Below are 57311 nucleotides of genomic sequence, written 5' to 3'. Positions count from 1 at the left end.
GCTCCTCTTTCGGTATCTTGGCATCAATCATATAATCTTTTAGTTTCTTTTTCCCGCCTTTTGCGGTTACTCTCAGATAATCTCCGCTTCTTCTCGTGCGGAGGACAAGACCGTCTTTTATTTTATCACAGTCAAAGCATTTCGTATACTTTTTTTCTTCAATTCTTTCGGGAAAAACCGATGTTTTTTTCACAATCGTGACTGGATTTTCTGCAAATGCGAGACTTTTTTCCTCTTCACACCCGGCCGGAACCGGAATTGGAACTTCTTCGCCGCTTTTCCTTTTCCGTTCTTCTTTTAAATGCACTCCCTGCTTTTCCAGGCGGAGCGTCTCGTATCCGCGCACGGCGGTGATTCCATACGGCAGGTAGACACTTTTTCCGACCTGCTTTTCAAAAAGTTCCCGCACAGATTCCAGATGCTCCCTGGTAAGATCCTTCCGTTTTCCCGCCAGCTGTTCCAGAACGCGCCGGATCACGTAGCGCTGCAGAAGAGGCGCTTCGCTGCTCACCGCATCACGCAGCACAACCGCATTTTTCTCTGCGGATGCATACCGCTCCATCAGCTGATCCGTCTGCTGCTCCAGATATTCCTCCGTTTCCAGCAGGTCCAGCGATGTCTGTGCCATATGCGCGGCGGCACGCGGATTGACCTCTTCGGTCAGATACGGCAGCACATGGTGACGGATTCCGTTCCTCGTGTAGGCATCCTCTGCATTCGTGCTGTCCTCACACCAGGAACACTTACGGCTTTCCAGTTCCTGCCGGATCTCTTTTCGTCCGACGCAGAGAAGCGGACGGATCACATTCCCCCGCACGGGGCGTAAGGAGGCAAGTCCGGCCAGCGACGTTCCCCGTGCCAGGTGATGCAGCATCGTCTCCGCAACGTCATCCTGGTGATGGGCGAGCGCAATTTTCACTGCCCTCTGCTCCTTTGCGCACGCTGCAAAAACTTCCTGCCGCGCCGCGCGTCCCGCCTCCTCCGTCGAGAGATGCTTTTCTTTTGCGATCTTCTCCACGGGACAGGAATAGAGATAGAACGGAACATCATATTCCCGGCACAGATTTTCTGCAAATGCCGCATCCCGCCCGGCTTCCGCGCCGCGCAGATTATGGTTGACGTGGACAGCCAGCAGCGAAAAGCCAAGCGGCTCCTGCAGTTCCCGCAGCAGATGAAACAGGCAGACGGAATCCGCGCCGCCGGAAAGGCCGAGCAGCACGCGTTCGCCTGCCATTACCATATGATACTGTTCCATAAAGGCTCTTACTTTCTCTCGCATCCTTCGTTTTTACTCCTATTTTTTCCAGATTCTGGCGACCAGAACCGTCATATCATCCCGTGCGCGGCAGCCGCCGAGGCGCAGCACGCGTTCCAAAAGCTCCCGGGCAAATTCCCGCGGCTCGCTGTTTTTCACTTCGAGAAGAAGCTGCTTCATCTGCTCCGTCCTGTCCCCGGGCAGCGCGTCCAGCACTCCGTCCGTCATCATCACAAGGTAATCACCGTCGTACAGCTTTTTCGTTGTGGTATCAAAATCCGTCTGGGAAACGAGACCTGCGGCAAGACTGGTCGACTCCACAACCTCCACCCACGTATCCCGCCTAAGGAACGTCGGCGATGCACCTCCTTTCAAAAAGCTGCAGACGCCTGTGTAGAGATTAATCGAAGCAACATCAAACGTGGAAAACATCCCTTCCTTTGGCTGCAGCAGAAGCATCGAATTGATCATCCGTGCCGCCATGATCCGCGGGAATCCGGCGCGCAGGAACTGTTCAAACAGCTCCACCACCGTCTCGCTCTCCCTGTTTGCCTCGATCCCGGAACCCATGCCGTCCGACAGGCAGAGGACAAACTGGCCGTTTTCGCAGAGCACACTGTAATTGTCCCCGGAGATACTCTCCTGCTCCTTGGTGATGCGTCCCACACCGTAGAGAACCTGGAATTTCACATCCTCCTGAAACAGCACCGTCTGGTATTCTCCGCTTAAGACCTGTGCCCCGTCGCGTACCGCAACCATCGGGATTCCGCACAGGGAACCGATCAGTTCCGCCGTCTGGCGAAGCGTGATCCGGCAGTGACGGCCCGCTTTGACCGTCATATAGATCTGTAAATGCTCTTTCGGCCGCTCCTGGAGCCAGATTTTCTGGACGAAAGCCCCGTTTTTCTTCATCTGGCGGCAGATTTTTTCCGAGAGCTCGTCCGGCAGACTGTTGAGGCTGTACAGATCACACGCGGCGCGGTCCATAATCCCGGCGACTTCACTTAACTGTTCTGCCACCACGCGGCGGCTCTCCGCCACACGCCCCGACCAGAGCGCCGTCTGGCGTTCCTGCTGGTAGCGGTTCCAGAACAGTTCCAGAAAGCGGGAGCCGTTCAGGCAGGAGGCGTTCCATTCGCCTTTTGCACGGCTGATCTCGTCCTCATCCCCGTCGGCGATTGTCTGAAGAAGTTCCTGGCACCGCTCGCGCGTCAGGTTTCCGTACTGCTCCCAGCACCACGACGCCTTCGCACAGCGGCTGCAGACTTCCTGCTGTTCTTTTTCCAGAATCTTGTCCACCCGGCCCGTCTCCGGCATCACACTTTTTGACGGCATCTGGTAAAAGCTCTCTGCCAGAACGCGGAACGAATCGGCGTAGTGCTCCATCTGCAGTTTCTGCGGATGATTGTCATAGACGGCCGCTTCCCGGCGGCTTCTTCTGGCTTCCAAAAAAATTTTAGCCATGTCCCCTGCTGACAGCAATGCGCCGATCAGGAACATGGCAATGATCCACTCCGGCATGTTCCGCTCCTCCTCTCTTTGTTCTGGACTTCAAAGGGGACTGCGAAATCATGCCCTTTCTTTATCTGTTTTGTTTATTTCGACTGGGATTCTTTAAATAAAATCTCATTATCCTTTACCATGCCAAGTTTTTCTCTTGCCGTTTTTTCTATGTACTCATCGGTCTGCATGTATTCTTTCAAGGCGGTAATATCATCGGTGCGCTGCTTCTCCTCTTCAATCTGGCTGTCCAGACTGGAAAGACGGGATGCATTTGCATTGACCTTCTGCTGAAGGCTGATTCCCTTTACGGTAAGGACTGCAACCAGGCAGCACAGGACTATGGTAATTGAGAACTCTGTTGTACAGCTCTTCTTTCTGACTTTTTTCTTTCGGCCAGAATTCTTTTCTTCCCTTTCTTTCATTCTTTTCTTTACCCTTGCTTTCTATTTTCCAACCATCTGCAGCCAAACTATCTGTTGTTTTTCGTCCGCAGACTTGTTTCTTTTGTTCTTACATGTGTAGTTACATCTTACCGTTCTTCCCATGAAATTTCAACCTTTTTCTCCGTTTTTTCATACTTTTTACCAGCCATTTTCCTGGAAAAGCGAGGATTCGCCCTGCTTTTTTGATTCCCTTTGCCAGAAGTTCCGGAAGAAAGCGTCCAAACGATGCGTGGTACAATGCAGCGCCCCCAAGGATGCCGCCAAACAGATACCCGCGGAGAACGCCGCTGTTCTCTCCGTAAATCCGTACAAACAGATACAGCGCTGCCGCAATCCAGTAGCAGAGGTCCTCTGCAGATACCGCCACATGGCTGTGGCGGATCAGTTTCCGCGCTGTCTTGATCAGATCGTACCAGAACCCCAGGACTGCCCCCTGCCAGATGGAACAGGCGAACAGAATCAGCTCCCGGGTGACATACGCACTCATTTTTACCGGAACAGCCGCGCAAGCGCAGACCCCTTCTTCTGCAGCGGCCCATGTTCCGTATAGACCAGGCTGTCGATGCTGCCTTCGATATCCGCCTCTCCCTTTTCCAGCTCCAGACGGCCCACATGCAGCTCTTTTCCGCGGATGGTAAGAACACCGCAGACGGTCACGAGCAGAACTTCGTTCTCATCAAAGCTTTTCACATCCTGCACGCCGCCAAGAGAAAGTGTTTTCCGCTGTTCCAGCAAAAGGCGGTGCGCCTGTTCGTTCATCTCCCCCATACAAAAAACCTCCATACAATGGTCTATACACCCATTATATGAAGGTTTTCTCTTTTTATTCGCTGCACATGAATCCTGCCGCACTTCTTATAAGTAGCGGTAAAGCTCCTGTGCTTCTTCTTTTTTCACGGTTTCCTGCACATTCAGCACTTCTACCCTGACGGATTTACTTCCGAACTGAATTTCCAGTACATCTCCTGCCTTGACCTGTGCGGATGCTTTTGCCGGTCTGTCGTTGACGAGGACACGGCCTGCATCACAGGCTTCATTGGCTACGGTACGCCGCTTGATCAGTCTTGATACTTTTAAAAATTTATCTAAGCGCATAGATTTTTACTTAGTTCATCATGTCCTTTAAAGCTTTTCCTGCTTTGAATTTCGGAGTTTTGGAAGCTTTGATTTCCATGGTCTCGCCAGTCTGCGGATTTCTTCCTTCTCTTGCTGCTCTTTCGGATACTTCGAAGGTACCAAAGCCTACCAGCTGAACTTTCTCACCTTTCTTTAATTCTTCAGATACTACATCGATAAATGCTTTTAAAGCAGCCTCTGCATCTTTTTTGGATAAATTTGTCTGCTCAGCCATAGCTGCAACTAATTCTGTTTTGTTCATGAGTTTTACTCCTCCTGTATCTTACATTTGTTTTTTACATGGTACGCGGGCCCGCTGATACACACGACCTGCCCTGCCGGCTGTTTTTCTTCCGGATGATCAGTCTGTTACGTTGACCGGCTTTTTCGCGTAGCTGTATATATTTATATACTAATGCGTCTCTCTTGTCAAGAAAAAAGTCCCCCATACCAGCGGTTTTATGGCGATTTCTGCCCAAAACAGACTCTTTTCCACCGCACGGTTAAAAGAAGGATCCCTTAACAAACCGCAGCCAGTCTGCCTGCTGCGCATTGAGTGTTTTTAGTTTCTCCGTATTCCGCCCGGATATCCACGATTTTCTGCTTCCGTAGTAGCGGTTTGCCAGTTTCCAGTATTTCCACGGATAGGAAAGATAGAGGCGGAGTGTCTCGATTTCCCCCTCATCGAGCGGCCGTCTGGCGCTGTAGGCGTTTAAAATCCGTTCTGCCGCGCGCTCGCTCCAGCCGTGTTTTTCCAGAATTTTCCGCATAAAATAGCCAAGATCTGCCACCTGGAGATCGAAGTTCCACTTGTCGAAATTGACCGCCGTTTCGCCTCTGCCGTTTTCCAGCAGAATATTGTGCTGGCTGAATTCCCCGTGGCAGACGGCGCCTTCTTCGTCCGCCCGCTGCCGCAGTTTTTCATAGGAAGAAGCTTTCATTTCCGCGGCCGCCCGCTCTCCCTGTTCCAGATACGGACCGGCGCTTGCCAGCAGCAGTTTTTCGAACTCATTTTTCTTCTTTTTTGTCTGCAAATACTTTCGGATCTTTCGAATTTCCACATTGTGGCGGATGCACTCCTCCACGATGGATTCCCTCCGGTATTCCATTTTCACCGGCAGATGAGCTGCCGTATGTAGCCGCGCCAGCGCATCCGAGGCGCGGATAAGATCCTCACTGTTTCCCGTCTCACATTCCCGGCCCGGGTACCAGTTCCGCACAATGTACGTTCCTCCGTCGTCCCCGCGCGTTGCAAGCGCTCCCTCTTCGTTCCGCAGAATCTGATCGCACCGCAGGAGCCCCGACTCCGTGATGCGGCACTGTAGAAGATACCGCTGCTCCAGTTTTTCCGCCGCCGTCCCGAACTCGCTGATCAGCTTATCCCCCTGTTCGGTGTGGCACAATAAAGCGCCCCGCACCCGCATTGTGCCGGAAGCCGTAAGACCGTAATGGGACAGCACACTCAATCCATAATCATACAAGAGCCTGACTCCTTTCCCTGTTGTGATCGTTTTTGGGGTCACGATTCAATGTATGCGTATCCGCCCTGTGCCATGCATACTGGTTTCTGTTTTTTCTTTCATCCCAAAAGCAATGTTGAAAGTGTTTTCTTTTTCTCTTATTTTATTGTTTTTAATTTCACCGCATGGTAAAATATTCCAAACTTGACAGGATGAAAAACACCTGTTATGGGGTTCTCTAAAATCATTTTATTTTAAGGAGGGTTTTTATGATTTTCTTACCACAGCCATCTTCCCTTTCCTACGGAGAGGGCACCTTTACAATTCACTATGACAGCCGCATTTTTCTCGATTCCGAGAGCCCGGCTGAGCTTTTTTCTGCAGCACAGCTTCTGCAGCAGGAGATTGAGACACAGACGGGATTCCGTCCTGCCATCTGCCGCCGTCATCAGCCGGTGGGATCACACCTGATCTATCTGACTGCCTCTCCGGAATTATCCCGTGAGGCTTATACCCTCACTGTCACACCGGAAAACATCACGATCTGCGGATCTCTGGAAAGCGGCGTTCTCTACGGCGTGCAGACACTCCGTCAGATGATCCGCCAGGCAAGTGCTGTTCTTCCAACCGTCCTGATCTCCGACAAACCGGCCATGGAAAACCGCGGCTTCTACCACGATGCGACCCGCGGACGTGTTCCGACGCTTTCCTATCTGAAACAGCTTGCCGCCACCTTGAGCTTCTATAAAATCAATCAGCTTCAGCTCTACATCGAGCACAGCTATCTCTTCGACGATCTGACCGAGATGTGGCGCGACGATACGCCGCTCACTGCAGAGGACATCCTCGAGCTGGACCGCTACTGCAAGGGACTTGGCATTGATCTCGTTCCGTCGCTTGCAAGCTTCGGCCATCTGTACAAGCTGCTCTGCACGAAATCGTATGCACATCTGTGCGAACTGGAAGGCTCTGCTTCGGCTCCGTTCTCCTTCTATGACCGCCAGGCGCACCATACGCTCGATATCACAAACCCAGAGAGCCTCTCCCTTGCCAAACACATTCTTTCCGAATATATGCAGCTCTTCTCCTCGAAGTATTTCAATCTCTGCGCGGATGAAACGTTTGACCTTGGAAAAGGGGCTTCCCGCGCACTCGCCGAGGAAAAGGGAACCACCGTCATCTACACCGAGTTTGTGACAGAGCTTGCCAACTATATCACTGAATCCGGCCGCACGCCGATGTTCTGGAGTGATGTCATCAGCCAGGAGCCGGAAGTTTATCATCTCCTGCCGAAGAACCTGATCTGCCTCCACTGGGATTATGCGTCAAATGTTTCATCGGAGCGTCTGACCCGCCTTGCCAATTCCGGTGCCGAGCATCTGTATGTGTGCCCGGGCGTACAGGGATGGAACCAGCTCATCAACAAGTATCATGAGGCGTATGAAAACATTTCCAGAATGGCGCGCTACGGCCACGAATGCCATGCGATGGGACTTCTGAACACTGACTGGGGCGATTACGGCCACATCAATCACCCGGACTTCTCCCGCATCGGCATGATCTACGGCGCGGCGTTCTCCTGGAATGCAGACATTCTGCCGGAGGAGGAAATCAACCGCCAGATTTCCGTGCTGGAATTTGGTGATGCTTCCGGAAAACTCGTTTCCGTGCTCGATCTTCTCTGCCATCAGGATGCGTATCCGTGGCGCACTGCCGTTATGGTACAGGAAGCACTCGAACTGCATCAGGACAAAGAAGAGGCTGCCGAACTGCTCCGCTCCTGCGCGGAAGGCGATGCGGATGCAGCAAATGCTTCAATCGACGCGCTCTGCGCCGTTCTGTACGAGAAAGCCGGCACCGTCCGCCCGGAGAACCGTCCGATGATCTATGCGTACCTGCTCGCCGCAGACGGCCTGAAAGTGCTGAACCGCCTGCTGCCGTTCCTGCGCGCTTCCCTTCTTTCCGAGGGTACTCTGCCGGAGAAAGAAGACTGTTTTGCACTCGCCGGAGATCTCGAACGGTGGCTGCACAGCTATAAAGAGCTATGGCGCACCGTCTCCAAGGAGAGCGAACTGTACCGCATTGCCCATGTGTTCTGCTGGTATGCGGATCTGCTGCGTGATCTGAACGCATAAAACCAGCAAAAAACAAAAGAGAGCCGGGGACGGATTGTTCTGTCCCCGGCTCTCTTGTTTGCCGTTTTGGCTTTACAGCAGTGTTTTTACGTACTCTGTCAGGTATTCTTTTGTATTCTTCGCCGGATCTTTCATCACTTCTTCCAGCGCCGCGTTCAGGCATTCGCCGATTTTCGGGCCTTTCGGGACACCGAGTTCCATCAGATCTTTGCCGGAAACGGCCAGCATTTTCAACGTAAAGCAGTCGCCGTTATCGAGAATTTCTCTGACGCACTCCCTTACCTTCCCGATCCGTTCCAGGGTTTCCTCCCGCTGGTACAGGCTTTTGGCCATCGTATCGGCTTCCTGCACGATCATCAGTTTTTCGAACAGCTCCGGGCCGAGTTTGTTCAGAATACGGCGGATCACCGGTTTCTCCGGAGCCATGCGGCAGTCATGCCAGCGGATCAATGCTGCGACCTGGCGGATGGTTTCGTTGTCGAATTTCAGACGGCGCAGAATCGCTTTCGCCATTTTCTCCCCCGCCGGTGCGTGGCCTTTAAAATGATCGATGCCGGCCTCATCCGTTGTGCGGCACGCCGGTTTTGCAATGTCGTGGAGCAGCATCGTCCAGCGCAGAATCGGATCTGCCGGAACGTGCTGCAGAGCGGCAATCGTGTGCTCACCGACATTATAGCAGTGGTGCGGATTGTTCTGCGGCGTTTTCATCAGTTCATCAAACTCCGGCAGCACAATTTTTGTAATACCCGCCTCATAAACGGCCTCCATGTACTCCGGCCGCTTCGAGATCAGCAGTTTATTCAGTTCCACACGGATCCGCTCGGCGCTGATTTTTTCAAGCGTCGGCGCGAGTGCTATGATGGCATCCAGTGTTGCCGGATCGAGTTTGAAGCCGAGCTGTGCGGAAAAGCGGAGGGCGCGCAGGATCCGCAGTGCATCCTCACTGAACCGCTCGGTCGGATTTCCGACACAGCGGATGACTTTGCGCTGTAAATCCCTGATTCCATCGAACAGATCCACAAGCCCCTCTTCGTTGTTGTATGCCATCGCATTGATCGTAAAATCACGGCGGCGCAGATCCTCGGCGAGGCTGGAGGTAAAGACCACTTCTTTCGGATGGCGGCCGTCCTCATACTCTCCGTCGATGCGGTACGTCGTGACCTCGTGCGCGCCGCTTCCGGCCAGAACTGTTACCGTTCCGTGCTCCAGTCCCGTATCCACGGTGCGGTCAAAAATTTCTTTTACCTGCTGTGGGGAAGCAGAGGTTGTAATATCCCAGTCGTCCGGCTCCCGCGCAAGAATCGTATCGCGCACACAGCCTCCGACCGCGTACGCCTCGAAGCCTTTCGCATGCAGGGAATCGATTACCATATTTACGCTTGGCGGCATTTTTATCTTCAAATTTGTTATCTCCTTTTTCTAAATCTGCTTTTCCAGTATAGCAGTTTCCTTTTTTTCCCGCAAGTGTGGTTGCGGTTGTATTTTGGGGATTGCATGTGTATAATAGAGGTTAATAAAATTCGAAAGGGGATTTACATTTTTATGAAACTGGATCGTTACCGAAAATATGTCCGGGCCGGCGTTACTGCCTTTCTGGTACTTGCAGCGTCCATGATTTTTTACTACCTGCTCTTCCACCAGACTTCTGTGCGGACCGCCTTTCACAATGTTCTCGACATTCTCTCCCCCCTGATTGCAGCCCTGATTCTCGCCTATGTGATCAGCCCGATCATTAACTTCATAGAACAGCGGATCATCGCCAGACTCTTCGCCCGCCACGGAAAAACACAGTCGGTACGCTGCAAAAAGCTTGCGCGGGCGCTTTTGATTCTTCTGACGTACGTCGCCATGCTTTTCGCGCTGTACGGACTCATTGCGACCCTGATCCCGGAGCTGTTCTCAAGTATCACAAACATTGTCTCCAACTTCTCCAACTATGCAAACAACATTCAGGATTTTGCCACAAAAGTGCTGGCGAATTACCCGGAGATGCAGCAGACGGCAGACCAGTACATCTCCATGTTCTCCGCAAAGCTTTCCAACTGGCTGACCAATGACCTGATGCCGATGCTCCGTACGTTCCTTCTGAACCTCTCCGGACAGCTCGTCAACATGGTTACGTTTTTCAAAAACATTCTGCTTGGCGCGATCGTTGCGATCTACATGCTGTACAACAAGGAAAGCTACATTGCCAAGCTGAAAAAAGCAGTCTACGCGCTGCTCGGTCTGGATCACGGAAATGCCGTGATCCGCGACTGCCAGTATGTGAACCAGGAATTCAGCGGATTCCTCGTTGGAAAAGTCATCGATTCGATCATCATCGGTGCCATCTGCTATCTTGTGACGAGCCTGATCGGCACCCCGTACGCACTGCTGGTCAGCGTAATCATCGGTGTGACGAATATCATTCCGTTTTTCGGCCCGTTCCTCGGCGCCGTTCCGTGTCTTCTGCTGATCCTTCTGATCGACCCTCTGCAGGCACTGTATTTCCTGATTTTCGTCGTTCTCCTGCAGCAGTTTGACGGAAACTTCTTAGGGCCGAAAATCCTCGGCGAGACGACCGGTGTGTCCAGCTTCCTTATCATCATCTCGATTCTGATCGGCGGCGGCTTCTGGGGTGTCTTTGGCATGATCATCGCCGTTCCGGTCTGTGCCATTATCTGCACGGTCTGCCGCAACTTCGCCAACCGTCGTCTTGAAAAACATCACCTGCCGGATGACGATGCGTTTTACTTCCACATGGACCACATTGATCCTGAAACGAGACAGGCGATCCCATATCAGAAAAAGAAGATCGACGAGGCCGAAGTCTTCCACTTCCCGGGCTACCGGCTGCGCAAAGCGCTGACAAAGCTGGCCACGGAAGAGTCTCCGGTTGATGCGCCGTATACACCGGCAAAGCCTTCGACCGAAGAGAAAAACTCAGATTCTTCCGATTCCGATCAAAAATAAATCGTATCTTACAAAAATGCCTTCTGTGCAGACTGTTTCCATTCTGCACAGAAGGCATTTTTTTATTTTTGCTTTTTATTTCTCGATTACAACCGTGCTGAGTGTCTCTGCCGGAAGATCGACACGCATGATATGTCCGTTGACACGCAGGAAGCAGCCGGAATCCTCTTTTGTGCGGTTCAGCAGGATCACAACGTAGCTTCCGTCCGGATTGACTGCGGCCGTTACATCCAGGTTTGCTCCGTATTTGCTCCAGCCGATGCGTTTTGCACCCGGAGCAATATATTTGGAAATATGGCCGATGTAGTGGTACATGATCGGTTTGCGGTAATGGAAATCATCATCCACAATCAGACCTGAGGTGAATCCCATCGGTACGTGGCGCGGGCCGTCGTCGATGCTGTGAAAAAAAGCGGATGCCGATATCCCCGTTTGCCGTAATCCATTCGAAATTGCTCTCCATGGTGCCCTCCCGTTTCTTGTCTTTTCGTGTATACAGACGAAGCGCGTCTGAACTTTCTGTTCGTTCAGGCGCGCTCCTTCTATTATCTTTTCTGCTACAGGGACATGGTAATTTCCCGCCCTGTGCGGTGGTATTTCTGAAAAGTGACTCCGGACGCCTTCATCATCCGTTTCGATGCGATCACGGACGGGGTGTCCGCGTACTTGTCGCAGTCGTAGATCACCGTTTTGATTCCCGCCTGGATAATCGCCTTGCAGCACTCATTGCATGGGAACAATGTCACATACAGCTTGGCTCCCTCGAGGCTTCCGCCGCGGTAATTCAGGATGGCGTTCAGTTCACTGTGCGTTGTGTAAAGATACTTGTTTTCCAGCGGATTTTCACTTGTCTTTCCCCACGGGAACTCGTCGTCCGAGCAGCCTCTCGGGAAACCGTTGTATCCCATGGACAGAATCTTGTTGTCCTCGCTCACAATGCAGGCTCCCACCTGTGTGTGCGGATCCTTCGAGCGCATACCGGCAAGCTGGGCAACTGCCATGAAATATTCATCCCAGGAAATATAATCCTCTCGTTTATCGCTCATACCCATTTCCCCTGTGTTTTCTTAACGTACTTTGCTTCCGCTCTTATTTCGTACCGAAGATACGGTCTCCGGCATCGCCGAGGCCTGGTACAATGTAGCCGTGCTCGTTCAGATGGTCATCCAGTGCTCCGACGAAAACATCGACATCCGGGTGAACCTCATGCATTTTCTCGATTCCTTCCGGAGATGCGATGATGCACATGAAGTGGATCTTCTTTGCGCCTTTTTCTTTCAGCATGGTGATGGCTGCCGTTGCAGAACCGCCGGTTGCCAGCATCGGGTCGGTTACAAATACTTCACGGCTTGCGATGTCTGACGGAAGTTTGCAGTAATACTCAACCGGTGCCAGGGTTTCCGGATCACGGTACAGACCGATGTGTCCGATTTTTGCTGCCGGAATCATAGCCAGCATACCTTCTACCATACCAAGACCGGCACGGAGGATCGGCACAACTGCCATTTTCTTTCCTTCGAGCTCTTTTACGGTTGTTTTGCAGATCGGGGTTTCAATTTCAACGTCTGTGAGCGGCAGCTCTCTGGTTGCCTCGTAGCACATCAGCATTGCAATTTCGCTGATCATCTCGCGGAACTCCTTGGAGCTTGTGTCTTTCTTTCTGATAATACCGATTTTGTGCTGGATCAGCGGGTGATCCATGATGACTGTTCTTGCCATTTTCCCTTCTCCTTTGTTTAAAATTTATTCATTTTCGCCTTCATGCTCAATCAAGTGAATACGGCGTTCGTGACGCTCTTCTCCGGAAAATGGAGTGTTCAGGAAGGTTTCTACGATTTTGATTGCAAGGCCAGGGCCTACAACACGTCCTCCCATCGCCAGTACGTTGGCATCGTTGTGCAGGCGGGTTGCCTCTGCGCAGAAGCAGTCGGTGCAGAGTGCTGCACGGATTCCTTCCATTTTGTTTGCCGTGATAGAAATGCCGATTCCGGTTCCGCAGATCAGGATTCCCTTATCACACGTTCCGTTTTGGATCGCATGGCCTACTTTTCTGGCGTAAACCGGATAATCAACTGCCTCGTTGCTGTAGCATCCGAAGTCCTGATATTCCAGTCCCTGTTTGTCCAGATATGCTTTTACCTCCTGCATCAGCTCATATCCGCCGTGGTCGCATCCTAAAGCTATCATTGTTCTTCCTCCTCTTTCAGCCGCGCAAGAACACCTTCAATCAGGAATTCCAGCGCTTCATAACATTTTCCGTATTCGGTAAGCGGTTCCCCGTAAAGGGCGGGGATGTCTCCTGCCAGCCGCAGAAATCCGGCGATCGTCTGCAGATGGGGCGCATCCGGGAAGTCCTCACGGATCTTTTCCCTCTGACTGTCCTCCATCACAAGAAGCAGCGTGTCGTCGTTGATGTCCTCCGCGGTAAGCGGTGTGGTGGTGTGGTCTTTGGCCGAAAGCCCGTTGCGCGCAAGCACTGCCTCTACCTTCTGGTTGACCGGCTGCGGAAACAGAACGACAAGCCCGCGGGAACCAATTTCCATCGGCCACGGAAGCTCTTTGCTCTGCAGAATCGCCTTCGCCATCGGTGCGCGCGCGGTATCGTCCGCGTCCACAAATAAAATCCTGCTGTAATGTTTCACTGTTATACCTCTGCTACTTTGTGGCCTGCGGCTTTTAACAGGCGGTTCATGATCGCCTGCCCCATACGCGGGGTGTCGAAAGCCTCGGAATAAATCACTTCCACGCCGTCCTCATCGAAGTCGCGCAGAATCGCAAACAGGTGATGCGCGATCGTCTCATCTTCGGCGCGCAGCCCGATGCTCTTGATATCTCCTGTGGTGTACTGCTCCCGTGTCTCATCGGTGCAGATTACGCCCACTTTCTTTCCTGCCTTTTCCTGTTCTGCGGCAAGGCGGTTGATTTCCGGAATCACCCGTTCCATCTCGCCCTGGATAATCGTAAGGTCTGCCTTCGGCGCATAATGTTTGTAGCGCATGCCCGGTGCCTTCGGACGCACATGGCTGTCCTCCGCAAGGATTCCCGGATCGACACGCACGGTTCCAAGCACTTTTTCCAGCATCTCTTTGTTGTAATAGCCCGGGCGGAGAATCGTCGGAATCTCCTCTGTAAAATCGACGATGGTGGATTCGAGGCCGATCTCGGCGTCTCCTCCGTCGATGATACAGTCAATTTTGTCCCCAAGGTCCTCGATCACATGCTCGGCTTTCGTCGGGCTCGGCCGGCCTGATGTATTGGCGCTCGGCGCAGCGATGAAGCCGCCTCCGGCTAAGATCAGTGCGTTTGCCACTTTGTTGCTCGGGTAGCGCACGGCTACGGAGGTAAGGCCTCCCGTCGTCTCGAGCGGAACGGCATTTGTTTTCTCAAAAATCATCGTCAGCGGTCCCGGCCAGCATGCGGCTGCCAGTTTGCGTGCACTCTCCGGCACGTTTGCCGCTACGGTTTCGAGGTCCTCCATTCTTCCGATGTGGACGATCAGCGGGTTGTCCGATGGACGGCCCTTTGCCGCATAAATTTTCTCGGAAGCTTTGGCATCCAGCGCATTTCCGCCAAGACCATATACGGTCTCGGTCGGGAATGCCGCCAGACCGCCGTTTTTCAGAATCTCTCCTGCTTTTTCGATCGCGCTCTGATCTATGTTATCTTCTGTCATCCTGGCAATCCATGCCCTCATATGTTTCTTCCTTCTTTCCATCTGTTCCAGCGCACAGTGTTTCCATCTGCGCACACTGTTTTGATTATACCATTTTCCGGCGCAGTTGAAAACCCTTGATTTAAAGAAGCTCTTTTAACTGAGCCGTGCGGTACGCCTCGATCAGTTCCTTTAATTCACGGATGCGCTGCCGGATCTGCCGTCCCTGATCCGTATCGCCGACTAACTGGCGCTTCATGTTGTACCGCACCGCCACCTGGCGGGAGACAATATCCTTCTCCTCCTGGATTGCTTTTTCCGTCGATTCAAACGGCTCGTGCGCGGTGAGGCTGAGGCCGTACGAGTTGTAAATCAGCGTGTAACCTGCGATGCCGGTTTCTTTGTGGTACGCCCTGCAGAAGCCGCCGTCGATGATCAGCACCTTGCCGCCGCATTTGACCGGGCTTTCACCGGCACTCTGGTGTACCGGGACGTGGCCGTTGATAATATGTACATTTTCACCGGCAAGCCCGAACTCCTGTAAGATCCGGTCCGCCGTCTCCTCTTTCTCGATCAGGCGGTAATACGCGTTTTTCACCTCGGTCCAGGTCTCTTTTTCTGCGAGGAAATACCGCTCAAATGTTGTCATCTTGTCGCGGCCGTACAGCGGGGAATTCGGCGCGGTCCACAGATACCACAGCGTATTGCGGCCCTGCTCCCGTTTTTTCGGATCGCGGCTTACAAATGCGCGGCGCACGTTGTGCTCGAGGATATCGTACAGTGCTTTTCCCTTGTATTTCTTTCCGTCGACCTGTACCTCTTTTAAGGTGCCGTCCTCATTCATCGGCATGCAGCCGTGGTACAGCAGATTTCCATTGTAGACGCGGTAGAGGCTTCCTTTTTTGAGCAGGAAATCGACGTGCGCCTGCAGTTTTTCGCTGTTTCGGAAGGCGAAGATCAGCTTATCGAGCACTTCTGCCTCTTTTTCTGTCAGCTCGTCCGGATGCGCCGGGTCGATCGTCGGAAAGCTCTTGTCGCGCAGAGCATACGTTTTCTCCCCCATCGTCACCGTTCCGTTCTGGTAATCGATCTTTTCCAGCAGACGGCGGTTTTCCATGCCGTACTCCGGGTTCTCACGGATCAGACGGTTCTCGAGCTTTAACTGCATTACGGTGATGGCCTTGTGCATGCGGCGCTCCAGCATCTGCTGGGAATTTCCGCTGTCCTCGCCGCCTTTTGCGGCAAAGCATTCGCACGGATCATCGCCGTACGTCTCGAGAGCAAAGGTGGCAAGCGGAAGCATATTGATGCCGTAGCCGTCCTCCAGCACATCGAGATTGCCGTAGTGGAGGCAGATGCGGATCGTGCTGGCCACGCACGCCGGCTGGCCGGTCGCAGCGCCCATCCAGAGCACATCGTGGTTGCCCCACTGGATATCGAGGGAATGGTAATTCATCAGGCAGTCCATGATTTTATACGGCTCCGGACCGCGGTCAAAGATGTCGCCGATGATGTGGAGATGATCAACAACGAGCCGCTGAATCAGCTCTGCCACGGCAATGATGAAGTTCTCGGCGCTTCCGATTTCGAGGATAGTCTGGATGATCGCCTCGTAGTATGCTTCTTTGTCGAGCACCTCCGGCTTTTCGGTGATCAGCTCCTCGATGATATAGCCATAATCCGCCGGCAGGGCTTTCCGCACTTTGGCACGGGTGTATTTGGAAGAAACGATTTTGCAGACGTCGATCAGGCGGTACAGCATGACCTTGTACCAGTCATCGATGTCCTCCTGCTGCTTTTTCTCCATCTCCAGGCGCTCTCTCGGGTAATAGATAAGGGTTGCAAGCGCACGTTTTTCCGAAATGCCGAGCGTGTGGCCGAAGACATCGTCAATCTTCTTTCGCACGGCACCGGAACCGTTGCGGAGTACATGAGAAAAGGCTTCGTATTCGCCATGAATATCCGAAAGGAAATGCTCCGTGCCTTTGGGAAGGTTGATAACGGACTGCAGATTGATGATTTCGGTCGCTGCTTTTTCGATGGTCGGGTACAATTCTGCGAGATATTCCAGATAATTTTTTTCGTTTTCCATGAGGACCTCCTGCCTGGGTTGTTTTTTCTTATTTTATAACGAACTCCCCTTCGACACAACCCTTTTTCTTCTTTCGATACATCGGGTGCGTCCCCTCGTGGAAAATATAATAGCTCACATAATCTGTGAGAAAAATTCCCACTGCCGAGAGCAGATACCAGATCCCGAAAAACCACGGGCAGATCAGCCCATCGCAGAAGGAAAACGGCAGCGCACTGTAGTCCCACATACGGTAATGCAGCACCTGCAGGGAAAACATTCCCGAATACAGTTCAATGGCCGTAATCAGGACGGCGGATACCATCATCTGAAACGCCAGCGGAAAGCGGCGCAGCCCGGCGTCTTCCAGCATTCCGATTCCTGCAAGGGACAGTCCTCCGGCAATACCCATCAGGCGGAAGCTGTAACCCCGGTAGGTGACTTCGATGGCAATATAAATGCAGTAGCCCAAAAGAAAAAACAGCAGATACTTCTTCGCTTTCATTCGTTTTTCTCCCATTCTAATTGAGAATCTTTTCTCTTATTCCCAGTATCTCTGTCTTTTCTCTTTTTATCCGCTTGCATTTTTTCTTTTCCATGTTACAATACTTTCATGTTTCGAAAGAAGTTTCGAATAGAAAGGACAGAAAAAAGAATGGCATTTAACCCACTGAAGTTAATGGAATTAAAAAATCTGAGAGACCGTTTCGCCCAAAACCACCCGAAGTTCGTAAAATTCATGGGCGATCTCGCATCCTCGCAGATCGAGGAGGGAACGATTCTCGAAGTCACGGTGAAAAAACCGGACGGCCGAACGATGGTTTCCAATATCAAGGTGACTGCTTCGGATCTTGAAATGCTGCAGGCAATCAAACAGATGTAACATATTTTTCGTGGCAAAAAGCCGCTTTCGACGAGCGGCAGGCTTTTGGACACACGATATTCCTCGAGATACTGCGTCACCGTCTTTCCCGTCATTTTCCGGAAGCGGCGGCAGCAGACCTCGCGGGACAGATGCACTTGCTCACCAAGCTTTTCGAGCGAAATCACGGATTCTTACCATTACTCCGATGCATTCCTGACGATCGAAGCGCCGTTCTACTTCCTGCTCGGCCTTCTCGCCGTCTACCGCACCTCGATTCAGAGTATGCAGAACGGACGCGCACCGTTTGCCGCATGCATGGTCGAGCTTGTGATGCGTCTTGCTGCTACCGTCTGGCTGTCACGCTTCTTAGGCTACACTGCCGTCTGCATCGCAAGCCCGCTTGCCTGGTTCGGTGCAATTGCACTGCTAATTCCAGTCTACTATCGGATGATGATGAAGCCTGTAAAAACAGTGTAATCAAAATTGGTCCACCGGATATTGATATGCCTGGCAACGCAAAACCCGGAATCCTTTCGCTCCTCTTCTGAGGTCTTGAAAAGATTCCGGGTTTTTTATTTTGCTGTTTTCTCTTCCCAGATTGTCTCCAGATTTTTTCCATCAATCCAGATACAGCGGTACACCCGCTTCATCTGCTCATCCAGTTCCGCTTCCCGGTCCGTCTTTACAATCACATGGCCGATCCGGTCAGTTCCATCTGCCATGGCAGAAACTTCATGCCCCTCCGGATAATCCAGGACAAGCTCCAGCCCTTCCTGACGCAGACGTTCGACCTGATCCCGGTCGATTTGTGTGATGGTTCCGCTTACCGGACTCAGCAGCAGTTTTGCCATGCACGGGCAGCTTTCCGTCTGCTGAAAATCCGTTTCTTCCCCGAGGGCGCTTTTGATCATCTGCTCATAAAAATCAAATCCGTAATACGTTGAAATCAGTTCCGGAATGCAGGTTGCTCCGGTTCTTCCGCCCATTTCAATGATCCAGACCTTCTCTCCGTCCACAAAGACATCCGCATTGACGGAGCACTGATCGGCACCGGATGCGGTGACGGCCAGCTGCATCTGGCGGGCAATTTCTTCCCGCAGTGCCCCGCTGCATCCATACGGAAATGCGTGGCCGACCGGAACGGTCGTGTGTGCACCGCGGTATACAAATTTCGTGTGCGGTGCCAGAAAGACCAGTTTGTGGTTCTGCACAAATCCATCCACGCCGATCTCCGTTCCGCGGAGGAATTTTTCAACCAGCACATAATCTCTTGCCGAACCGTTTCTCGCATTTTCATACGCTTCTTCGATCTGTCCGGAATGCTCCACCACGGTAATTCCGCGGCTTCCTGAACTGTCCACCCGTTTTACGACAACCGGGTATCCAAGCTGTTCTGCGGCTTTTTGTGCCTCCTCTGCACTTCTTACCCGCATCCCGTCTGCCGCGGAAACGCCGCCCTGCCGGAATGCGTCTTTCATCTTTGCCTTATCGGTCAGAATTTCCGCCGCCTCATACGGAATGCCGGACAGATGCATCTTTTCACAGACATAGCCGATTGTGCTGACGGCCACATCGGTTCCCGATGTACAGATTCCGTCGATCTGTTCTTTTTCCGCCGCCGCAAGAATCGCTTCTTTATCCCGCGTATTCAGTTCATAAATTTTATCTGCAAGTGCAAACCCCGGATAATCGCCGGGAATACTCACTACGATCGTGTAAAGACCCATTCTGCGTGCAGTCCGGATCAGCGGCACCTGGTAAATACCGGCACCTAAAATCATGATTTTTTTCACTTTTTTTCTTCCTCATCAGATACGTTAATGGTTTCCCGCACAATATACTGCGGCGTGCGGTTCAGAATCAGAATCATCTTTCCGAGGTATTCTCCGATGATGCCGAGCACCATCAGAATCAATCCGGAAAAAACAACGATGGCGCAGATCGTCGAAGACCAGCCAACCATCACGGTCGGATTGATGAGCTTTCGGATGGCAATCATGATGGCTGCCAGAAAACCGCCGGCTGCAGAAACTCCGCCGAGAACGGACGATATGCGAAGCGGAATTACAGAATAGTTCCAGTAGGCAAGCCACAATTTGATCAGTTTCTTTAACGTATAGTTGGAAGTTCCCACTGCACGTTTGAAATGCTCCACCTCTACATTTCCGATTTTGTGTGTCGTGCGGTAGAAAATGCCGTCAATATAGGGATTGAAGCTGTCGTATTTTACCACCTCGTCCTTGATCTGGCGGGTAATCATCCAGAAATTGCTGGAAACGATGTCTTTTGGCCGTCCGAGAAGAATCCGGGAGGAAACTTCGTTCAGTTTGCTGGTGACATTTTTCAGGAACGAATTTTTTCGTTTCGGATAGCAGCCGTAAACCAGATCGTATCCTTCTTCCATCTTGTGGATCAGTTTGCTGATCTGGGACGGATGTGTCTGCATGTCATCGTCCATGCCGAGAATAAAGTCTCCTTCGGTGTAGTGGAGTGCTGCCATCAGCGCATTGTGCTGACCGAAATTGCGCAGCAGGTTGATGCCCTTGACATTCTGATACTGCTCACCGAGCTTCTTGATCTCCCCATACGTATTGTCTTTCGGGGAACCGTCGTTCACCAGGACAAATTCGCAGTCATATCCGTCCATTTTCTTGAATTCTTCCATCACCATCTCTACAACTTTCCGGATCGTTGCCTCGGAATTGTAGCATGGGATGACTATTGAAATCAGTTTCATTTTTTTCCTCCATCGGTATCGTTCAGAATGCAGTCATAGAACAGCGGCGTGCCTCCGGTATGGATAAAAAGCACATCGCAGTCCTGTAACTGATGTTCTTCTATGTACTGCTTCATTCCCCAGAATGCCTTTCCGGTGTACGTCGGATCCAGCGGAAGGCCGTTCCGGCAGAACTCTTCCCGGATCACCTGTAAAATCCGCTCATCGTACTGGCCGTATCCGCCCTGGCGGTATCCCATTTCCAGATGAAGTTCACTCTCCCATCCTTCCGGCAGCACGAGATGATTCTTCGCAAAATAATCGGAAATGCCGCTCTCCATAATGCGGGTGGCGCGGTCGTACTCGCGGGATGAAATCGAAAGGCCGATGATCTGCTCCGTTCCCTGCTCGAGCAGTTTTCCGCTTACCAGGCCGCACTGGGTCGAGCCGGTTCCGGATGCCGCAAAGATATGAGAAAAAGAAATGTTCTGTTCTTTCTCCCACGCAAGAATCTCGCGGTAGCCGTCCACGTAGGCCTGTACCGGTGTGCCTTCATTGCCCGTTCCGAATTTATCCCCGAAAATATAATATGGGTGATATCCCTCTTCTGTCAAACGGTTCATCGTCTGCTCGACGGTCTGTGCAATCTCTGTTTTTCTGCACGGAATGACTTCGGCTCCGAGCCATTTCATCAGACGGCTGTTGTTGGTTTCGATCGGTTGTTCCTCGTTTTCTTCGGAAGAACAGATCATATAGCATGGAATTTTCTCGGCACAGCACAGATTGGCCAGCACGCGGCAGAGGTTGGATCTGCTGTTTCCGTAGATGATCATGCAGTCTTTGTTTTTCTCCTGCATATCCTGGAAAAAAGCACGTCCGATGCGGACTTTGTTTCCGCCTAAGGAAAACGGAAGAAGATCCTCCCGCTTGCAGTACAGGCGGACGCCTCTGTCGTTTGGAAATTCCAGTTTCTGAATTGGTGTCTGTATCATTGTTTCTCCTCTTTTATTCTTGTTTCAACTCACAGTCGGTATTTTCACGGAGTCTGACATGCCGAAAATAGTTCGACTGTGACTTGCCTCATGTCAGTGGAGGATACCGATTTTTCTCCGCCCGCCACTGCCGTTATGTTTCTTTTAATAATTCATCCCACCGCTTTAGAAGCTGGGGACTTCTTGTCTACTGGTGTTAAATTCCGGCATGTACCGGAAGCTTTTCCCTATTATAGACTATTTTTCTCTGCGTGGCAAGCCATGCCGGAAACAGGAAAAGTCCGCCGGTTTTTGTTTTCACATCTGCCGACGGGCTTTGGGGATTTTTTACGTATTCTGTTTTTTCGTCCGGGATCTGTTCAGGCTTCCTGCGGTGCGGCAAGATTGGCCACAATCTGCGCCACCTGGGCTATCTCCGGGATTTTTGTGTACTCGGCGCAGCTGTGTACCTGATTCATCGAGGTTGCGATGACAAGCCCTTCGATGCCGTGCTGTGCAAAGACGTTGTTGTCGCTGCCGCCGAAAGTTTTTTCGAATGCAGCGGTCAGGCCTTCTTCTGCAACGGCGCTCTCGTAATGCCTTGCGGCATCGCTTGTCAGCGGCGTCTCATACGCATGGATATTCAGTTTTTCTTCCCAGACCAGCTTCGCACCAATCTTCCCTGCTTCCTGCTGGAAGATTCTGTGATATGTTTCCAGAAGCTCCATGGCCGTCTCGTGGTTCAGGCTTCGAATTTCGCCTTCGATCACGCAGCTTTCCGAAACGATGTTGGTACCGGAGCCGCCGCCGATTTTTCCGATGTTGGCAGTGGTGCTTTCATCCACGTGGCCCTGCGGAAGCTGTGCGATTGCGCGGGCGGCCGCCTGGATGCTGTTGATGCCGTCCTCCGGGTGGAAACCGGCGTGGGCGGCTTTTCCCTGGATTTTCACCGCGAAGGAAACGAGTGTCGGTGCCGCGTAGGCGGCTGCACCGATCGCGCCGCTTAAATCCAGAACGTATGCTTCTTTTGCCTGCACCTGGCTGTAGTCGAAGGCATTTGCGCCTTTGCAGTACAGCTCCTCACCAGTCGAGATCAGAATTTCGATCGGGCGGTGCGGTGTTTTGGTCTCGATGAGGTGGCGGACAGCTTCATAGATGGCTGTCACACCGGCGAGGTCGTCGGCGCCAAGAACTGTCGTGCCGTCGCTCGTTACGGTTCCATCCTCATGGGAGACGGCTTTTTTTCCTTTTGCAGGCTCAACAGTGTCCATGTGGGCCGCAAAGAGAACCGGGGCTCCTGCAAGGCTGCCCGGAATGCGCGCGAACAGATTGCCCGCATTGGAGCCGGTCTGCTCCTGCGTATGATCTTCTGTAAGCGTAACCCCGATTTCGGCGAATTTTATTTTTAAGGTGTCCGCCATCTCGCGCTCCTCTAAGGACGGCGAATCGATAGATACCAGCTCCGCAAAAAAATCAGCAATTCTTTTCTCATCTATCATAATCTTTTCTCCTACTCTTTGGCTGTGTCCGCAATTTAAATAACATACTCAGGCTGCGCCATAATATGCATCTTGCTGAAGAACTCCCGTGTTCTCTGATTCTGCGGATGCTCGAATACTTCTTTCGGTGTTCCGTCTTCTACTACGTGTCCTTTATCAAGGAAGATCACACGGTTCGACACATGGCGGATAAAGTTCATCTCATGGGAAACCAGAAGCATTGTATATCCCTGTGCCGCAACTTTTTTAATAACATCCAGAACCTCTCCAACCAGCTCTGGGTCAAGGGCTGAGGTCGGCTCGTCCAGCAGCAGAATCTGCGGTTTCATGGCGAGGGCTCTTGCGAGCGCCACCCTCTGCTGCTGTCCGCCGGACATATGTTTCGGATAATGGTTTGCCCATTTCTCCATGCCGACCAGTTTCAGTTCTTCTAATGCAATGGCTCTGGCCTCGTCTTTTTTCATCTTCTTGACAACAATCAGGCCTTCCATCACATTTTCCAGTGCGGTTTTCTTCTCAAACAGATTGAACCGCTGGAACACCATTCCTGTGTTCTGTCTTAAATACAGAAGCTCTTTCGGTTTCCGCTCGGAAAGGCCGATCACCTTGTCCCCGATCGTCACCGTTCCCTTCTCCGGTGTCTCAAGGCGGTTGACGCAGCGCAGAAGCGTTGATTTTCCGGTTCCGGAAGGACCGATGATTCCCACAACATCGCCCTGTCTGATCTCGAGGCTGATGTCGTCGAGCACCACATTGTCGTTATATTTTTTTGATAAATGATCAATTTTTATCATTTTTCTTACCCTCCCCGTTTGCGGACGCCAGCTCTACCTGGTCCGGAATCCGGATTTTATTTTCAATTACGCGGATAATCTGCTCGATCACCAGCGTTACCAGCCAGTAAATGATGGCCAGTGAAACGTAAACTTCAAAGTAGCGATACGTTCTTCCTCCAATAATCTGGCCCTGTGCGGTAATCTCGACAACGGCGCAGGTAAAAGCAAGAGACGTTCCTTTGATGATACTGATAAAAGAGTTTCCAAGGGTCGGAAGCGCAACCTCAAAGGCCTCCGGCAGAATGATGCGGCGCAGTGTCTGCGGATACGTCATGCCGAGTGCATGTGCTGCTTCGATCTGGCCCGGGTCAACGGACTGCAGGGCCGAACGGATAATCTCAGCCATAAAGCCCGACTGGTTCAGTCCCAGAGCGATCATCGCATAGACGAAACCGGAAATATTGGCAACCGCCAGATTCGTTCCGAACTGCTGGTTGATTGCCTTGAACATCATGGGAATACCAAAGAACGCAACGTACAGCTGTACGATGACCGGCGTACCACGGAGCAGTGAAATCAGAAGATTCGTAATCTGCGTCAGTACTCTGATTTTTTTCATTTTGATGATCGCCATCACAAGTCCCAGTCCCAGTCCGATCAGCATAGAAACCACGGCCAGTTCCAGCGTGATCGGCAGCTTTGTCAGCAATTCTGGTATGGATGAAAATACCAGTGAAACGTCAAATAATTTTCCCATGATTTTTGTCCTCTCTTACACATATTTTTCTACCAGTACACAGGTAAAGCCAAGATTTTTCTTCGGCTTTTTCGGCTCTTCGTCTTTCTTCGGTGCATGGTGGTCGTATACCGACAGGTCAGCGTCCGGATTCAGTTTGTAGCCTAATTTCTCATAAAAGCCTGCGGCGCGGTCCTGGCTCGTGATGACGATGTGATCGACACCGTATTCTTTCAGCCATTTCTCAGCGGCTTCGATCAGCACGCTACCGTATCCGCTTTTCTGTTTTTCTCTGACAACACAGACACGCTCGATTTTTCCTGTCTTTTCCGCCGGAAATGCGATGCGGCAGCCGGCTACCGGCTTGTGATCTTCTGTCAGCAGAATCGCCTGCAGATCATCTTTGCTCTCGTCCTGTCCGAATTCCAGTTCAATCGGAATGTTCTGTCCCAAACAGAAAGCATCAGTTCTGACGTAATCATATGCTTTGTATTTCCACTCTTCGCTTCCCTTTTCTACCCGGTAAATTTCTGCCATGTTTTTCGCTCCTTTTAGAATCGGGAAACGGATGTTCTCGATCCGCTTCCCGTCTGTTTTGTAATCTCTTCTGTTTTTATTTCAAAAACGATATTCTAGTTTGGTGTCTCATCAAAGTATTTCTCGTCTGGGCTGGTGTCCACGCCGAGATACTCGGTTGTGATCTTGGAAAGAGTTCCGTCTTCTTTCATCTCTTTTAAGGCTTTGTCAACATCCTCGCGGAGTGCTGCGCCCTCTTCGTTCTTTCCAAACAGGAAGTAGGTATTGTTCTGCGGGAACAGGAAATCTTCGGTCTCCTCGTCGATCTCGTTTGCTTCCAGCTGACCTTCCAGTCCGAACTGCGGAAGCAGGTTGTCGATGATCGGTCCGTCGTCGATTGCCACATCAGCGGTTCCATCTACGATATGCTGGTAGCGGACCTGGAAGTTTGCATTGGAATATACGATATTGATCTGGTGATCCGGGTTGTCTGTATTCCATTTTTCCAGTGCATTTGCGGTAAGGCTTCCTGCACTCAGCTCAATTTTGTATCCGCGGTCTGCCAGATCGGTAAGAGAAGTCAGCGGCTCATCGCCGGTTCTCTGAATGTATTCGTTGAAGCTGGTTTTATATGGTAAAGAGAAGTAGTAGGATTCTGCTCTCTCATCGGTATATCCATAGTTGTTGACTGCGATGTCGTACTGACCGCTCAGCACACCCTGCAGTGCATCTGCCTGCTCAATTTTCAGTTCATACTGCGGAAGGCGGTTGAACACTTCTTTTACGATATCGATATCGACACCGGTCAGCTCGTTGTCATCATTTACGTAAAAGTACGGTGCCAGTGTGCCGCTTGTTACAGCTTTAATCACTTTTTTCTCACCGGAATCCGATGCGGAGCTGCCTTCTGCGGAAGATGATGCTGCGGAACCGCTGCTGCTTCCTGCATTTGCTAATGCATTGCTTCCGCATCCTGCAAAGCTTGCTGCCAAAAGGCCCGCCGCTGCCAATACTGCCCAGAATTTCTTTGTCTTTTTCATAATAAAATCCTCCTCATTTTCTCGTTCTTTTCAGTTCCGGCCGCACCCCGGCTGCCTGAGAGTGTTCCACCAGAGCGCTCCGGATTCTTCTGTCTTATCTCTTTATAAAAGTCCTTTCAGCGGATTAATCGATGCATCCACGGAAAGTACGCCGTTCTTCGGGTTTCTGTCTTCCCATTTCGGGCTGTTCCAGATGGTTTTTGAGATTTCTCCTGCGTAATCCTCGTAGGTCTCTCCCTCCGGATGGCGAAGGAATACTTCATCCGGTGTTTTGCTGAGTGTTCTTCTCGATCCATCGTCTGCCATCAGCTTCTCGAAATCTACTTTTGCAAGGATTCGTTCGTTGTATCCGCGGAAGAGAACCTCGCCTAATTTCTTTCCAGGTCTCGAAAGTGCCAGCACCTGCGGATCGCTTCCGTGACGGAAGGCCGGGATCGCATACAGCTCTTTTAAGTAGCCCCAGATATTTTTGTAATCACGAATCGGTTTCTTCACCGGTCCTACGTTGTGGAAGTAGCTGACATCCCAACGGATCAGAGTGACGTAAGCGCGGACATCGCTGTCGGTGATGTAGTCGCCGAACAGGAAACGGTTCGTCTCCAGCCGTTTGTCCAGCTTATCGAGGGATTCATAGAAATCTTCGTATGCCTCATCGTATGCTTCCGGTGACTGGCAGAATGCCATGCGGTAATGGCCGTTGTTGATATGCGGGAAGAGCCAGTCGTTAAACTCATCGATCTCTTTCCGGAATTTTTTCGGGTACAGGTCCGGCGCATCTTTTGGCTGGAATGGACGGAACTGCACTTCGAGGTAGTTCGTCAGGCGGTGATAATCGTTGTTCACAGCCTTTTTCTCTTTGACATCCACCAGGGTCGGTGTCGTTGCTCTTCCTTTGAAGTCCGGGTTTGCTCTTTTATAGAACTCACTTAAGAAGTAAGCGCCTGTCGCCGGATCCTTGAAATCCAGATACTGTCCGAATGCATGTCCGTAACGGTTTGTCTCGCCGGATGGAGAAACTCTCGTCTCCGAGATCACATCCTGCAGTCCTAAAAGCTCCCGCACGATGATCGGACGGTTGGACCAGTTGCATCCGGTTGCCCAGTAGATCCCGAAGCGGTTTGCTTCTGCTTTCAGGCCGCCTTCTTTATCGCCGAATGGCTGGATAAATGCATTTGGCTGACGGATGAAAGCGCCGCGCTCATCGATCTCTACAAGGGTTTCATTTGGTCTTGGGTCTACTCCGACTTCTGCTGCAAACTGTTCTGCCAGTGCATCTGTGTATTTGATTTCTTCGGTTTCTTTATTTTCAACTGGGGTGAAGCTGCATCCGCATCCGCTCATGTTTTTGTCCTCCGTTTTCTATGTCTGTTTATTATCTATTCTTATGTTGTTCATTCGCATTTCTTTTAAAAAAGGTTAAAAAAATAGCAGGCATTCGTTCCGGCCTGCCCGCACATGCAATTTCTGCTATGCTTTTTCTGCCTGCGAATGTTTCTTATTTTTCTTTATTCTGATTGGAGCTGCAGCAACAGCAACAACACATCTCCATCATTCTGTTCTCCTGCATTCGTCTGTTGTCTGTTTTTTTCATTTGCTGTTCTCCTTTCCTACTAAGTCGATATGTTTAATGTGTTTCTCGATTACATGGCATATTATAATGCATATTTTTTCTATGTGCAACCCCTAAAACGCCTTTTGGTAATTGTTATTTCGATGAATCGATTATAGGTTTTTCCTATTGGTTAGTCATACCAGAAAGATATTACTTATCACACCTGTAGGCTGATTTTGCTTTTTCCCGGCCAACCGCCGCAACTTTTGCAATGTGCTCAACAATTCTTGCCATGGCTTTTTTCTTAAGAAACGATACAATAAAAAACAAAGAACACCACTTGCAAAATACAATGTACTCTCGGAATCTTTCTGTGCTTGTTTTTGTGAGATGATTTTCCGCCAGCCGCAAAGGCAAGTGCAGAAAGATTCCGAGAGTACATTACAAAATAAAGGAGAGTTTTTCTTATGGAAATGACATTTCGCTGGTATGGTTCCAAATTTGATACCGTTACCTTAGAGCAGATCCGCCAGATTCCGGGCGTAACCGGAGTCATCACAACCCTGTACGACACTACCCCGGGCGAGGTGTGGACACGCGAAGCGATTCACGCGTTAAAAGAAGAGGTTGAGGCCTCTGGACTTCACATCTCCGGCATCGAGAGCGTCAACATCCACGACGCCATCAAAATCGGCAGCCCGGACCGTGAGCAGTACATCGATAATTATATTGAAACGTTAAAGCACCTCGGAGAGGAAGACATTCACCTTGTCTGCTATAACTTCATGCCGGTCTTCGACTGGACCAGAACAGAACTCGCACGCGTCCGTCCGGACGGCTCGACCGTACTTGCCTACAAACAGTCCGCCGTAGACGCACTTGTTCCGGAAAAAATGTTTGAATCTATCGCAGGTGATGCAAACGGCGCAATTCTTCCTGGCTGGGAGCCGGAGCGCATGGCAAAAGTGAAAGAGCTCTTTGACGCTTACCGCAATGTGGATGATGAGAAACTGTTTGCCAACCTCAAATACTTCCTCGAACGCATCATGCCGGTCTGCAACGAGTACGACATCAAAATGGCCATTCACCCGGACGACCCGGCATGGAGTGTCTTCGGTCTTCCGAGAATCATCATTAATAAAGAAAACATTCTGCGCATGATGAAGATGGTCGATGACCCGCACAACGGCGTAACCTTCTGCTCGGGTTCCTACGGAACAAACCTGGAGAACGATCTGCCGGATATGATCCGTTCCTTAAAGGGCCGCATCCACTTCGCTCACGTCCGCAATCTGAAATTCCACAGCCAGCAGGATTTCGAGGAGGCCGCACACCTTTCCTCTGACGGCAGCTTCGATATGTATGAGATCATGAAAGCGCTGTACGACATCGGCTTTGACGGCCCGATCCGCCCGGACCACGGACGTATGATCTGGGGCGAGAAGGCAATGCCGGGCTATGGACTGTATGACCGCGCACTCGGCGCGACTTATTTAAACGGACTCTGGGAAGCTATTGACAAGAGTCACAAACGTGGAATTTAAAGGAGGTTTTTACTGATGTCTCTTAACTTAACAGCTGCCGGACTGGCAGATCAAAAAGCGTGGGAAGCCGCAGGCTATGCGCTTCCATCCTATGACCGCGAAGCAATGATCACCCGCACGAAAGAATCTCCGTGCTGGGTGCATTTCGGAGCCGGAAATATTTTCCGTGCCTTCCAGGCAAATACAGCACAGGAACTGCTGAACAACGGTACCTTTGACCGCGGTGTCATCGTTGCGGAGGGCTTCGATACAGAAATCATCCGTGATATGTACCAGCCGCACGATAATTTAAGCATTCTGGTGACCTTAAAAGCCGATGGTTCTGTCGAGAAAACCGTTGTTGGAAGCATCGCAGAATCGCTGGCTGCCGATACGGCGGATTCTCCGGATTTTGCCCGGTTAAAAGAAATCTTTACCAAGGATTCCCTGCAGATGGCGACGTTTACGATCACCGAAAAGGGATATTCCCTGAAAAACGGTGCGGGCGAACTGCTGCCGTCTGTTGCTGCCGATTTTGCTGCCGGACCTTCTTCCGTTACCAGCTATATGGGAAAAGTTGCTTCTCTTTTATATGAAAGATTTCTTGCAGGCGAAAAACCGTTTGCGATGGTCAGCACCGACAACTGCTCCCACAATGGCGAAAAACTTTCCCTTGCCCTGACAGCCTACGCTTCTGCATGGGAAGAAAACAAGCTGGTACAGCCAGGCTTCCTCTCCTATCTGCAGAACCCGGAAAAAGTCAGCTTCCCGTGGACCATGATCGACAAGATCACCCCGCGGCCGGATGGTTCCATCGAAAAGATACTCGAGGAGAACGGCCTCGCTGATGCACAGTCGATCGTCACCTCCCGCCACACCTACGTTGCTCCGTTCGTCAATGCAGAGGAATGCCAGTACCTCGTAGTCGAAGATCATTTCCCGAACGGACGGCCGCCGATGGAAAAGAGCGGATGGATCTTTACCGACCGGGAAACTGTCAACAAAACAGAGCGCATGAAGGTCTGCACCTGCCTGAACCCGCTGCACACCGCACTCGCTGTGTTCGGCTGCCTGCTGGACTATGAACTAATCAGTGAGGAGATGAAAAATCCGGTACTGAAAAAGCTCGTGGAGCGCATCGGATATATCGAAGGACTTCCGGTTGTCACCGATCCTGGTATTCTCTCTCCGAAGCAGTTTATCGATGAAGTGCTGAACATCCGCATCCCGAATCCGTTTATGCCGGATACGCCGCAGCGAATTGCAACCGATACGTCACAGAAGCTGTCGATCCGGTTCGGTGAGACGATCAAATCGTATCTTGCTTCTCCGGAGCTGTCACTCTCGGATCTTCAGGCAATTCCGGCTGTATTTGCGGGATGGCTGCGGTATCTGATGGGCGTGGATGACAACGGCGATGCATTTGATCTGAGCCCGGATCCGCTGCTTGCCACGGTCCGCCCGTATGTGCAGGATCTGAAACTCGGCGCACCGGCTGACCGCGAGACCCTTTCCAAAACTCTGGCTCCGCTGCTCTCCGATGCTTCGATTTTCGGTGTGGATCTGATTTTCGCCGGACTTTCTGACCGTGTGCTGAATGCTTTTGTCTCGATGCTTCAGGGACCTGGCGCTGTGGCAGATACGCTTGCTGCGCTGACTGCTCAATTCTAAAGGGGAGGTATTTCCATATGAAACCTTTTATGGACGCTGACTTTCTGCTGCAGACCGATACGGCGAAAACGCTGTACCACGAGGCGGCTGAAAAAATGCCCATTTTTGACTATCACAACCATCTGAATCCGCAGGAGATTCTCGAAGACCGCCAGATGGAGAATCTGACACGCGTCTGGCTCGGCGGGGATCATTATAAATGGCGTGCCATGCGTGCGATGGGCTTTTCGGAGGATCTGATCACCGGAAACGCCGATGATTACGACAAATATCTGGCGTTTGCCGAGACGATTGAGAACGCGATCGGCAATCCTTTATACCACTGGACACATCTGGAGCTGCAGCGGTACTTCGGCATCACGACACCGCTCTCCCGCGCAACAGCGAAGGAGATCTGGGATGAGGCGAATGCAAAACTGCAGACGAAGGAGTTTACCGTGCGCAATCTGATTCTGAACCAGCATGTGTCGCATCTGTGCACCACCGACGATCCTGCAGATGATCTGCACTGCCATCTGGCATTACAGAAGGAAGACTTTGCCTGCCGCGTTCTGCCGTCCTTCCGCCCGGACCGCGCCGTTCACCTCGAGAAGCCGGATTTCCCGGAATATGTGGAAAAGCTTGCCGCTGCCGCCGGCAGGACGATTGCATCCGCGGAGGATATGGTGCATGCCCTCTCCTGCCGCCTCGACTTCTTCCTCTCCGCCGGCTGCGTTGTCAGCGACCACAGCCTTGAGGGCTGCTTCTATGTGCCATGCACGGCTGCTGAGGCGAATGATGTATTTGAGAAGCGCATGAACGGCGGTGTTCTCACCGAAAAAGAGCTCGGCATGTACAAGGGCTTCCTTCTGACGAACCTCGGACGGCTGTATCATAAGCACAATATCGCCATGCAGCTTCATATTAAAGCACTCCGTAACAACTCGAAGCGGATGTTCCGTGCGCTCGGTGCCGATACCGGCTTTGACAGCATGAACGATTTCGCCTTTGCCCCGATGCTCGGCGCTTTCTTAAACGATATGGACGAGGACGACGCACTGCCGAAAACTGTGCTCTACTCTCTGAACCCGGGCGACAACCCGATGCTTGCAAGCATGGCTGGAAACTTTGCTGCGCCTGGCATCCGCTCGAAAGTGCAGTTCGGTACCGCATGGTGGTTCAACGATCACAAATACGGCATGGAATCCCAGCTTGCGACGCTTTCCAGCATCGGCATGCTCTCTACCTTCATCGGCATGCTGACCGACTCCCGCAGCTTCCTCTCCTTCCCGCGCCACGAATATTTCCGCCGGATTCTCTGCAATCAAATCGGAAACTGGGTGGAAAACGGGGAGTACCCGGCGAACCTGGAGTTTCTGAAAGAGATGGTGGAAAATATCAGCTACAACAATGCGGTTTCGTATTTCCTGTGATTTTCGCATGCCTTATTGACAATTATTCCCACATACCGTACAATAAAAGGGATTACTGATCAACGAAAGGATTACAGAAACATGGACGACTCAGGCAGTATGCCTCGACGATGCTTTATTTTCATCATTTGATAAACGGAGACATAATCTATCTTTGATTCCGCCAGATTCAAGATAGGTTATGTCTTTTTGTACATTTTTTGCATCGTGTCCCGGTTTCCTAAGAAAGGAAAAACAAATGAACAGCGACATTGTGTCACTCATCATCATTCTTATCTGCGTCATGCTCTCAGCCTACTTTTCGGCGACGGAGACTTCCTTCACCTCGCTGAACCGCATCCGCATGAAAAATATGGCAGAAAAAGGCGACAAGCGGGCGGAACTGGTGTTAAAGTTGCTGGAGAACTTTGACAAGCTGCTCTCCACGATTCTCGTCGGCAACAACATCGTCAACATCGGACTCAGCTCCCTTGCCACGGTGCTTTTTATCAAGCTTCTCGGCGGCGACTCCGGTGCGACGGTTTCCACGATCGTAACCACTATCGTGGTTCTGATCTTCGGCGAAGTTTCCCCGAAAAGCATTGCAAAAGAATCTCCGGAGACGATCGCCAAATTTTCCGCACCGTTTCTCCACATTCTGATGATCGTGCTGACCCCGGTGACGTTTTTCTTTTCCCAGTGGAAGAAGCTGCTCTCCCGCATCTTCAAATCCTCGGAAAACCACGGCATCACCGATGAGGAACTGATGACCATCGTCGAGGAGGCGACCCAGGAGGGCGACATCGACGACCAGGAAGGCGATCTGATTCAGAATGCAATCGGCTTCATGGAGATGGAGGCCGCAGAGATCTTTACTCCGCGTGTCAACGTCATCGGCATTCCGCTCGATGCGACGAAATCCGAGATCGCTAAGACTTTCTCCGACACCGGATTTTCCCGGCTGCCGGTGTATGATGATGATATCGACCACATTGTGGGAATTGTGTATCAGAAGGATTTCCACAACCACATTTACCACACCAACAAACCGCTAAGCAGCATCATCCGCCCGGCGCTCTTTGTAACCGAGAATACGAAGGTCGGCCCGCTGCTGAAAAAAATGCAGGCGAAGAAATCGCATATTGCCATTATCATTGATGAATTCGGCGGCACCGACGGTATCATCACCATGGAAGATATCCTCGAAGAGCTCGTCGGCGAAATCTGGGATGAGCATGATGCGGTTGTACAGGAAATCCAGAAAGTTTCCGAAAACGAATACCTCGTGACCGGAACGGCAAGCATCGACAAGGTGTATGAAGAGCTCGATATTGACAAAGAATTTGACGTCTTTACGGTCAGCGGATGGATCATGGGGATCCTCGAGCGCGTGCCAAAGGAAGGCGATCATTTCGTCTCGGATGGCCTCGACGTAACTGTACTGAAAATGGCAGACCGGAGAGTCGACAAGGTACGGATCGTGCGGCTGCCGAAGGATGAAAATGAACAGTAAGTAATTGATACGATTTACACGCAAAAAACGGATCGAAAATCTGGTTTTAAGTTCAGATTCTCGATCCGTTTTTCTTGTCCTATTGTATTTTCTTCTCCACCCGGTACTTCTTCGGCGATATTCCATAGCGCTCTTTAAAAATCCGATGAAAATAACTCATGTTCTCGTACCCGACCCGCTCGCCGATGTCTGCCACGGAAAGTCCTGTCGTTTCCAGCAGATACGCGGCCTGGGTGATGCGTTTGTTCTGGACAAGTTCAGTGTAGTTTTTCCCGGTCAGGCGGCGAATCATGCGGCTTAAGGTGTAAAAATCGTAGTGCAGTTCTTCCGCCAGTTCCGAAAGACTGCCCTCCCGGTAATGTTCCTCGATATAGCGGTATACGCCGAGCAGCATCTCCTGTTCAAAATACTGCTCTCCCACCTGCACGCGTTCGGTGTAGTTCATGAGCTGCAGGAATAAAAGGCCCATCGTAATCTGATTGATGCTCCGCTTATTGCTCTGGTGATGTAAGAGCGTCCAGACGAGATTTTCGATCAGATTCTGCACCGGAAGGACATCCGCGATTCTGTAATGCAGATAACAGAGCGGTACCTCCCCGCTTTTCAGACAGCCGACGATAAAATCCTTTAACTGATTCTCCTCTGCCCCGATCATTCGCAGCGTCTGGTCAAAAAACTCCGGCAGAATCAGAAAGTTGACCGCGATATCGTCACGCCCTGCCGGTTCAATTTCCTGCACTGCATTCTGATTCAGAATCAGCAGCTCACCCGTTTTCAGCTCGATCCGGTCCCCGTTGATGGTGTGCACGGTGCTTCCCTGGCACATGTAGATCATCTCGACATAATTGTGGCTGTGCGCCGGAAAACGAACAAACCGCGTGTGCGGCCGAATATCAATCAATTTTCCCCTCTCCAGCAGCTTTCCCGCATCCATCACAAACTTCTGCCCGCTCGAATACCGCTCCTTTTCCACTTCCGTCTTGCCGTCCAGAATCGCCTGTTCCTCCTCCGTAATCCGGGACAGGTCTGCTATAATTTCCTGTTTCACGATTATTCCTCACATTTTTCACGTTTTTTCTGCTTTCTATTATATTCCATTCCAGTGCAAATAAGCAATGTACTTTTTCTTCTCACTTTCTGATAAATATTCCTTTCCTACGCATCAAAACAGCAAGTGCTGCACTGCCAAGTGAAACGTAACGAAGATTCTCTCTTTACAATTTCACTTTCTTAAAGTATACTTTAAGAAGTTATTCTACTATTCAAACTCTATCGTTCAAGGAGGTTTTTCCATGGAACAGCAGACCTACACCATTCGTGAAATGTCCGAGCGTTTTGGACTTCCGGCCTCTACGCTTCGTTATTATGAGGAGATCGGACTTTTGACGGATGTCATTCATACCGAAAGTAAGAAACGAATTTACACCCAGCAGCACATTGACTGCATGACCGCAATTCTCTGCTTCAAACGCACCGGGCTTCCGATTGCGGGGATTCAGGAGTTTTTCCGGCTTGAGAACGATATCCCGGGAAATATTGACCAGATGGTTGCCATTCTCAAGGAACATGAGCAGAATACACGCGAGAAAATCGAGCGCATGGAATCTGATCTCGAGCATATTCAGCAGAAAGTGCGGTATTACAGCGCGGTTCGCGATGCGATTAAAAATGGGGATGAAATGCCGTCGTGGGATTCCTGCGGCTGTGAGGAGAAGGCGCAGTAGATATCTCTCCAGGCTTTTCCGCCGCAGACACACACAAGTTTCAAAAGAGCAGGTAAGAAAAGGGACCAACATCCACTTTTCTTACCTGCTCTTCTTATTTTTTCTATCACCTTTTCCCTTCATACCCGGAATTTTTTCTGCATTTCCCGCATAAAATCTTTTCCGCGGAAAAAAAACAGCCCGATCAGATACAGCACACTAAGGCCCACGCAGATCACGGACGGCCAGGTAATGCGGACAGTTCCCGTCAGCCACAAAATCGCCGGAACGATTCCTGCTGCTCCGGACTGCATCAGATAAAAAAGATATTCACTGACCTCCATTTTGTACGCTCTTGCCAGAATCTGCATCGTCGCGCCATTCAGAAGAACGGCGAGCGGAATTGCGAAATCGACAGACCAGCCGATCCAGCCCGTCGCATAATCCCACAGAATCGCACCGATCATAATAAAGATCAATTGCCACATACTGTTTTTGAGTGGATTTTTCCGTTTCTGATATCCCACCCGGATCAGAAGCCAGGCGCAGAACACACCCGCTGTCGCATAACCTGCCCACCACATCTGCGGCGTTGCAAGGAAATTCATCATCCAGCAGAGTACGACAGCCGCGATGCAGGTGAAAGAAAAAATTTTCAATCCCAGTTTGGCCGTCCCGTGCGGCTGTTCTTTCTGTCCCGGAAAATCATTTTCCTCCTGTTCACAGGCGATGCCCTCTTTCTGCAGCAGATGCATCAGGTTCCGTTCAATATTGGAATCAGCGATTTTAGATGTGATTCCAAGCACCATGCTGTCACCGTAGGAACAGGAACACATCTGTACTTTGTCGGTGCTGGTGAAAAATCCGAACCGCTCAATATATGTTTCATACTCCGGCGGCATCTGAATCCGGCCGATATTGGAATAGACGGTCGTAATGCTTCGTCCGCCGAGCGTCGTGCCCGCCATCAGCGCCAGATTTTTGATTTCCAGCGGCACGGCGCGCAGCACCGGATTCCGCTCAATCCGCACCAGATCGTTCATACGTGTGGAAATCTCCTGCTTCAGCGCCTCTTTCTGCATCGCGGCTCCCGTGATCTGCAGGGCATCCTCAAACGATGCCTCCGTCCCAAGATCACAGGCAATCTCGATCCAACTCCAGAAATTCGTCATCGATGCAGATGGGAAAAAGTTGCGGAGATTGGCTGGAACCATCAGAGAAACCGGCTTTTTCAGCCTGCTTTTCGGGATTTCTTCATATACCGCATATACCAGCGCCGCCGCAAGGTACGCCGTCACCGACACGCCATGTGCTTTTGCGCACTTATGAACTGCTTCCGCGGAAAGCAGAATCTCAGTAATTTCCATCTCCTCCTGCTCCAGATACTCGCCTTTGATCTGGTATGCCGGGCGGCTTTTTTCTTTTTCATTTTTCTTTCCGGTGTAATACTGTGAAAAGCTGTCCTCCTCGAAATCTGTCTCTGTCAGCATGTCTTCGCTGACCTTTGAAAAGATTTCCTCGGGATGACACAGGATCAGATAATTGCTCACCAGTTCTTTCAGAAACAGCATCGCACCGGTGCCGTCTGTCAGGGCATGGAATACTTCGAAATTGATTCGGGTTTTATAGTAAGAAACCTGGAAAAGAAGCGTTTTGTGGTCGGGTACGTAAATCTCACTGCACGGCGGACGCTTTTCCTCTTCTACTTTTGCTGGCAGATCGCGCTGCTCCAGATAAAACCAGAAAAGACCTTTCCGCAGTACCATGGAAAACACCGGGTAATGCTCCATTGTCTGCTCCAGCGCTTTCTGCAGCAGATCCGCCTGGATGTCCTCTTTCAGCTGGCAGTAAAACCGGAAGACTCTCGTATCCTTTTTTCCGGTGGCCGCCGGAAATGCCTGTGCCGCGTTGTCCAGCTTTCTCCAGCGCGAAGAATGTTCTTTCTTCATTTTCTATGCCTCCTTACGCCTTCCCGTGTGTCAATTGTTTCTTCACTGCTGCTATGTTTTCCAGTTCTTCGTCTGCATTTTTCTGCTGTTTTTCTTTCCTTAAAAATGCATTCATATACTGAAAACTTTCCTGCACATATAGGTGTTCAATGCCAAGCGCAAAATAGCCGTGCAATGCGCCCTTGATCCGATGATGTTCAACCAGATTGCCAGCCCTTTTCAGCTTTTTCGCATAATCCTCGCCCTCATCACGCAGCGGATCGTACTGCGCCGTCAGTACCAGCGTGTCCGGCAGTCCCTGCAGATTTTCTGCCAGTACCGGTGCAAAGTACGGATTTTTGCGGTCTTCTTCGGTCCGCTGATACAGAATTACATAATCTTCCATTTTGACACTGGTCAGAAGGTATCCGGTTCCATTGGTTTTCACGGATTTGTACGGTGATTTCTCTGTGTAACAGGAATTCACCGCCGGATAAATCAAAATCTGTTTCCCCGGCAGCAGTTCTTTTTTGTCCCTCGCCATCAGGCAGACCGCAGCCGCAAGATTTCCTCCTGCGCTGTCGCCCATGATCGTGACATTTTCCGGCGTTACCTCCGGCAGAATCTCCCCGCGCAGCATTGCCTGGGCGGCGGCGTAGCAGTCTTCTAAGCCTGTCGGGAAACGATGCTCCGGTGCAAGACGGTATTCTACCGATACAACAATCTGCCCCGTCGACTGCGCCATGCGCGCGCAGACACGGTCGTATGTCTCCACACTCTCGGTTGTCCAGCCGCCGCCATGGAAGAACAGAATCGCTTCTTTTGCACCATGCTCCTCCATTTTTTCATCCGGGAAGAACAGCCGAATCGGAACCTTGTAGTCCCCATTATATATTTCCATATCCAATTTTCGCAGAAAAATACGGATCGGATCCAGCTTCTTGATATCGGCAAGCCGACGGGCGGATTCTACTTCAATTCCGCCGTAGGACAATACATTTAAAATGGCTTTGACTGCTTTTTTCATTCGCTCTCTCCTCTGTTGCTATTTTTCTGCTTCTGTTTTTCGTCTAGTTGCAATGTACTGCTTCAAAAATTCATACATCTGCTCATCGGTCGGTGGGCAGCCTTTCAGATTGTATTTAAACCCTGAAGTACAACTTCCCACACCAAGCGCCCCGCTCTTTCCCCGGTATCCCTGCCCGATGCAGATTTTTTCGTGGAGTTCCTGCAGCAGTCCTTCCTCCTTCAGCCGGTCGAGCGCCGGGATCAGATAGCCGTAGCAGGCACTGCAGGACTCAACTTCCTCTACGGCATCCTGCAGTTCCACGATCTTCCGTTTTTCCGGAATCACTCTTTTTTCACCAATTTCGCCAATTTGGCGGATTGAAAGCCGTGTGAGATCAGCGCTGCCCACGCCCAACTCTTCTGCCATTTTGACATACGGGACATCTTCTGGCTTATAATGCAGTTCCTCGCAGACATATGCATCGATCAACACCGGATCTAACCCAGCGAAAAGGCGATTCATAATAAACGGATTACCGCCATCCTCAAAGTCAAGGTCTCCGCAGATATTATCCACCAAAATAAAATCCTGATGAATCCCAAGCCCCAGATGCGCAATTGGCCGATGAAGTCCCATGGCATGAAAATGACGTTTTTCTTTATTCGGCAAGAGACCTTTCATGTTTTTCAGTGCGCAGGTAATTTTAGTCTGGCAATGGCCTTTCATGACCGGGACATTGATCATAAAATCCACCTTTTTCGCACATTCGCAAATCTGAAGTTCCATATCACCACACTGCACCGGCATGCTTTTTTCCTTCTGCGCATCGATAAGCGGAACGCTGTACTGTTCCGAAAGCATACGGTATCCACAGACCTCAAACGATTCCTCTGTCTTATCCCCGACCCAGGAACCTTCCATGATTTGAAGGTTAGTAAATCCATTTTCCTGAAGATATTCGATGATCCCCGCAACCACCTCCGGATGTGTCGTCCCTCCAAACTCCGCCGGGACAGGTGCTACCAGATTTGGCTTAATACCGATGAGACTGACCTTCGAAGGAATGAGCGTAGCTAAGGCACATTTGTTCAAAAGCTGTTTTGTCATTTCTTTATATTCCATTCCCTGTATCTGGATAATTTCGTTTTTATTCATTTAGTATTGCGGCCCCTTTATTCTGATTTGATTTTTTCTGACATTCGATATTCTTTAGTATATAATAGTTACTGCTTTCTTTCAACTCATCCAAAAACAAAATCATTTCCTGTGAACTGTAACCATTCCCGTCAGCTCCAGCTTCATAGAAAATTAAGCACTGTATGCTTGTAAGATTTCCAATCGCATTGTATAATAAATGGAAAACGGTACACAGAAAAAGTACCTCATCAGAAAGGAACTGTCATGAGTTTTGAAGATGATTTAAAGGATGTCGGCGACAGTATTGGAAAGCTTGTGGATAACGCTGTAAATTCTCAGGATTTTCAGGAATTAAACCAGAAGATTTCAGACACCATCAACCAGTTTGTCTACCCAAACCGGAAGGGACCATTCCGTGCAAATGGCACACAGGAGCCGTCCCGCGGCTATTCCGCAGATACTTCCTACAGCAGCCAGCATTCTTCCCATAATAATACAGCGCAGCAGACCGGACCGCATCACTATTCCTACGGGCCGGGAGGCACGATGCCGGGTAAGAGCGCGAACCCGGTTCCCAAACCTTCCCATACCTGGCAGACCCCGCAGAATACGGAATGGAACAGCCGCATACAGGAACGTCGTGTACTGCGCGAGCGCTTTATGCCATCCACCGATCTTGCACTTGTCGGCGGATTTCAGACGGCTGCCGGCTGGGGTGTCACCGGACTGTTCGGCTGCTGCACAACGCTTAGTCTGTATTCCTTATTTGCAGGTCCAGACAACAGCGCGCTGATTCCTTCTCTTATTTTTGCCGCATTTACCATCGGCGGCGGCATTCTTCTGAAAAAGGGAAGTAAAAACCGGCGTCTGGTCCGCCATTTCCGCCAGATCTGTACGCTGATCGGCACAAAGGAATATATTTCCACGAAAGAACTCTGCGACAGTATGCACTGTGAGAAAGGTGAGCTTCTGACCGATATTACGACCATGATTGATAAATCCATGCTGCGCCAGGGCCACCTCGACGAGAATGGTACCTGTCTGATGGTGACAAATGACTGCTACGACCAGTACCGCGCAATGCTCGCCAGCCAGAGGGAACAGCAGATTGCTGAGCAGAAAGCACGTGAACAGCTGGAGGCCTCCGGTGTAACGCCGGAATACCAGCAGATGCTGGAAGAATGTGAATCTTATATTCAGAAGATCCATCAGTGCAACCTGGATCTGCCGGGTGAAGTCATCACAGCCAAGCTGAGCCGTCTAGAAACGGTTGTTACCCGGATTCTCGAGGAGGCAAAAAAGCGCCCAAAAGAAGCCGCCGCCCTGCGGAAATTTATGGATTACTATATGCCGACAACCTGGAAGCTGCTCGACGCTTACCGTTCCTTTGAGAACGAACCAATTCAAAGCGACAATATCCTCCGAACCAAGAAGGAAATCGAGGACACACTGGATACCATCAATGCCGCATTCGAAAAGCTGCTTGACGATCTGTTCCAGACAACGGCATGGGATATTTCTTCTGATATCTCTGTTCTGCAGACGATGCTGGCGCAGGAGGGACTGACAAATCAGGCAGGTCCGTCAAAGCAGGATATTGAGCCGCTTCACATGTAACTATTCAAAGCTATACAATTGAAATCAAATCACCGGTTACGTTTCCGTACCGAAGAAAAGGAGAATAGAAAACATGAATGATTTTGTAAAGGACACCACTGAAATTCCAAGCTTAAGTTTCGGCACTCCGGAGCCGGAACCGGAACTTCCGGTACAGCAGCCGGAAGAAAAGAAAGAGGTCATGGATGATTCTGTTCTGTCCGACGAACAGAAAGCCATGGTGGATGCCTTTGTTTCCCAGATTGATCTTGCCAATACAAACGGCATTCTGCAGTACGGTGCCGGTGCACAGAAGAAAATGGCAGACTTTTCCGAGAAAACGCTGGAGAACGTCAGAAGCAAAGATCTCGGGGAAATCGGCGATCTGCTCACCTCTGTTGTGACAGAGCTGAAAACGTTTGACGCTGAAGAAGAAAAGGGACCATTCTCTTTCTTTAAGAAAAGCACGAACAAAATCAATGCAATGAAAGCGAAGTATGACAAGGCAGAGGTGAATGTCAATAAAATCTGTGACGTGCTCGACGGCCACCAGCGGCAGCTTCTGAAAGACATTGCCATTCTGGATCAGATGTATGCACAGAACCTGAATTATTTTAAAGAGCTGACCATGTACATTCTCGCTGGAAAGAAAAAGCTGGAGCTGGTACGTTCCACAGAACTCCGTGATCTGCAGAATAAAGCGCAGATGACCGGAAAGGCCGAAGATGCACAGGCTGCCAAGGATCTCGAAGATCTCTGCAACCGATTTGAGAAGAAACTGTATGATCTGGAACTGACCCGTATGGTTTCGATCCAGACAGCGCCGCAGATCCGCATGCTTCAGAACAGCGATTCTGTAATGGCCGAAAAGATCCAATCCACACTCGTCAACACCATTCCGCTCTGGAAAAACCAGATGATCATTGCACTCGGCGTTCATCACTCGACTGAGGCTGCCAAAGCACAGCGCCAGGTTTCGGATATGACAAATGAGCTTCTGAAAAAGAATGCGGAGAATCTGAAGATGGCAACGATCGAGACTGCAAAAGAATCTGAGCGCGGTATCGTCGATATGGAAACCTTAAAACAGACGAACCAGAGCCTGATCTCTACCCTCGATGAAGTGATGAAGATTCAGGAGGACGGCCGCCAGAAACGTGCCGCCGCTGAAGTTGAGCTGGTACAGCTCGAAAATGATATTAAGAAAAAAATGCTGGAGCTTTCTGCAGGCGGACAGCACTGATACTTTTTGTATCCTATATGAAAAAAACGGAGAAACCGCTTTTTCTGTGGTTTCTCCGTTTTTTACGTCCTGTCTTACCCTTATCTCGGGCGTTCTGCCTTTTCATTCTTTCTTCGGTATTCCGTGAAATAAAATTCAATATCAAAGCAGGTCTGCTCATCGCCCTCTTCTACCATCTCCCAATCCGGTGATTCGTCAAGATCCTCAAAGAAGGTATCCGCCTGATACGTCATGTCAATTCGTGTGACGTATGCCGTATCACAGTATGGGAGAAGCTGACGGTAAATTTCTCCGCCGCCCGCAACATAAATATCGTCGTCCTCATACGGCTTTAATACTTCCATCAGCTCTTTGATACTGTGGACAACGGTTGCGCCGCGGACAGTCCATTCCGGATCACGGCTTAAAATAATATTCGTTCTGCCTTTTAAGGGCTGCCCTGCCGGTAGTGTAGCAAGTGTCTTTCTTCCCATCACGACAACGTGTCCCATCGTAGTTTCACGGAAGAATCGCAGATCAGACGGAATACTTACCAGCAGCCGTCCCTGATATCCCAGACCCCATTTGCGGTCCGCACTTAAAATTGCTTTCATTTTGTTTCCTCTTTCTGTGTTATTTTCTCATCCATACTGCCGGAACGGAACCCTTCCAGATCCATCGTCAGGTAAGAAAAGCCGAGCTTTTTCAGATATGCAATCATTTCTTCTCTCTTCTCAAGCACTTCCCCCATACGCTCCGGTGAGATTTCAAGACGCACCACATCGCCATGTACACGCAGACGGAGATTCTCTTCCGCACCGAACAGCGTATGAAGCCATGCTTCGCCGTCCGCAATCCGATCCAGAACGTCATAGTTAATTTCTGCCCCGTAGGGAAGGCGTGTCGCCATACATGGAGTGGATGGACGGTGTGCTACGGAAACGCCGTACTTTGCAGCAAGTGCTTTTACCTCTGTTTTTGTCACATGACACGCTGCAAGCGGGCTGATGACACCATATTCTCTCAGCGCTTTTCGCCCCGGCCGGTAGACATGAAGGTCATCCTCATTTGTTCCGTCGAGTACCTGGGTGACACCGTGATCGCGGGCAAATTCCAGAAGTTTCCCAAATAGATAGTGCTTACAGAGATAGCAGCGGTTTTCCGGATTGTAACGGATTGCCTCCTGCTCCAGCTCATCAACAAAAAGGACCTCATGAACAGCGCCAACCTCCTTTGCTACTCTTGTCGCTGTCTCCAGGTCGCAGGGCGGATGCAGCCGTGTCTGAAAGGTTACTGCATAAACCTTTGTTCCATATTTTGCAGATGCATCCATGACAAGCTTCAGCAGCAGACTGCTGTCCACACCGCCGGAGAATGCCAGACAGAGATCCTGTTTTGCAATCTCGTCAAGTTGGGTAAGCAATGCCTTTTCCTTATTCTGCATATCTGTTTTCTGTTCTGTCCGGTTCTTTTTCTTTTCCTGTAATTCCATCGTATCTGTCTTCCTTTCCTGTAAAATGGCCGATGTCTTCTTATCAGAAAATCCATCGGCGGCACTGCTGCCCCGATGGATTTTCTCATACAGGTATTCCTGTTCTATTTTTTATCGATATGTCGGATCGCTTCCGAAAGCACCGCCTGTCCAGGTATAACGGGTCGGGTTTGTCAGCGGATAATCCAGATTGTCGCCAATGCGGACCGTTGTTCCGCTGCTGACGTTATCATAAATCCATTTTGCATCGATTGCAGTCAGTCTGACACAACCATGTGACATCGGTGATCCCAGGGAATTGAAGTCTACGGCAGAGATCATATTCAGATCCGGTGTGCTGCTTGCTACGCCATGGAAGTAAACAGCGTCATAAATCTGTGATACATATGGTGCCCAGCACACATAATCTTCACCTCTCATTTGCTTCTTTTTCAACTGCCAGCCGATTTTATATGTTCCTGCTGCAGTGTAACTGATTGGATTTCCTACGGAGCAGATCATTGATTTGATCGGGGTATCGTAAGAACCGGTTGCACTGTTATAGCCGTAAATGGTGACACGTCCGCGGGTTCTGTCTACTGTGATGTATTTGGATGACGGATTGAAGATGCTTGTCACATCCTCCATCAAAGAACCGTCTGCTTTGCGGTAACGGCGGTATTTTCCGATGTACTCCCATCCTTCCGTGATTCTGCGTCCGGAAGCATCGAATTTGTACTGTTTTCCATTGATCGTAGCGGTGCAGTTCTGATATCTTCCGCCCCAGCTGCGGAAATAATACTGAGAACCGTTCAGTGTCAGCCACTGATCATGGTACATGCCGCCCCAGCTCTTGAAGTAGTACCAGTTCTTATCATGAAGAATCCACTCGTCATGTGCCATGCCGCCCCAGCTCTTCATGTAATAATAGTTACCGTCATGGTAAACCCAGCCGGTCAGCATTTTTCCATCTTTATCCAGATAATAATAATTTTTATCATAGAGGAACCAGCCTTTTTGCGTCCGTTTGGTTCCATCTGCATTAAACCAGTACCAGGTATCGCCGGACTTGCCCCATTCGTTTTTATACATACCACCCCAGCTCTTGAAGTAGTATTTTCCATCGAGCCATTCATTGGCAAGCATGGTTCCATCGGATTTCAGATAATACTTATTTCCTTTGTAGGTCAGCCAGCCGCTGGTATATTTCTTTCCATTTCCGTCAAAATAATACCATACATTGTTGACTTTTGCCCATGCGTTTTTGTAGGCCGCACCCCAGCTGCGGAAGTAATAGGTGTTATCCAGCCACTCATTAAAAGCCATTTTTCCATCGGCTTTCAGATAATAGCTGTTTCCATTGTAATCCAGCCAGGAATTCGTCAGCAGTTTTCCGCCGTCTGCAGTTGCCCAGTACCAGATTGTCTGCGTGCTGGTTTTAATTTTTTTCCATCCTGTTGTCGTCGAAACGGCTCCGTCAGCACCAACGTAATAATAATTTCCATTATAGCTTCCAACATCGTTGACACACATGCCGCCCCAGCTCTTGAAGAGATACATGGTTCCGTTCACATTCAGCGCGTTGTCTTCCATATGACCGTCTTCATGGAGATAATATTTATTTCCATCGTAATTGAACCAGCCTGTCCGTACGCCGCCCCAGCTGCAGAAGCTGTACCATTTTCCATCAATCTGTGCCCAGCCGGATTTATTTTTCTGATTACCGGTTTCCATCTCGAAACTTCCATCTTTCAAATTTCCGTTTGCATCAAAGGAAGCTGGTTTCATATAGTAGATTGCTGTATCTACCTTTTGCCATCCTGAAAGAAGTTCCCCTGTTTCCGCATCCACTAAGTACCAGTTAGAGCCAACCGTCAACCAGCTTACCGTACGATCTCCCTGCTGATACGCATTGTGATTTCCAAGAGATACAGTGCTGTCTTCTGCATTCAGATAATAGGTATGCGTTACATTGTTTTCATCAACAACAGTCTGGAAACCTGCCTCTTTTACGCGGGTTCCATCATTGCCAAACAGATATGTTACATCTCCTACTTTCTGAGTTGTGCTCCAGACTGCATAGCCTTCTTCATCGGCATAGTAATCATCCACACTGCCATCCTCAAATTTGATGGTAACAAGTTCATTTTTTTTCAGTTCCGGTGCAAATACTTTTCCTTCACAAATACCCTGCTGTCTCGAACCAAGTTCATCTTTTGCAGGATCTTCCCCTTCTGTCTCAAAGTAGTAGATTCCGGTTTTTCCATCTTCATCCGTCAGCTCTACTTCACCGGTCAGCATATAGCCATTTTCGTCAAACGCATAATCGACGCCGTCGATTTCTATTGGTCCGGTAGCAGCTACCACCTTATTATTCTCATCCAGAACTCCGTACTGAAACTGTTTCTTTCCATCTTTTTCAACGCTGTTCCAGCCTTCCTTCAGATTACTTACTTCCGGAGCCGGAGTTGCGCTCGGCGTCGGTGTCTCGGAAGGGGTCTCAGTTGGTGTTACGGTTGGTGTTGCGGTCGGCGCCTCGGTTGGAGCCGGAGTCTCACTCGGTGTAACCTCTGGGGTCTCAGTTGGTGCCGGAGTCGGAGTCGTTTCTTCGTCTTCGGCCTGAGCTACAGTATCACTTTCCGAATTTACCGGTAATGGACTGGTTTCTGTAGAAGCTGCATATGCACCGGCTGGTGTAACACTTACCATGACGCCAAGTACGGCTGCGGCCAGAAACTTTCTTTTCATTCTTATTCATCCTCCCATTTTTTTACTCTTATACAATTTATAGCTTACTACATTTTTCCATCTATTTCAAGTTATCCGCCGGTAAAATACCTTACAAATTTCTTATGGTTTTTTCCTGTTTTTCGGGCAGAAAAAACCTCCTGACCCCGGTTTTCTGACCGGAAACAGAAGGCTTTTTACTGTTCTTTTATTCGTTTACCGTGGTAGATCCATAGATCTCTGTCTGAAGTCTCGAGATGGTTGCTGCGAAGTCCGGAACAAGCATCTCACCCTTGCTGGAGTACAAGTCGTCGTACGGTACACGGCTCTGTACAATCTCGTAGGACAGAATTGTCGGCAGCTCTCCGATCAATGTCATCAATGTAGACTGATCAATGTTATGGGTAACACTTGGAAGAATGGTATCCGCCAGTGCACTCAGTTCTGTTACGCTTGACGATTTCATTTTCTGCATCATCTTGCTTAAAACCTCTCGCTGACGCTCCGTTCTCTGATAATCAGAATTTCCAACGTAACGGATTCTTGCATATGCAACTGCCTGATAGCCATCCACATGCTGCTCTCCGCCTGCTGTATACTGATGGGCGGAAGCATCCACATTACGGAGTCTGCACATTTCATCAACATATTGGTTCGCTACACGGATTTCATCATCGCTCGGCGAAAGCTCGATTCCGCCGATGGCATCGATAATGTCAATCATGGAATCGAAGTCAACACTTGCATAATTGTCAATCGGCAGTTTGTAGTTGTCCTCGATGGTTCGTACAACCAGCGGACCGCCGCCATATGCGCAGGCTGCATTCAGTTTTTTCACACCGACATCCGGGATATTTGCATACAGGTCACGCATAAAGGATGTCATGTGGATCTGTTTTGTATCTTTATTGATGGACATCAGAATCATGGAATCGGAGTTTCCATACCACGTTTTGTCACGACGGTCAACACCGATCAGCAGAATGTTGTACACGTTATTGTTGTTTGGAAGTTCAATGTCCTGTGTCTCATTTAAAATCTCAGACTGCAGGGCATCCGTCTCCTCATCAGTCAACCCGGTACTTTCTGTCTCAACCTCTGTGGATTTATTGATCGTGATTTTATCATCGCTTACGTAGTTACTCTTGCTGTAATAGTGATTGATTACAGCATAGACACCGACGAGCACAACCAGTACAACTACGAGAAGGATGGTGAGCACATTAACCCAGCCGAATTTCTTCTTTTTCTTTCCTGAGGAATGGCGTCTTTCCGGGATTTCATCCTCGTCATCATATTCTTTTCTCATAACGACCTCTTTCATTTTCTTATTTTCCGGTATTTTCCAGCCGGATATCGTTTATAATATAGTCAAAAAACGGACTGCTGTCAAGTGTGCAGTCCGTTTTGATTGATTTCCGTTTGCAGTTCTTTTCCTACCGCTGCATTTTCTCCCACTGGTTCAGTGCAGCCTCAATGACTTTATCCATATCGTAATACTTGTATTCTCCAAGTCTTCCGCCAAAGATAACTTTCTCTTCTTTTTCCGCAAGTGCGGCATATTTCTGATAAAGTTCCTGGTTTCTGGCATCATTCACCGGGTAGTACGGCTCCATCCCCTCTTTCCAGTCGGTGGAATACTCTCTGGAAATGACGGTCTTTTTCTGGGTTCCGAATTCGAAATGCTTATGTTCGATCACACGCGTATACGGTGTCTCCCGATCGGTGTAGTTTACTACAGCCACGCCCTGATAATTGTCGGTATCCAGCACTTCTGTTTCAAAGCGCACCGTACGGTATTCCAGCTTGCCAAGTGCATAATCGTAAAACGCATCAATCGCTCCGGTGTAAATCACCTTCTCACCCATCGCCAGGTACTTTCCTTTATCTTCCAGAAAATCAACACCTGTCTGTACATCCGCTTTTTCAAAAAGCCGCTCTGTCAGAACGTTATAGCCGCCAATCGGAATTCCCTGATAAAGGTCATTGAAATAGTTGTTGTCATACGTAAAGCGCACCGGAAGCCGTTTGATGATAAAGCTCGGCAGCTCACTGCAGTCTCTTCCCCACTGCTTTTCTGTATAACCCTTGACCAGCTTTTCATAAATATCTTTTCCAACCAGTTTGATCGCCTGCTCTTCCAGATTTTTCGGCTCTCCCGGAACAGCTTTTCTCTGCTCTTCGATGATTGTTTTCGCCTCTTCCGGTGTGCGGATTCCCCACATTTTACTGAAGGTATTCATATTGAACGGCATATTATAAATTTCGCCTTTGTAGTTGGCAATCGGCGAGTTTGTATAACGGTTGAATTCTGCCAGCGAATTGACAAACTGCCACACCTCTTTATTCGAAGTATGGAAAATATGCGCTCCATACTTGTGTACATGAATTCCCTCGATTTCTTCACAGTAAATATTTCCGCCTGTATGATCTCTTCGTTCCAGTACAAGACAGCTTTTCCCTGCCTGACCGGCAAGATAAGCAATCACTCCGGAATACAGACCGGCGCCAACCAGAACATAATCATATTTCTTCATTGTTCTTTCTCCTTACAGTTCTTCCCCAAGTCCCGTCCGGATGGAATTGACAAGGAACTGCAGAGCTTCCTCCTCGTCCTCTCCCTCGCAGAACAGCTCAATTTCGTCTCCGCATTTGACGCATGCGCCAAGGACGCTTAAGACGCTCTTTGCATTTGCTGTATTTCCATCTCCGTAGTGGAATGTAATAGATGATTTAAACTGCATTGCCTGTTTGCACAGGGTTCCGGCCGGGCGAAGATGAAGGCCGGTTGGATTTTTCACGGTCACTTTTCCGCTTACCATTGGTTTCCCTCCTAATTTGTTCCTGTCGTTTTATTTGCTACTGCTTTTTCTTTGATATGAATCGTTGTCTTGACACTGTCTACGAGCTCATAGCCATCCGGCAGTGTGATTTTTACCGGTACCTCGTAATCCCCGACACCCATTCCATTCAGATCTATGGATGCGTTGATCTGGGAAGTATCTAATTTGGCCAGATTTTTGTCCGATGCTTTAATGCGGATTGCAAGCTGTGTCTGATCATACAGAACGGTATAAGTGGACTGAAGATTGCCCGTCTCGATCTGATCGACATCAAGTTCAAATTCCCTGCTCTCATTCGGCATAACCGTTACGTGAACGGTAACGGATGCAGACGAACTGGAAGATACTTTCAGATCTGTCACATCGGCGAGAACATCGCTTAAGTCAACCGTCGTCTCCACATCGGAGCGCTGTCCTGCAACGGAGGTATAGTCTTCCGGAATTTCAATCGTATTGCCTTCATCCGCCAGCTTTGCAAGTGCCTCCTCGGATCCGGCAACGGTGATTTCCTCCGGTGTGGTATAGATATTTTTAATCTGATAGCCGTCTGCCGGAGTTCCGCTGTACAGTGCACTCAGCTTAATACCGGATACACGGCGCCACAGTTCAATATCCACATCCACCTGCGGGGAGCCGCTGTCGAAATTCAAAAATTCCATCTGGGATTCCGGCATCTCATCCTGGTTTTTATCAATAATCATCAGATCCGCCGTGACGGTTCCGGAATTCCGCATATTGGTTACATCTACTTTTGCCACCACACTGCTGATCTTATTGATCAGGGACGTCGGGCCGGAAATGGTGATGCTCTCCGGATCGGAAGTCATCGTTCCCACTTCGTAATCTTTTGCCGGTTTCGTATTTCCTGCGTCAATTGTGATCGGGAATTTTTCGCTGTCCACATCCTCGATTTCCACAGGGATCGTTGCTGTCACTGTGCTCAGTTTTTCCTGTTTTACCATGGAGCACGCTGCCTTGATCGGCACATAAACCGGGTTTGTATCCATCGTCACAATCTGGGTCAGATCGGCCGTGACGGTGATATCCGATGCCTTCAGCCGGCTGACAACCGAGTTGTTGTCCGTGACAGTAACCGTGACCGTCTGGTATTCCTCCGCAATCTGGTATGTTTTCTTTCCGGCTGCGATGTAGGCTTCATTGGTCACCTGCACGGGGACATCAAAGCGCTCTTTCACAATCGGGTCATTCACACTGACCACAACGTACCAGATTACAATGGCAATCAGGATAGAAAGAATTTTCAAAGGGAGATTGTTCAGAAGCTTTTTCAGAATTTTCTTTTTCATTTCTTCTCTCCCTCCACTTTCTGACGCATTCCGCGGATATGCCATCCTTTCTTCTCTTCCGGTTTTTTCGCGAGCTTCTGGATTTTGTGAAGCTGCTCCCGAAGGTCGCTCGGTGTTACTGCCGTGTGGAGTTCTCCGCCGGAAGCATACGACACATTTCCGGTTTCCTCGGAGACAATAATCGTAAAGGAATCCGTCACCTCACTGATGCCGACACCTGCACGGTGGCGTGTTCCAAGATTCTTGTTCAGATCCATGTTGTCGGACAGCGGCAGGTAACATGTTGCTGCCGTGACACGGTTGTTCCGTACAATCACGGCTCCGTCGTGCAGCGGCGTATTGTGTTCGAAAATATTGATCAGCAGCTGGCTGGTCAGAACGCCGTCAATCGGGATTCCGGTCTTTTCATATTCCTCCAGGGTGATGGTCTTTTCGATGACGATCAGCGCTCCGGTCTTTACTTCTCCCATTTCAAAACTGGCCCTTACCAGTTCATTGATGGTTTTGTCACTGAACCGTTCATTTTCCTCCTGGCCGCTCGCAAAAGAAATGGCAGACAGCGGATTCTTTTCTCCAATCTGCTCGACCACTCTTCGAAGCTCCGGCTGAAAGATAATTACAACCGCTGTGATCGCCGCCCCGCCGATGTTTCCGAACAGCCACAGAATCGTCTGCATTTTCAGCACGTTTGCAATGATGACAAAGACACCAATCAGAAAAATACCTTTCATCAGCGTATAGGCCTTTGTATTCTGCAGCCAGCGGATCAGGTGATAGACGAAAAATGCAATGAGCAGAATCTGCACAATATCAATCAGTTCAATTTGTTTTGGCAGCCCGTAGTCTGCCGTTCTTGTGACAATCCAGTTCCACACGCCACGCACACTGTCACTTCCTTTCTTTTCCCCCGGCCGGTTTTCTTCTGATTTTCAAAATTCTTTTAAAGATCCTTTAAGGTGTCCTCCAGCATGCTCTTATAATCCACATCCTGATAATCGCCCTCGTCCAGCGGCGGAATTTCTTCTTCCTGAATTTCTTCTGTTTCGTTTATTTCTTCTGTTTCGTTTATTTCTTCTGTTTCGTTTATTTCTTCTATTTCTTTTTTTTCCTCGATCTCATCAAGATCCCTGCTGTTCCCGGATTCTTCTGTATGTCCAAGATTTGCCAGAGCATCGAGTTCCTCGTCTGTCAGATCCGGTTCTTTTTTCTTTTCATTCCGAATATAAGTCACACGGCGCTGTGCCTTTGTCACATTGAATTTTGGAACGGCTTTTACGTAGTAATAATAATCGTCGTCATCATATTCCAGGTATTCTGTCCGGGTGTAGTCTGCACCGAACAGGAAAAACTCCAGAACAAATCCAACCAGACAGCCGGCCGCCGCCCCGATCAGAACCATCGGGAGTGCAATCTGTACATCCAGTGCCAGGCTTCCGGCAATCATAATAACCGCATAGGCAACCGAACCTGCCACAATGGAAATCTCCCATGCATAGTCCGCACTGCTGTGGCGGATTGCATTGACAAGAAGTACGGTCAGTGCGCAGGCGATCAGAACCAGCAGCATTTCCTCATTGCGGAAGAGGCCGTTGAAAAATTCCTGTACGACTGCCGTGATCTCCGGTGCTTCCGCCGCATGAAGCAGCGGCTCCATTTTTCCGTGAATCATGTCGCACATATAGTAGACAACGACACCGCAGGCTGCTGAAAATGCAGAGAGCGGCGTGCCGGCAAGACCATAGGCAACCGGAACGGCAGATGGCACGTGAAGCCAGAATGCGAGCGGTGTCAAAAGGAGTGCCGGCGCATCCTTCGGCACAAAGCGAAGATATAGAAACCAGAGCACCAGCAGAACCAGCGCCGCAAGACCCGCGATTACCATGTGAAGTGCAAAGCAGTGGCCGATGATCACCAGCATTGCAAGGAAAACCATTCCATTCAATGGCAAGATAGCGCAGATCAGTGACAGAATCAATACCACATACATGCTGTCCAGCATCTTCAGATAGCCGAGATTGGAATTAATACCACGAAATACAGCAAGAGCGAGCAGAAATTTCACAATCGGAAGTACGATTCCGCTGCAGGAGCCGTAAAACTCTTTTAATTTTTCTTTCAGTTCAATCAATACTGTCATGTTTCCTTCCTCCTGCGCCCGGATTTCTTCCCGCTTTTTTCCTGTTCCTCATACATGTTCTGCAGGTCATCCAGCTCTTTTCCATACCATTTCAGCTTTTTCTGTGCTCCCTGGTAACGGATCGTGCTGATCACATACACGGCAATGGAATAGACTGCCAGAAAACACAGATAGGACGCGATCAGACACCCTGCTGCAAACTGCAGGTCGATTGTGTCTATCTCGTCCACCAACCATTCAATATGATATAAGACTGCAACCGCAAGTACCAGAATGTATCCGATGGAAGCCAGAAAAAAATTTTTCAGAAGCTCTTTTCCGATGTAATCACTCCGAAAATAGCGGCCGATTCGTAAGGCATTTTTTTCTTCTTTTTTTTCGAAAAAAGCCAGTTTTGTCATCTGACGAATCCTTTTTTCGTCCAACATGCCTCTTGGTCTCCTCTTCCCGTTCTAAATTATGTTTATTTTACCATATGTTTCCGATATTGGAAAGCTATTCTCAAAATATTCACACACTATTTTACAATTGCCGCACAAACAAAATCCACCTGTTCTGCTCCATTCACTTTCAACAGTGACGCAATGGCATCAACCGTGCTTCCCGTTGTGAAAATGTCATCTACCAGAAGAATCCGGCAGTATTTCATCTGTCCCGGCTTTGCCAATGCAAAAGCTCCCTCCAGGTTTTTCCGCCGCTCGGCGGGACTAAGCGCTTTCTGGCGTTTTGTTTTTTTCACACGGCGGATCAGGCGGGCATTCATGGGAAGTTCCATTTCTTCTGCCAGCTTTTCTGCAAATACCTCCGCCTGATTGTAGCCGCGCTGCCGCTGTCTCGCCGGATGAAGCGGCACCGGAACGAGCACCTCCGGATTTCTTCTCTGGATCTGCTTTCCCACATAGAAAAACGCCGCGTGAGCATAAAATCCGGCGTATTCCTGCCGTTCATGATATTTGAACCGCATCAGGGAAGCCTCAAGTTCCCCGTGGTAACCGTACGGCGCAAAACCGCGGTCGAAGCTGTGCCTCGTTCTGCTGCAGTCCCGGCAGAACTCTTCCTCACTTCCCACGGGTTTCCCGCATTTTTTGCACCGCGCGCCCAGAATCGGATGGATCTTTTCCACACAATTCCGGCATAGATACGGCTCCTCACGTGACAGCAGTCCGTCACAGATGGGACATCGTCTCGGATAAACTGCGTTTAAAAGCCAGTTTCCTGTTTTATTTTTTTCTTTCATGTAACCTGCGCTTTCCCTTATCCACTCTGCCGGATGCAGCCGCATCCATGCCCCGGAAAAACGTGTTTACGCGTTTTCTTCCCGCATTTCCCAGATTCTTCTGGCGAGCGTTGTATACCGGTTCGCCTCGATATGATTTCCGATCATTGCCTGGAATGTCACATCACTTCCAACGATGGTGACGCACTTTCTGGCTCTCGTCACGGCCGTATACAAAAGATTCCGCGTCATCAGCATGCGCGGGCCGCCGAGCAGCGGAATCACAACCGCCGGGTACTCGCTTCCCTGCGCTTTATGTATCGTTGTGGCGTAGGCGAGCTCCAGCTCGTCCGCCTGTTTGAACGTATAGTCTGCGAATTTTCCTTCCTCAAACTCCACGGTGATCACCTCGGTATACGGGTTGATACTCCGGATCATGCCGAGGTCTCCGTTGAATACACCCATACCGCGCTCCGCCACGATTCCGTTGATGCCGCGGATTTCCCACTCCATCTGGTAATTGTTGCGGATCTGCATGACCTTGTCGCCCTCGCGGAGGATATTACCTCCATTTTCCCGCTCGGCTTTGTCCGGTGCGGGCGGGTTCAGGTATTTCTGCAGAATCTGATTCAGATTTTCCACGCCGAGTGCACCTTTCCGCATCGGAGTCAGAATCTGGATATCCTGCGGGCGGGCATCCACATAACGCGGCAGTTTCTGGGACACCAGCGTCACCAGCACTTTCCAGATCACGTTGACATCGTACCGTTTCAAAAAGAAGAAATCTTTGCTCTTATTGTCCAGTATAACCTCTTCCCCATTATGGATCTTATGTGCATTGACAACAATATCGCTCTGGGATGCCTGCCGGAAAATGTGTGTCAGGCAGACAATCGGAAAGCATTCCGAACGGATCAGATCCCGGAGGACACTGCCCGGGCCGACACTTGGAAGCTGGTTCTGGTCTCCCACCAGGATCAGCCTTGTTCCCGGCACCATCGCGGAAAGAAGGGCATGCATCAGGTGGATATCAACCATCGACATCTCATCAATGATGATGACATCCGCGTTGAGCGGATTATCTGCGTTCCGCTCAAAATGCACATTTGCCGAGGAATCATCCACATTTCCCGTCAGTTCCAGAAGACGATGGATCGTGCATGCCTCACAGCCAGTTGCCTCTGTCATTCGTTTCGCCGCTCTTCCGGTCGGCGCTGCCAGGAAAATGTCGAGGCCTTCTGCCTCAAAATAATGGATCATCGCATTGATGGTCGTCGTTTTTCCGGTTCCGGGACCTCCGGTCAGGATCATAAGACCGCTGTATGCCGCCTCAACGACTGCCGTCTTCTGCATCTCATCCAGCTCGATCTGATATTTTTTCTCGATCTTTCCGATCCGCTTTTCGATTGCCTCACGGTCTTCCTCGCATGTAATATTCAGCTCATGCAGCATGCGCGCCGTACTCAGTTCCAGATAATAATACTGGCTGGCGTACACAATCCGCAGCGGCTCATCCCCTTCCCGTTCGGCCGGGAGCTCGCGGATGACCGCTTTTTTGTCGATTGCCATATCCTGCAGAGATTTCTGCATCCGCTCCGGTTCTACGCCGAGAAGTTCCTGCCCTCTCCGAAGCAGCACCGGTTCCGGCAGATAGACATGGCCTTCTGCCGTCGCCTGATTCAGCACATACGAAAGACCGCTCTTGATGCGGAATTCGCTGTCCACGGCAATCCCGATTTTTCCGGCAATCTCATCCGCCGTCCGAAATCCCACGCCTGCGATATCTTCCGCCATTTTATACGGGTTTTCCTTTAAAATCCGGTACACATTGTCCCCGTACTGCTGATAAATCTTTGCACCGAGATTCAGTGCAATGCCATATCCCGAGAGGAAAATCATCGCATTCTGCATTTCGGCTTTTTCTGCCACCTGCTGTGCAATTTCACGCGCTTTCCGCTCGCTGATTCCCTTTACCTCCGCGAGGCGCTCCGGCTCTTCCTCGATGATCCGAAGCGTATCGTCACCGAAGCGGCGCACAATTCTTGCCGCCAGCGCCGCACCGACTCCTTTGATCGCACCGGAACCGAGATACCGCTCCAATGCAACAGAATCCTGTGGAACTTTCGTCTCATAGGATTCAATGCGGAACTGCTTTCCATAGGCAGCATGTTCAATATAATCTCCGGAAGCCTCGATCAGCTCGCCCTCTCCGATCATCGGAAGCGTGCCGACGCATGTCAGCTCGCGCCCCTTCATGCTCAGATTCAGGACGGTATAGCCGTTCTCCTCATTTCGGAAAATAATGTGTTCTACGTAGCCTTCTACTTTTTCTTTTTCACTCATCTTTTATCAAAACTGGCTTTCAAATTCATTCATCACTTCGCGGTACTGGCCGGTTCCAAGCGCAACGACGCTCGCCGGATTTTCTGCTGTCACGGTATTGATGCCGGTCCGCTCCTGGATCAGCTCGTCCATTCCGGCAAGGAGACTGCCGCCTCCGGTCAGGATAATGCCGCGGTCGGAAACATCGGATGCCAGTTCCGGCGGCGTTTTTTCCAGCACGGCACAGATCGCGTCCGCAATCTGGTTTGTCGTCTGGACAAGGGCACCTCGGATTTCGTCGGAGGAAACCGTAATCGTCGCCGGAAGTCCGGTGATGACGTTTCTTCCCTTGATCTCCATCGTTTTCTCCTCGGCCCGCGGATAAGCGGAACCAATCCGGATTTTCACTGCCTCTGCGGTCTGTTCTCCGATAAATACGTTGTATGTTTTCCGTACATAGCGGATGATATCCTGGTCAAATGTCTCACTGGAAATCTTGACCGAATTAGAAACAACGGTTCCCGCAAGCGAGATCACAGCGATATCCGTCGTGCCTCCGCCGATGTCCACGATCATATTTCCGCATGGTTTCGTAATGTCAATTCCGGATCCGATTGCCGCTGCCACCGGCTCCGGCACGATCAGCACTTCCCGGGCTCCCGCCTGGTACGTTGCCTCCTCCACAGCCTTCCGCTCTACTTCCGTCACACCGGACGGCACACAGATGCTGATTCTCGGTTTCCGGAATGCTCTTCTTCCCATTGCCTTCTGGATAAAGTAGCGCAGCATGCGCTCGGTGATCAGAAAGTCCGTGATCACGCCCTGCCGCATGGGCCGGACCGCCATAATATTGCCCGGTGTCCGTCCAATCATCTGACGCGCTTCTTCTCCAATTGCCCGTACTTTATCTGCATCTTTATCATACGCAACTACGGACGGCTCCTTTAATACAATGCCTTTTCCCTTGGCATAGACCAGGATGCTGGACGTCCCCAGATCAATTCCGATATCGGTCGTTGCAGCCATAGTAATCCCCTTTCCTGTTCTCTTTTATTTTTCTTTATTTTAATCTGTTTGAAATTTGTATAGAATAAGTTCGGGTTCAAAACACCCGAAACACAAAAGGATCGAATGTGTTCTGAACCCAACCCGCTTCTTATTATATACAATCCCTTTTAAAATGGAAAGGATTTTTTAGAGATATTTTTCGACATATTTTCCGGTGTAGGATACCGGGCTCTTGGCCACTTCCTCCGGCGTTCCGCACGCAATCACGGTTCCGCCGCCGTCTCCGCCCTCCGGTCCGATATCAATAATATAGTCCGCCGTCTTGATGA

The 57311-nt window shown here is 50.1% G+C and carries 55 protein-coding genes (2 of these 55 only partly in view); 11 read left to right on the top strand and 44 right to left on the bottom strand.

The annotated features are described in order from the left end of the window. From tilS to DWZ44_RS02445, 8 genes are all read right to left on the bottom strand, one after another. Positions 1–1279 carry the 5' portion of a tRNA lysidine(34) synthetase TilS gene (gene tilS / locus DWZ44_RS02480; RefSeq protein ID WP_117804139.1) on the bottom strand. 143 nt of this gene lie to the left of the window's left edge, so the window shows 1279 of its 1422 coding nt (coding positions 1–1279); its start codon is at positions 1277–1279; its stop codon lies beyond the left edge, outside the window. A 15-nt stretch (positions 1280–1294) separates the two neighbouring features. Then, entirely contained in the window at positions 1295–2776 is a 1482-nt protein-coding gene (locus tag DWZ44_RS02475) for a SpoIIE family protein phosphatase (RefSeq protein ID WP_055218705.1), read from the bottom strand. A 74-nt stretch (positions 2777–2850) separates the two neighbouring features. Beyond that, complete coding sequence (locus DWZ44_RS02470; protein WP_117761108.1) at positions 2851–3180, bottom strand: FtsB family cell division protein; 330 nt, start codon at positions 3178–3180, stop codon at positions 2851–2853. 100 nt (positions 3181–3280) lie between these two features. Beyond that, positions 3281–3688, bottom strand: a complete 408-nt coding sequence (gene yabQ / locus DWZ44_RS02465) for a spore cortex biosynthesis protein YabQ (protein ID WP_117761106.1) — start codon at positions 3686–3688, stop codon at positions 3281–3283. Between the two features lie 2 nt (positions 3689–3690). Continuing rightward, a complete protein-coding gene (yabP, locus tag DWZ44_RS02460) occupies positions 3691–3969 on the bottom strand; it encodes a sporulation protein YabP (protein WP_330410109.1) in 279 nt (92 codons plus the stop codon). Positions 3970–4056: 87 nt separating this feature from the next. Then, positions 4057–4296 carry an RNA-binding S4 domain-containing protein gene (locus DWZ44_RS02455; protein WP_022462104.1) on the bottom strand — a complete coding sequence of 80 codons (240 nt, stop codon included), beginning with the start codon at positions 4294–4296 and terminating at the stop codon, positions 4057–4059. A 10-nt stretch (positions 4297–4306) separates the two neighbouring features. Continuing rightward, positions 4307–4579 (bottom strand): HU family DNA-binding protein, encoded by a 273-nt coding sequence (locus DWZ44_RS02450; protein ID WP_022462103.1) that lies wholly within the window; start codon positions 4577–4579, stop codon positions 4307–4309. A gap of 241 nt (positions 4580–4820) precedes the next feature. Then, entirely contained in the window at positions 4821–5798 is a 978-nt protein-coding gene (locus tag DWZ44_RS02445; protein WP_117509466.1) for a phosphotransferase, read from the bottom strand. A gap of 248 nt (positions 5799–6046) precedes the next feature. On the opposite strand from DWZ44_RS02445, the gene DWZ44_RS02440 reads away from it, so the two are divergent. Then, on the top strand, positions 6047–7912 hold the full coding sequence (locus tag DWZ44_RS02440) for a beta-N-acetylhexosaminidase (protein WP_117804138.1): 1866 nt from the start codon (positions 6047–6049) through the stop codon (positions 7910–7912). A 72-nt stretch (positions 7913–7984) separates the two neighbouring features. Here DWZ44_RS02440 and DWZ44_RS02435 read toward each other — a convergent pair whose 3' ends face one another. Further along, the gene (locus tag DWZ44_RS02435) at positions 7985–9313 is read right to left on the bottom strand and encodes a CCA tRNA nucleotidyltransferase (RefSeq protein WP_117804137.1); all 1329 of its coding nucleotides are present in this window, start codon (positions 9311–9313) and stop codon (positions 7985–7987) included. A gap of 141 nt (positions 9314–9454) precedes the next feature. Here DWZ44_RS02435 and DWZ44_RS02430 point away from each other — a divergent pair, with 141 nt between their 5' ends. Further along, complete coding sequence (locus tag DWZ44_RS02430; protein ID WP_158565817.1) at positions 9455–10864, top strand: AI-2E family transporter; 1410 nt, start codon at positions 9455–9457, stop codon at positions 10862–10864. A gap of 75 nt (positions 10865–10939) precedes the next feature. On the opposite strand, the gene DWZ44_RS02425 is transcribed toward DWZ44_RS02430, so the two are convergent. The 8 genes from DWZ44_RS02425 to DWZ44_RS02390 all read right to left on the bottom strand — a co-directional run bounded on the left by DWZ44_RS02425 (position 10940) and on the right by DWZ44_RS02390 (position 17092). Continuing rightward, positions 10940–11236: a glycoside hydrolase family 30 beta sandwich domain-containing protein gene (locus DWZ44_RS02425; RefSeq protein WP_117804135.1), complete on the bottom strand. Its 297-nt coding sequence runs from the start codon at positions 11234–11236 to the stop codon at positions 10940–10942. Positions 11237–11421: 185 nt separating this feature from the next. Continuing rightward, complete coding sequence (locus tag DWZ44_RS02420) at positions 11422–11910, bottom strand: deoxycytidylate deaminase (protein ID WP_022462096.1); 489 nt, start codon at positions 11908–11910, stop codon at positions 11422–11424. Positions 11911–11953: 43 nt separating this feature from the next. Then, a complete protein-coding gene (gene upp, locus DWZ44_RS02415; protein WP_022462095.1) occupies positions 11954–12583 on the bottom strand; it encodes a uracil phosphoribosyltransferase in 630 nt (209 codons plus the stop codon). A 24-nt stretch (positions 12584–12607) separates the two neighbouring features. After that, the gene (gene rpiB / locus DWZ44_RS02410; protein ID WP_055218692.1) at positions 12608–13051 is read right to left on the bottom strand and encodes a ribose 5-phosphate isomerase B; all 444 of its coding nucleotides are present in this window, start codon (positions 13049–13051) and stop codon (positions 12608–12610) included. After that, positions 13048–13506: an arsenate reductase/protein-tyrosine-phosphatase family protein gene (locus DWZ44_RS02405; RefSeq protein WP_055218690.1), complete on the bottom strand. Its 459-nt coding sequence runs from the start codon at positions 13504–13506 to the stop codon at positions 13048–13050. Before DWZ44_RS02405 ends, rpiB begins: the two co-directional genes overlap by 4 nt. A gap of 2 nt (positions 13507–13508) precedes the next feature. Next, positions 13509–14558, bottom strand: a complete 1050-nt coding sequence (locus tag DWZ44_RS02400) for an L-threonylcarbamoyladenylate synthase (RefSeq protein ID WP_022462093.1) — start codon at positions 14556–14558, stop codon at positions 13509–13511. A gap of 100 nt (positions 14559–14658) precedes the next feature. Continuing rightward, the gene (locus DWZ44_RS02395) at positions 14659–16608 is read right to left on the bottom strand and encodes a fructose-1,6-bisphosphatase (protein WP_117801465.1); all 1950 of its coding nucleotides are present in this window, start codon (positions 16606–16608) and stop codon (positions 14659–14661) included. 28 nt (positions 16609–16636) lie between these two features. Further along, positions 16637–17092 carry a putative ABC transporter permease gene (locus DWZ44_RS02390; protein ID WP_158565816.1) on the bottom strand — a complete coding sequence of 152 codons (456 nt, stop codon included), beginning with the start codon at positions 17090–17092 and terminating at the stop codon, positions 16637–16639. Positions 17093–17242: 150 nt separating this feature from the next. Here DWZ44_RS02390 and DWZ44_RS02385 point away from each other — a divergent pair, with 150 nt between their 5' ends. Both DWZ44_RS02385 and DWZ44_RS02380 read left to right on the top strand, forming a co-directional pair. Next, positions 17243–17470, top strand: coding sequence for a hypothetical protein (locus DWZ44_RS02385; RefSeq protein WP_117801467.1), 228 nt, complete (start codon positions 17243–17245; stop codon positions 17468–17470). Between the two features lie 45 nt (positions 17471–17515). Then, positions 17516–17929 (top strand): hypothetical protein, encoded by a 414-nt coding sequence (locus DWZ44_RS02380; protein WP_243001836.1) that lies wholly within the window; start codon positions 17516–17518, stop codon positions 17927–17929. 95 nt (positions 17930–18024) lie between these two features. On the opposite strand, the gene DWZ44_RS02375 is transcribed toward DWZ44_RS02380, so the two are convergent. From DWZ44_RS02375 to DWZ44_RS02330, 9 genes are all read right to left on the bottom strand, one after another. Continuing rightward, positions 18025–19245: an ATP-binding protein gene (locus tag DWZ44_RS02375; RefSeq protein ID WP_117509475.1), complete on the bottom strand. Its 1221-nt coding sequence runs from the start codon at positions 19243–19245 to the stop codon at positions 18025–18027. After that, positions 19242–20189 carry a glycosyltransferase family 2 protein gene (locus tag DWZ44_RS02370; RefSeq protein WP_117509476.1) on the bottom strand — a complete coding sequence of 316 codons (948 nt, stop codon included), beginning with the start codon at positions 20187–20189 and terminating at the stop codon, positions 19242–19244. Before DWZ44_RS02370 ends, DWZ44_RS02375 begins: the two co-directional genes overlap by 4 nt. Beyond that, positions 20186–21160 (bottom strand): 1-aminocyclopropane-1-carboxylate deaminase/D-cysteine desulfhydrase, encoded by a 975-nt coding sequence (locus DWZ44_RS02365; protein WP_117761088.1) that lies wholly within the window; start codon positions 21158–21160, stop codon positions 20186–20188. The genes DWZ44_RS02370 and DWZ44_RS02365 overlap by 4 nt, the downstream gene beginning before the upstream one ends. Positions 21161–21519: 359 nt before the next feature. Then, entirely contained in the window at positions 21520–22638 is a 1119-nt protein-coding gene (locus tag DWZ44_RS02355; protein WP_243001837.1) for a M20/M25/M40 family metallo-hydrolase, read from the bottom strand. 35 nt (positions 22639–22673) lie between these two features. Beyond that, on the bottom strand, positions 22674–23432 hold the full coding sequence (locus tag DWZ44_RS02350) for an amino acid ABC transporter ATP-binding protein (RefSeq protein WP_117801468.1): 759 nt from the start codon (positions 23430–23432) through the stop codon (positions 22674–22676). Next, positions 23419–24171, bottom strand: coding sequence for an amino acid ABC transporter permease (locus tag DWZ44_RS02345; RefSeq protein WP_022462083.1), 753 nt, complete (start codon positions 24169–24171; stop codon positions 23419–23421). The genes DWZ44_RS02350 and DWZ44_RS02345 overlap by 14 nt, the downstream gene beginning before the upstream one ends. A gap of 15 nt (positions 24172–24186) precedes the next feature. Further along, positions 24187–24687, bottom strand: a complete 501-nt coding sequence (locus DWZ44_RS02340; RefSeq protein ID WP_117801469.1) for a GNAT family N-acetyltransferase — start codon at positions 24685–24687, stop codon at positions 24187–24189. A 95-nt stretch (positions 24688–24782) separates the two neighbouring features. Further along, on the bottom strand, positions 24783–25706 hold the full coding sequence (locus DWZ44_RS02335) for a transporter substrate-binding domain-containing protein (RefSeq protein WP_117801470.1): 924 nt from the start codon (positions 25704–25706) through the stop codon (positions 24783–24785). 102 nt (positions 25707–25808) lie between these two features. Continuing rightward, complete coding sequence (locus DWZ44_RS02330; RefSeq protein ID WP_117801471.1) at positions 25809–27047, bottom strand: glutathione S-transferase C-terminal domain-containing protein; 1239 nt, start codon at positions 27045–27047, stop codon at positions 25809–25811. A gap of 678 nt (positions 27048–27725) precedes the next feature. Between DWZ44_RS02330 and uxuA the strand changes: the two genes are divergently transcribed. The 4 genes from uxuA (at position 27726) to DWZ44_RS02310 (ending at position 33356) form a co-directional block, all read left to right on the top strand. Beyond that, the gene (uxuA, locus tag DWZ44_RS02325) at positions 27726–28802 is read left to right on the top strand and encodes a mannonate dehydratase (RefSeq protein ID WP_117804134.1); all 1077 of its coding nucleotides are present in this window, start codon (positions 27726–27728) and stop codon (positions 28800–28802) included. Positions 28803–28817: 15 nt separating this feature from the next. Beyond that, a complete protein-coding gene (locus DWZ44_RS02320; RefSeq protein WP_117804133.1) occupies positions 28818–30452 on the top strand; it encodes a mannitol dehydrogenase family protein in 1635 nt (544 codons plus the stop codon). Positions 30453–30469: 17 nt separating this feature from the next. Continuing rightward, positions 30470–31864, top strand: a complete 1395-nt coding sequence (uxaC, locus tag DWZ44_RS02315) for a glucuronate isomerase (RefSeq protein WP_117804132.1) — start codon at positions 30470–30472, stop codon at positions 31862–31864. 238 nt (positions 31865–32102) lie between these two features. After that, positions 32103–33356, top strand: a complete 1254-nt coding sequence (locus tag DWZ44_RS02310) for an HlyC/CorC family transporter (protein ID WP_117509487.1) — start codon at positions 32103–32105, stop codon at positions 33354–33356. Between the two features lie 79 nt (positions 33357–33435). Here DWZ44_RS02310 and DWZ44_RS02305 read toward each other — a convergent pair whose 3' ends face one another. Continuing rightward, positions 33436–34404 (bottom strand): AraC family transcriptional regulator, encoded by a 969-nt coding sequence (locus tag DWZ44_RS02305; RefSeq protein WP_117804131.1) that lies wholly within the window; start codon positions 34402–34404, stop codon positions 33436–33438. A gap of 244 nt (positions 34405–34648) precedes the next feature. Here DWZ44_RS02305 and DWZ44_RS02300 point away from each other — a divergent pair, with 244 nt between their 5' ends. Beyond that, complete coding sequence (locus tag DWZ44_RS02300; protein WP_055227315.1) at positions 34649–35080, top strand: MerR family transcriptional regulator; 432 nt, start codon at positions 34649–34651, stop codon at positions 35078–35080. Between the two features lie 119 nt (positions 35081–35199). Here the strand turns inward: DWZ44_RS02300 and DWZ44_RS02295 are convergent, their stop codons facing one another. The 3 genes from DWZ44_RS02295 to DWZ44_RS02285 are packed head-to-tail and all read right to left on the bottom strand — an operon-like array spanning position 35200 to position 39151. Next, the gene (locus DWZ44_RS02295) at positions 35200–37008 is read right to left on the bottom strand and encodes a DUF6320 domain-containing protein (RefSeq protein WP_117804130.1); all 1809 of its coding nucleotides are present in this window, start codon (positions 37006–37008) and stop codon (positions 35200–35202) included. A 13-nt stretch (positions 37009–37021) separates the two neighbouring features. Further along, entirely contained in the window at positions 37022–38014 is a 993-nt protein-coding gene (locus DWZ44_RS02290) for an alpha/beta hydrolase (protein WP_117761068.1), read from the bottom strand. A gap of 18 nt (positions 38015–38032) precedes the next feature. Further along, the gene (locus tag DWZ44_RS02285) at positions 38033–39151 is read right to left on the bottom strand and encodes a DUF362 domain-containing protein (protein ID WP_117804129.1); all 1119 of its coding nucleotides are present in this window, start codon (positions 39149–39151) and stop codon (positions 38033–38035) included. A gap of 246 nt (positions 39152–39397) precedes the next feature. Between DWZ44_RS02285 and DWZ44_RS02280 the strand changes: the two genes are divergently transcribed. Together DWZ44_RS02280 and DWZ44_RS02275 are read left to right on the top strand one after the other, a co-directional pair. Further along, a complete protein-coding gene (locus tag DWZ44_RS02280; protein ID WP_117804128.1) occupies positions 39398–40750 on the top strand; it encodes a 5-bromo-4-chloroindolyl phosphate hydrolysis family protein in 1353 nt (450 codons plus the stop codon). 73 nt (positions 40751–40823) lie between these two features. Beyond that, positions 40824–41972 (top strand): toxic anion resistance protein, encoded by a 1149-nt coding sequence (locus DWZ44_RS02275; RefSeq protein ID WP_117509496.1) that lies wholly within the window; start codon positions 40824–40826, stop codon positions 41970–41972. Positions 41973–42052: 80 nt separating this feature from the next. Here DWZ44_RS02275 and DWZ44_RS02270 read toward each other — a convergent pair whose 3' ends face one another. The 14 genes from DWZ44_RS02270 to uvrA all read right to left on the bottom strand — a co-directional run. Beyond that, complete coding sequence (locus tag DWZ44_RS02270) at positions 42053–42565, bottom strand: dihydrofolate reductase (RefSeq protein ID WP_055218639.1); 513 nt, start codon at positions 42563–42565, stop codon at positions 42053–42055. Beyond that, positions 42562–43443, bottom strand: a complete 882-nt coding sequence (larE, locus tag DWZ44_RS02265) for an ATP-dependent sacrificial sulfur transferase LarE (protein WP_330410110.1) — start codon at positions 43441–43443, stop codon at positions 42562–42564. The genes DWZ44_RS02270 and larE overlap by 4 nt, the downstream gene beginning before the upstream one ends. Positions 43444–43554: 111 nt before the next feature. Further along, positions 43555–46170, bottom strand: coding sequence for a L,D-transpeptidase family protein (locus tag DWZ44_RS02260; RefSeq protein ID WP_117761058.1), 2616 nt, complete (start codon positions 46168–46170; stop codon positions 43555–43557). A gap of 187 nt (positions 46171–46357) precedes the next feature. Then, complete coding sequence (locus DWZ44_RS02255; RefSeq protein WP_158565815.1) at positions 46358–47458, bottom strand: LCP family protein; 1101 nt, start codon at positions 47456–47458, stop codon at positions 46358–46360. Between the two features lie 127 nt (positions 47459–47585). Next, on the bottom strand, positions 47586–48686 hold the full coding sequence (glf, locus tag DWZ44_RS02250; protein ID WP_117804127.1) for a UDP-galactopyranose mutase: 1101 nt from the start codon (positions 48684–48686) through the stop codon (positions 47586–47588). A 12-nt stretch (positions 48687–48698) separates the two neighbouring features. Further along, a complete protein-coding gene (locus DWZ44_RS02245) occupies positions 48699–48971 on the bottom strand; it encodes an HPr family phosphocarrier protein (protein WP_022462230.1) in 273 nt (90 codons plus the stop codon). Positions 48972–48982: 11 nt separating this feature from the next. Further along, positions 48983–50299 (bottom strand): CdaR family protein, encoded by a 1317-nt coding sequence (locus DWZ44_RS02240; RefSeq protein ID WP_158554979.1) that lies wholly within the window; start codon positions 50297–50299, stop codon positions 48983–48985. Beyond that, the gene (gene cdaA / locus DWZ44_RS02235) at positions 50296–51183 is read right to left on the bottom strand and encodes a diadenylate cyclase CdaA (protein WP_330410111.1); all 888 of its coding nucleotides are present in this window, start codon (positions 51181–51183) and stop codon (positions 50296–50298) included. The genes DWZ44_RS02240 and cdaA overlap by 4 nt, the downstream gene beginning before the upstream one ends. 56 nt (positions 51184–51239) lie before the next feature. Continuing rightward, positions 51240–52436 (bottom strand): hypothetical protein, encoded by a 1197-nt coding sequence (locus tag DWZ44_RS02230; protein WP_117804126.1) that lies wholly within the window; start codon positions 52434–52436, stop codon positions 51240–51242. After that, positions 52433–52864 carry a hypothetical protein gene (locus tag DWZ44_RS02225; protein ID WP_022462226.1) on the bottom strand — a complete coding sequence of 144 codons (432 nt, stop codon included), beginning with the start codon at positions 52862–52864 and terminating at the stop codon, positions 52433–52435. Before DWZ44_RS02225 ends, DWZ44_RS02230 begins: the two co-directional genes overlap by 4 nt. Before the next feature lie 89 nt (positions 52865–52953). Next, a complete protein-coding gene (locus tag DWZ44_RS02220) occupies positions 52954–53673 on the bottom strand; it encodes a ComF family protein (protein WP_158565814.1) in 720 nt (239 codons plus the stop codon). 66 nt (positions 53674–53739) lie between these two features. After that, positions 53740–55995 (bottom strand): SF1B family DNA helicase RecD2, encoded by a 2256-nt coding sequence (recD2, locus tag DWZ44_RS02215; protein WP_117804124.1) that lies wholly within the window; start codon positions 55993–55995, stop codon positions 53740–53742. Positions 55996–56001: 6 nt separating this feature from the next. After that, a complete protein-coding gene (locus DWZ44_RS02210; protein WP_117509505.1) occupies positions 56002–57000 on the bottom strand; it encodes a rod shape-determining protein in 999 nt (332 codons plus the stop codon). Positions 57001–57168: 168 nt separating this feature from the next. Further along, positions 57169–57311: the 3' portion of an excinuclease ABC subunit UvrA gene (gene uvrA, locus DWZ44_RS02205; RefSeq protein WP_117509506.1), read on the bottom strand. It continues 2686 nt past the right edge of the window; 143 of the gene's 2829 nt are visible here — the last part of the coding sequence; its start codon lies off the right edge, out of view; it ends in the stop codon at positions 57169–57171.

Origin of the sequence: Blautia sp. AF32-4BH, assembly GCF_003460565.1 — a bacterium.
GTDB classification, from domain to species: Bacteria; Bacillota; Clostridia; order Lachnospirales; family Lachnospiraceae; genus Fusicatenibacter; species Fusicatenibacter saccharivorans.
Note: the sequence above shows the minus strand (reverse complement) of the source record. Positions and strands in the feature narration are given on the sequence as shown.

Excerpts from the sequence above, each read along its gene's own strand:
- DWZ44_RS02475 (WP_055218705.1), bottom strand. The coding sequence starts at position 2,776 with ATGCCGGAGTGGATCATTGCCATGTTCCTGATCGGCGCATTGCTGTCA.
- DWZ44_RS02470 (WP_117761108.1), bottom strand. The coding sequence starts at position 3,180 with ATGAAAGAAAGGGAAGAAAAGAATTCTGGCCGAAAGAAAAAAGTCAGA.
- yabQ (WP_117761106.1), bottom strand. The coding sequence starts at position 3,688 with ATGAGTGCGTATGTCACCCGGGAGCTGATTCTGTTCGCCTGTTCCATC.
- yabP (WP_330410109.1), bottom strand. The coding sequence starts at position 3,969 with ATGGGGGAGATGAACGAACAGGCGCACCGCCTTTTGCTGGAACAGCGG.
- DWZ44_RS02455 (WP_022462104.1), bottom strand. The coding sequence starts at position 4,296 with ATGCGCTTAGATAAATTTTTAAAAGTATCAAGACTGATCAAGCGGCGT.
- DWZ44_RS02450 (WP_022462103.1), bottom strand. The coding sequence starts at position 4,579 with ATGAACAAAACAGAATTAGTTGCAGCTATGGCTGAGCAGACAAATTTA.
- DWZ44_RS02440 (WP_117804138.1), top strand. The coding sequence starts at position 6,047 with ATGATTTTCTTACCACAGCCATCTTCCCTTTCCTACGGAGAGGGCACC.
- DWZ44_RS02430 (WP_158565817.1), top strand. The coding sequence starts at position 9,455 with ATGAAACTGGATCGTTACCGAAAATATGTCCGGGCCGGCGTTACTGCC.
- DWZ44_RS02425 (WP_117804135.1), bottom strand. The coding sequence starts at position 11,236 with ATGGGATTCACCTCAGGTCTGATTGTGGATGATGATTTCCATTACCGC.
- DWZ44_RS02420 (WP_022462096.1), bottom strand. The coding sequence starts at position 11,910 with ATGAGCGATAAACGAGAGGATTATATTTCCTGGGATGAATATTTCATG.
- upp (WP_022462095.1), bottom strand. The coding sequence starts at position 12,583 with ATGGCAAGAACAGTCATCATGGATCACCCGCTGATCCAGCACAAAATC.
- rpiB (WP_055218692.1), bottom strand. The coding sequence starts at position 13,051 with ATGATAGCTTTAGGATGCGACCACGGCGGATATGAGCTGATGCAGGAG.
- DWZ44_RS02400 (WP_022462093.1), bottom strand. The coding sequence starts at position 14,558 with ATGAGGGCATGGATTGCCAGGATGACAGAAGATAACATAGATCAGAGC.
- DWZ44_RS02395 (WP_117801465.1), bottom strand. The coding sequence starts at position 16,608 with ATGGAAAACGAAAAAAATTATCTGGAATATCTCGCAGAATTGTACCCG.
- DWZ44_RS02390 (WP_158565816.1), bottom strand. The coding sequence starts at position 17,092 with ATGAAAGCGAAGAAGTATCTGCTGTTTTTTCTTTTGGGCTACTGCATT.
- DWZ44_RS02385 (WP_117801467.1), top strand. The coding sequence starts at position 17,243 with ATGGCATTTAACCCACTGAAGTTAATGGAATTAAAAAATCTGAGAGAC.
- DWZ44_RS02370 (WP_117509476.1), bottom strand. The coding sequence starts at position 20,189 with ATGAAACTGATTTCAATAGTCATCCCATGCTACAATTCCGAGGCAACG.
- DWZ44_RS02365 (WP_117761088.1), bottom strand. The coding sequence starts at position 21,160 with ATGATACAGACACCAATTCAGAAACTGGAATTTCCAAACGACAGAGGC.
- DWZ44_RS02355 (WP_243001837.1), bottom strand. The coding sequence starts at position 22,638 with ATGATAGATGAGAAAAGAATTGCTGATTTTTTTGCGGAGCTGGTATCT.
- DWZ44_RS02350 (WP_117801468.1), bottom strand. The coding sequence starts at position 23,432 with ATGATAAAAATTGATCATTTATCAAAAAAATATAACGACAATGTGGTG.
- DWZ44_RS02345 (WP_022462083.1), bottom strand. The coding sequence starts at position 24,171 with ATGGGAAAATTATTTGACGTTTCACTGGTATTTTCATCCATACCAGAA.
- DWZ44_RS02340 (WP_117801469.1), bottom strand. The coding sequence starts at position 24,687 with ATGGCAGAAATTTACCGGGTAGAAAAGGGAAGCGAAGAGTGGAAATAC.
- DWZ44_RS02335 (WP_117801470.1), bottom strand. The coding sequence starts at position 25,706 with ATGAAAAAGACAAAGAAATTCTGGGCAGTATTGGCAGCGGCGGGCCTT.
- DWZ44_RS02330 (WP_117801471.1), bottom strand. The coding sequence starts at position 27,047 with ATGAGCGGATGCGGATGCAGCTTCACCCCAGTTGAAAATAAAGAAACC.
- uxuA (WP_117804134.1), top strand. The coding sequence starts at position 27,726 with ATGGAAATGACATTTCGCTGGTATGGTTCCAAATTTGATACCGTTACC.
- DWZ44_RS02320 (WP_117804133.1), top strand. The coding sequence starts at position 28,818 with ATGTCTCTTAACTTAACAGCTGCCGGACTGGCAGATCAAAAAGCGTGG.
- uxaC (WP_117804132.1), top strand. The coding sequence starts at position 30,470 with ATGAAACCTTTTATGGACGCTGACTTTCTGCTGCAGACCGATACGGCG.
- DWZ44_RS02310 (WP_117509487.1), top strand. The coding sequence starts at position 32,103 with ATGAACAGCGACATTGTGTCACTCATCATCATTCTTATCTGCGTCATG.
- DWZ44_RS02300 (WP_055227315.1), top strand. The coding sequence starts at position 34,649 with ATGGAACAGCAGACCTACACCATTCGTGAAATGTCCGAGCGTTTTGGA.
- DWZ44_RS02295 (WP_117804130.1), bottom strand. The coding sequence starts at position 37,008 with ATGAAGAAAGAACATTCTTCGCGCTGGAGAAAGCTGGACAACGCGGCA.
- DWZ44_RS02290 (WP_117761068.1), bottom strand. The coding sequence starts at position 38,014 with ATGAAAAAAGCAGTCAAAGCCATTTTAAATGTATTGTCCTACGGCGGA.
- DWZ44_RS02285 (WP_117804129.1), bottom strand. The coding sequence starts at position 39,151 with ATGAATAAAAACGAAATTATCCAGATACAGGGAATGGAATATAAAGAA.
- DWZ44_RS02280 (WP_117804128.1), top strand. The coding sequence starts at position 39,398 with ATGAGTTTTGAAGATGATTTAAAGGATGTCGGCGACAGTATTGGAAAG.
- DWZ44_RS02275 (WP_117509496.1), top strand. The coding sequence starts at position 40,824 with ATGAATGATTTTGTAAAGGACACCACTGAAATTCCAAGCTTAAGTTTC.
- DWZ44_RS02270 (WP_055218639.1), bottom strand. The coding sequence starts at position 42,565 with ATGAAAGCAATTTTAAGTGCGGACCGCAAATGGGGTCTGGGATATCAG.
- larE (WP_330410110.1), bottom strand. The coding sequence starts at position 43,443 with ATGGAATTACAGGAAAAGAAAAAGAACCGGACAGAACAGAAAACAGAT.
- DWZ44_RS02260 (WP_117761058.1), bottom strand. The coding sequence starts at position 46,170 with ATGAAAAGAAAGTTTCTGGCCGCAGCCGTACTTGGCGTCATGGTAAGT.
- DWZ44_RS02255 (WP_158565815.1), bottom strand. The coding sequence starts at position 47,458 with ATGAGAAAAGAATATGATGACGAGGATGAAATCCCGGAAAGACGCCAT.
- glf (WP_117804127.1), bottom strand. The coding sequence starts at position 48,686 with ATGAAGAAATATGATTATGTTCTGGTTGGCGCCGGTCTGTATTCCGGA.
- DWZ44_RS02245 (WP_022462230.1), bottom strand. The coding sequence starts at position 48,971 with ATGGTAAGCGGAAAAGTGACCGTGAAAAATCCAACCGGCCTTCATCTT.
- DWZ44_RS02240 (WP_158554979.1), bottom strand. The coding sequence starts at position 50,299 with ATGAAAAAGAAAATTCTGAAAAAGCTTCTGAACAATCTCCCTTTGAAA.
- DWZ44_RS02230 (WP_117804126.1), bottom strand. The coding sequence starts at position 52,436 with ATGACAGTATTGATTGAACTGAAAGAAAAATTAAAAGAGTTTTACGGC.
- DWZ44_RS02225 (WP_022462226.1), bottom strand. The coding sequence starts at position 52,864 with ATGTTGGACGAAAAAAGGATTCGTCAGATGACAAAACTGGCTTTTTTC.
- DWZ44_RS02220 (WP_158565814.1), bottom strand. The coding sequence starts at position 53,673 with ATGAAAGAAAAAAATAAAACAGGAAACTGGCTTTTAAACGCAGTTTAT.
- recD2 (WP_117804124.1), bottom strand. The coding sequence starts at position 55,995 with ATGAGTGAAAAAGAAAAAGTAGAAGGCTACGTAGAACACATTATTTTC.
- DWZ44_RS02210 (WP_117509505.1), bottom strand. The coding sequence starts at position 57,000 with ATGGCTGCAACGACCGATATCGGAATTGATCTGGGGACGTCCAGCATC.